General features: G+C 59.0%; 52 protein-coding genes, 4 tRNA genes and 1 pseudogene (1 of these 57 cut by a window edge). 24 read left to right on the top strand and 33 right to left on the bottom strand.

Features of this window, described 5'->3' with window-relative positions; translation table 11 throughout:
• The 4 genes from JQF37_RS06835 to JQF37_RS06820 form a co-directional block, all read right to left on the bottom strand.
• Window positions 1-430, bottom strand: the 5' end (the start) of a protein-coding gene (locus tag JQF37_RS06835) for a sigma-54 dependent transcriptional regulator (RefSeq protein ID WP_130204810.1). The gene continues 908 nt to the left of window position 1, outside the view; only the first 430 of its 1,338 coding nucleotides appear in the window; it begins with the start codon at window positions 428-430; its stop codon lies beyond the left edge, outside the window.
• Window positions 427-2,016 carry an ATP-binding protein gene (locus JQF37_RS06830; RefSeq protein WP_130204812.1) on the bottom strand — a complete coding sequence of 530 codons (1,590 nt, stop codon included), beginning with the start codon at window positions 2,014-2,016 and terminating at the stop codon, window positions 427-429. Before JQF37_RS06830 ends, JQF37_RS06835 begins: the two co-directional genes overlap by 4 nt.
• On the bottom strand, window positions 2,006-2,239 hold the full coding sequence (locus JQF37_RS06825; protein ID WP_130204814.1) for a PP0621 family protein: 234 nt from the start codon (window positions 2,237-2,239) through the stop codon (window positions 2,006-2,008). Before JQF37_RS06825 ends, JQF37_RS06830 begins: the two co-directional genes overlap by 11 nt.
• A 135-nt stretch (window positions 2,240-2,374) precedes the next feature.
• Window positions 2,375-3,397, bottom strand: coding sequence for an outer membrane protein assembly factor BamD (locus tag JQF37_RS06820; RefSeq protein ID WP_130204816.1), 1,023 nt, complete (start codon window positions 3,395-3,397; stop codon window positions 2,375-2,377).
• A gap of 151 nt (window positions 3,398-3,548) precedes the next feature.
• Between JQF37_RS06820 and rluD the strand changes: the two genes are divergently transcribed.
• From rluD to JQF37_RS06780, 8 genes are all read left to right on the top strand, one after another.
• Window positions 3,549-4,511, top strand: coding sequence for a 23S rRNA pseudouridine(1911/1915/1917) synthase RluD (gene rluD / locus JQF37_RS06815; RefSeq protein WP_047533394.1), 963 nt, complete (start codon window positions 3,549-3,551; stop codon window positions 4,509-4,511).
• On the top strand, window positions 4,508-5,233 hold the full coding sequence (gene pgeF, locus JQF37_RS06810) for a peptidoglycan editing factor PgeF (RefSeq protein WP_130204818.1): 726 nt from the start codon (window positions 4,508-4,510) through the stop codon (window positions 5,231-5,233). Before rluD ends, pgeF begins: the two co-directional genes overlap by 4 nt.
• 130 nt (window positions 5,234-5,363) lie before the next feature.
• The gene (gene clpB, locus JQF37_RS06805; protein WP_103403517.1) at window positions 5,364-7,928 is read left to right on the top strand and encodes an ATP-dependent chaperone ClpB; all 2,565 of its coding nucleotides are present in this window, start codon (window positions 5,364-5,366) and stop codon (window positions 7,926-7,928) included.
• A gap of 401 nt (window positions 7,929-8,329) precedes the next feature.
• A tRNA-Asn gene (locus JQF37_RS06800) sits at window positions 8,330-8,405 on the top strand.
• A 9-nt stretch (window positions 8,406-8,414) separates the two neighbouring features.
• A tRNA-Pro gene (locus JQF37_RS06795) sits at window positions 8,415-8,491 on the top strand.
• A 5-nt stretch (window positions 8,492-8,496) separates the two neighbouring features.
• Window positions 8,497-8,572, top strand: a tRNA-Lys gene (locus tag JQF37_RS06790).
• 96 nt (window positions 8,573-8,668) lie between these two features.
• A tRNA-Pro gene (locus JQF37_RS06785) sits at window positions 8,669-8,745 on the top strand.
• A gap of 144 nt (window positions 8,746-8,889) precedes the next feature.
• Entirely contained in the window at window positions 8,890-10,515 is a 1,626-nt protein-coding gene (locus tag JQF37_RS06780; RefSeq protein WP_130204820.1) for a methyl-accepting chemotaxis protein, read from the top strand.
• A 58-nt stretch (window positions 10,516-10,573) separates the two neighbouring features.
• On the opposite strand, the gene JQF37_RS06775 is transcribed toward JQF37_RS06780, so the two are convergent.
• Genes JQF37_RS06775 through JQF37_RS06760 form a run of 4 tightly spaced genes read right to left on the bottom strand, consistent with a single transcriptional unit; the run spans window position 10,574 to window position 13,311 of the window.
• Complete coding sequence (locus JQF37_RS06775) at window positions 10,574-11,872, bottom strand: NAD(P)/FAD-dependent oxidoreductase (RefSeq protein WP_047533385.1); 1,299 nt, start codon at window positions 11,870-11,872, stop codon at window positions 10,574-10,576.
• A gap of 60 nt (window positions 11,873-11,932) precedes the next feature.
• Window positions 11,933-12,106 carry a DUF3094 family protein gene (locus JQF37_RS06770; protein ID WP_047533382.1) on the bottom strand — a complete coding sequence of 58 codons (174 nt, stop codon included), beginning with the start codon at window positions 12,104-12,106 and terminating at the stop codon, window positions 11,933-11,935.
• Window positions 12,107-12,160: 54 nt separating this feature from the next.
• Entirely contained in the window at window positions 12,161-12,688 is a 528-nt protein-coding gene (locus tag JQF37_RS06765; RefSeq protein ID WP_130204822.1) for an MOSC domain-containing protein, read from the bottom strand.
• Entirely contained in the window at window positions 12,685-13,311 is a 627-nt protein-coding gene (locus tag JQF37_RS06760; RefSeq protein WP_047533376.1) for a DUF1780 domain-containing protein, read from the bottom strand. Before JQF37_RS06760 ends, JQF37_RS06765 begins: the two co-directional genes overlap by 4 nt.
• A 127-nt stretch (window positions 13,312-13,438) precedes the next feature.
• Here JQF37_RS06760 and JQF37_RS06755 point away from each other — a divergent pair, with 127 nt between their 5' ends.
• The 3 genes from JQF37_RS06755 to JQF37_RS06745 all read left to right on the top strand — a co-directional run bounded on the left by JQF37_RS06755 (window position 13,439) and on the right by JQF37_RS06745 (window position 14,871).
• A complete protein-coding gene (locus JQF37_RS06755) occupies window positions 13,439-13,906 on the top strand; it encodes an FAD/FMN-containing dehydrogenase (protein WP_130204824.1) in 468 nt (155 codons plus the stop codon).
• Window positions 13,903-14,592 carry an energy-coupling factor ABC transporter permease gene (locus tag JQF37_RS06750; RefSeq protein ID WP_130204826.1) on the top strand — a complete coding sequence of 230 codons (690 nt, stop codon included), beginning with the start codon at window positions 13,903-13,905 and terminating at the stop codon, window positions 14,590-14,592. Before JQF37_RS06755 ends, JQF37_RS06750 begins: the two co-directional genes overlap by 4 nt.
• A gap of 63 nt (window positions 14,593-14,655) precedes the next feature.
• The gene (locus JQF37_RS06745) at window positions 14,656-14,871 is read left to right on the top strand and encodes a hypothetical protein (RefSeq protein ID WP_047533370.1); all 216 of its coding nucleotides are present in this window, start codon (window positions 14,656-14,658) and stop codon (window positions 14,869-14,871) included.
• Between the two features lie 9 nt (window positions 14,872-14,880).
• Here the strand turns inward: JQF37_RS06745 and yacG are convergent, their stop codons facing one another.
• From yacG to JQF37_RS31320, 5 genes and pseudogenes are all read right to left on the bottom strand, one after another.
• The gene (gene yacG / locus JQF37_RS06740) at window positions 14,881-15,081 is read right to left on the bottom strand and encodes a DNA gyrase inhibitor YacG (RefSeq protein ID WP_008058361.1); all 201 of its coding nucleotides are present in this window, start codon (window positions 15,079-15,081) and stop codon (window positions 14,881-14,883) included.
• Window positions 15,078-15,701, bottom strand: coding sequence for a dephospho-CoA kinase (gene coaE / locus JQF37_RS06735; protein ID WP_130204828.1), 624 nt, complete (start codon window positions 15,699-15,701; stop codon window positions 15,078-15,080). The genes yacG and coaE overlap by 4 nt, the downstream gene beginning before the upstream one ends.
• Window positions 15,698-16,570, bottom strand: coding sequence for an A24 family peptidase (locus JQF37_RS06730; protein WP_130204830.1), 873 nt, complete (start codon window positions 16,568-16,570; stop codon window positions 15,698-15,700). The genes coaE and JQF37_RS06730 overlap by 4 nt, the downstream gene beginning before the upstream one ends.
• Before the next feature lies 1 nt (window position 16,571).
• Window positions 16,572-17,789 (bottom strand): type II secretion system F family protein, encoded by a 1,218-nt coding sequence (locus JQF37_RS06725; RefSeq protein WP_130204832.1) that lies wholly within the window; start codon window positions 17,787-17,789, stop codon window positions 16,572-16,574.
• A gap of 22 nt (window positions 17,790-17,811) precedes the next feature.
• A pseudogene (locus JQF37_RS31320) lies at window positions 17,812-17,993 on the bottom strand (type IV-A pilus assembly ATPase PilB); the annotation flags it as partial.
• 265 nt (window positions 17,994-18,258) lie between these two features.
• On the opposite strand from JQF37_RS31320, the gene JQF37_RS06720 reads away from it, so the two are divergent.
• Entirely contained in the window at window positions 18,259-18,678 is a 420-nt protein-coding gene (locus tag JQF37_RS06720) for a pilin (RefSeq protein ID WP_130204834.1), read from the top strand.
• A 308-nt stretch (window positions 18,679-18,986) separates the two neighbouring features.
• Window positions 18,987-19,340 (top strand): BON domain-containing protein, encoded by a 354-nt coding sequence (locus JQF37_RS06715; RefSeq protein WP_130204836.1) that lies wholly within the window; start codon window positions 18,987-18,989, stop codon window positions 19,338-19,340.
• 189 nt (window positions 19,341-19,529) lie between these two features.
• On the opposite strand, the gene JQF37_RS06710 is transcribed toward JQF37_RS06715, so the two are convergent.
• From JQF37_RS06710 to dksA, 15 genes are all read right to left on the bottom strand, one after another.
• Window positions 19,530-22,484, bottom strand: coding sequence for a DUF748 domain-containing protein (locus JQF37_RS06710; protein WP_204149577.1), 2,955 nt, complete (start codon window positions 22,482-22,484; stop codon window positions 19,530-19,532).
• Between the two features lie 93 nt (window positions 22,485-22,577).
• The gene (locus JQF37_RS06705) at window positions 22,578-23,594 is read right to left on the bottom strand and encodes a class I SAM-dependent methyltransferase (protein WP_130204840.1); all 1,017 of its coding nucleotides are present in this window, start codon (window positions 23,592-23,594) and stop codon (window positions 22,578-22,580) included.
• Between the two features lie 75 nt (window positions 23,595-23,669).
• Window positions 23,670-24,542, bottom strand: coding sequence for an oxygenase MpaB family protein (locus tag JQF37_RS06700; protein WP_130204842.1), 873 nt, complete (start codon window positions 24,540-24,542; stop codon window positions 23,670-23,672).
• A 54-nt stretch (window positions 24,543-24,596) separates the two neighbouring features.
• A complete protein-coding gene (acs, locus tag JQF37_RS06695; protein ID WP_130204844.1) occupies window positions 24,597-26,534 on the bottom strand; it encodes an acetate--CoA ligase in 1,938 nt (645 codons plus the stop codon).
• Between the two features lie 110 nt (window positions 26,535-26,644).
• Window positions 26,645-28,309 (bottom strand): glucose-6-phosphate isomerase, encoded by a 1,665-nt coding sequence (gene pgi / locus JQF37_RS06690; RefSeq protein ID WP_047533342.1) that lies wholly within the window; start codon window positions 28,307-28,309, stop codon window positions 26,645-26,647.
• A 247-nt stretch (window positions 28,310-28,556) separates the two neighbouring features.
• Complete coding sequence (gene panD / locus JQF37_RS06685; RefSeq protein ID WP_003228271.1) at window positions 28,557-28,937, bottom strand: aspartate 1-decarboxylase; 381 nt, start codon at window positions 28,935-28,937, stop codon at window positions 28,557-28,559.
• 210 nt (window positions 28,938-29,147) lie between these two features.
• Complete coding sequence (gene panC / locus JQF37_RS06680) at window positions 29,148-30,002, bottom strand: pantoate--beta-alanine ligase (protein ID WP_130204846.1); 855 nt, start codon at window positions 30,000-30,002, stop codon at window positions 29,148-29,150.
• Window positions 29,999-30,799, bottom strand: a complete 801-nt coding sequence (gene panB, locus JQF37_RS06675) for a 3-methyl-2-oxobutanoate hydroxymethyltransferase (RefSeq protein WP_130204848.1) — start codon at window positions 30,797-30,799, stop codon at window positions 29,999-30,001. Before panB ends, panC begins: the two co-directional genes overlap by 4 nt.
• Window positions 30,800-31,097: 298 nt before the next feature.
• Entirely contained in the window at window positions 31,098-31,583 is a 486-nt protein-coding gene (folK, locus tag JQF37_RS06670; RefSeq protein ID WP_130204850.1) for a 2-amino-4-hydroxy-6-hydroxymethyldihydropteridine diphosphokinase, read from the bottom strand.
• Between the two features lie 3 nt (window positions 31,584-31,586).
• Window positions 31,587-32,987 carry a polynucleotide adenylyltransferase PcnB gene (locus tag JQF37_RS06665; RefSeq protein WP_047533333.1) on the bottom strand — a complete coding sequence of 467 codons (1,401 nt, stop codon included), beginning with the start codon at window positions 32,985-32,987 and terminating at the stop codon, window positions 31,587-31,589.
• An 808-nt stretch (window positions 32,988-33,795) separates the two neighbouring features.
• Entirely contained in the window at window positions 33,796-35,232 is a 1,437-nt protein-coding gene (locus tag JQF37_RS06660) for a sigma-54 dependent transcriptional regulator (RefSeq protein WP_130204856.1), read from the bottom strand.
• 22 nt (window positions 35,233-35,254) lie between these two features.
• Entirely contained in the window at window positions 35,255-38,209 is a 2,955-nt protein-coding gene (locus tag JQF37_RS06655; protein WP_189340270.1) for a sensor histidine kinase, read from the bottom strand.
• A complete protein-coding gene (locus JQF37_RS06650) occupies window positions 38,193-38,369 on the bottom strand; it encodes a hypothetical protein (RefSeq protein ID WP_003176118.1) in 177 nt (58 codons plus the stop codon). Before JQF37_RS06650 ends, JQF37_RS06655 begins: the two co-directional genes overlap by 17 nt.
• Before the next feature lie 77 nt (window positions 38,370-38,446).
• Window positions 38,447-39,343, bottom strand: coding sequence for a tRNA glutamyl-Q(34) synthetase GluQRS (gene gluQRS, locus JQF37_RS06645; protein WP_130204858.1), 897 nt, complete (start codon window positions 39,341-39,343; stop codon window positions 38,447-38,449).
• Window positions 39,344-39,543: 200 nt separating this feature from the next.
• The gene (gene dksA / locus JQF37_RS06640; RefSeq protein WP_008058386.1) at window positions 39,544-39,987 is read right to left on the bottom strand and encodes an RNA polymerase-binding protein DksA; all 444 of its coding nucleotides are present in this window, start codon (window positions 39,985-39,987) and stop codon (window positions 39,544-39,546) included.
• Between the two features lie 334 nt (window positions 39,988-40,321).
• Between dksA and JQF37_RS06635 the strand changes: the two genes are divergently transcribed.
• Complete coding sequence (locus tag JQF37_RS06635; RefSeq protein WP_047533308.1) at window positions 40,322-41,494, top strand: pyridoxal phosphate-dependent aminotransferase; 1,173 nt, start codon at window positions 40,322-40,324, stop codon at window positions 41,492-41,494.
• A complete protein-coding gene (sfsA, locus tag JQF37_RS06630) occupies window positions 41,494-42,207 on the top strand; it encodes a DNA/RNA nuclease SfsA (RefSeq protein ID WP_130204860.1) in 714 nt (237 codons plus the stop codon). Before JQF37_RS06635 ends, sfsA begins: the two co-directional genes overlap by 1 nt.
• On the opposite strand, the gene JQF37_RS06625 is transcribed toward sfsA, so the two are convergent.
• The 5 genes from JQF37_RS06625 to JQF37_RS06605 all read right to left on the bottom strand — a co-directional run bounded on the left by JQF37_RS06625 (window position 42,204) and on the right by JQF37_RS06605 (window position 46,205).
• On the bottom strand, window positions 42,204-42,521 hold the full coding sequence (locus JQF37_RS06625; RefSeq protein WP_130204862.1) for a Rieske 2Fe-2S domain-containing protein: 318 nt from the start codon (window positions 42,519-42,521) through the stop codon (window positions 42,204-42,206). The genes sfsA and JQF37_RS06625 overlap by 4 nt on opposite strands.
• Before the next feature lie 360 nt (window positions 42,522-42,881).
• Window positions 42,882-43,682, bottom strand: coding sequence for a cyclic nucleotide-binding domain-containing protein (locus JQF37_RS06620; RefSeq protein ID WP_130204864.1), 801 nt, complete (start codon window positions 43,680-43,682; stop codon window positions 42,882-42,884).
• Between the two features lie 15 nt (window positions 43,683-43,697).
• Window positions 43,698-43,970 (bottom strand): TfoX/Sxy family protein, encoded by a 273-nt coding sequence (locus JQF37_RS06615; protein WP_007971093.1) that lies wholly within the window; start codon window positions 43,968-43,970, stop codon window positions 43,698-43,700.
• Between the two features lie 242 nt (window positions 43,971-44,212).
• Complete coding sequence (locus JQF37_RS06610; protein WP_130204866.1) at window positions 44,213-44,557, bottom strand: pentapeptide repeat-containing protein; 345 nt, start codon at window positions 44,555-44,557, stop codon at window positions 44,213-44,215.
• Window positions 44,558-44,648: 91 nt separating this feature from the next.
• Window positions 44,649-46,205, bottom strand: a complete 1,557-nt coding sequence (locus JQF37_RS06605) for a bifunctional aminoglycoside phosphotransferase/ATP-binding protein (RefSeq protein ID WP_130204868.1) — start codon at window positions 46,203-46,205, stop codon at window positions 44,649-44,651.
• Between the two features lie 115 nt (window positions 46,206-46,320).
• On the opposite strand from JQF37_RS06605, the gene mrcB reads away from it, so the two are divergent.
• The 9 genes from mrcB to msrQ all read left to right on the top strand — a co-directional run bounded on the left by mrcB (window position 46,321) and on the right by msrQ (window position 56,289).
• Complete coding sequence (gene mrcB, locus JQF37_RS06600) at window positions 46,321-48,645, top strand: penicillin-binding protein 1B (RefSeq protein WP_130204870.1); 2,325 nt, start codon at window positions 46,321-46,323, stop codon at window positions 48,643-48,645.
• 16 nt (window positions 48,646-48,661) lie between these two features.
• Entirely contained in the window at window positions 48,662-49,396 is a 735-nt protein-coding gene (locus JQF37_RS06595; RefSeq protein WP_130204872.1) for a tetratricopeptide repeat protein, read from the top strand.
• On the top strand, window positions 49,396-49,731 hold the full coding sequence (locus JQF37_RS06590; RefSeq protein WP_130204874.1) for a YqcC family protein: 336 nt from the start codon (window positions 49,396-49,398) through the stop codon (window positions 49,729-49,731). Before JQF37_RS06595 ends, JQF37_RS06590 begins: the two co-directional genes overlap by 1 nt.
• Window positions 49,732-50,305: 574 nt before the next feature.
• Complete coding sequence (locus JQF37_RS06585) at window positions 50,306-52,030, top strand: acetolactate synthase 3 large subunit (RefSeq protein WP_047539072.1); 1,725 nt, start codon at window positions 50,306-50,308, stop codon at window positions 52,028-52,030.
• 2 nt (window positions 52,031-52,032) lie between these two features.
• On the top strand, window positions 52,033-52,524 hold the full coding sequence (ilvN, locus tag JQF37_RS06580) for an acetolactate synthase small subunit (protein ID WP_003205610.1): 492 nt from the start codon (window positions 52,033-52,035) through the stop codon (window positions 52,522-52,524).
• Between the two features lie 48 nt (window positions 52,525-52,572).
• Window positions 52,573-53,589 carry a ketol-acid reductoisomerase gene (ilvC, locus tag JQF37_RS06575; RefSeq protein ID WP_003228216.1) on the top strand — a complete coding sequence of 339 codons (1,017 nt, stop codon included), beginning with the start codon at window positions 52,573-52,575 and terminating at the stop codon, window positions 53,587-53,589.
• A gap of 145 nt (window positions 53,590-53,734) precedes the next feature.
• Window positions 53,735-54,592 carry a CDP-diacylglycerol--serine O-phosphatidyltransferase gene (pssA, locus tag JQF37_RS06570; RefSeq protein ID WP_130204876.1) on the top strand — a complete coding sequence of 286 codons (858 nt, stop codon included), beginning with the start codon at window positions 53,735-53,737 and terminating at the stop codon, window positions 54,590-54,592.
• Window positions 54,593-54,655: 63 nt separating this feature from the next.
• Window positions 54,656-55,669, top strand: coding sequence for a protein-methionine-sulfoxide reductase catalytic subunit MsrP (gene msrP / locus JQF37_RS06565; RefSeq protein WP_130204878.1), 1,014 nt, complete (start codon window positions 54,656-54,658; stop codon window positions 55,667-55,669).
• Window positions 55,669-56,289, top strand: a complete 621-nt coding sequence (gene msrQ, locus JQF37_RS06560; protein ID WP_130204880.1) for a protein-methionine-sulfoxide reductase heme-binding subunit MsrQ — start codon at window positions 55,669-55,671, stop codon at window positions 56,287-56,289. The genes msrP and msrQ overlap by 1 nt, the downstream gene beginning before the upstream one ends.
• The last annotated feature ends 454 nt before the right edge of the window (window positions 56,290-56,743 follow it).

The raw sequence follows: 56,743 nt of genomic DNA, 5'->3' as shown, positions 1-56,743 counted from the left end.
TGCGCATCGGCAGTGAATCACCCAGCAGACGACGATCGATAGTGCTGCCGGGAGCAGCAAGCAGCAGGGCGCTGGCGACCAGTTCCCGCAGGCGGCCAAGGTCCACCGGTTTGCTCAGGAAGTCGAAGGCGCCGGCCTTCAGTGCATTGATCGCCGTTTCGACATTGCCGTAGGCGGTGATCATGGCCACCGGTACTTGCGGGTAACGTCGCTGGATGTGCTGCACCAGCTCAAGGCCGGTGCCGTCCGGCAGGCGCATGTCGGTGAGGCACAGATCGAACCTTTCGCGCTTGAGCAGGCCCAGGGCCTCACCCACATTGCGGGCACTGTAGGTGTCCAGTTTCATCCGTCCCAGGGTAATTTCCAGGAGTTCGCGGATGTCCGGTTCATCGTCGACGATCAGGACTTTTTGCCGTGATTTCTTGTTCAACCTTGTTTCCGTCCGTGAGCAAAGGTAATGCGAAAGCAGCCGCCATCCTGGCGTGGCTTGAAGTCCAGGCGAGCCTGATTGCTTTCGCACAGCTCACGGGACAGGTAGAGACCCAGGCCAGTGCCATGCTGACTGGTGGTGAAGAAGGGTTCGAACAGTTGCGCTTGATGGTCCGGGGGGACACCAGGACCGTCGTCGACAATTTCCAGGATCGGCAACTGGCTGTTTGGATCGATAAACAGTTCCAGCCAGACCTGCGCCTGCTCGCGGCGCAAGCCACTGTGGCGCCAGGCATTGCGTACAAGGTTGTCGAGGATCTGTTGCAATTGGTCGGGATCCATCAGGGTCTTGAAGTCTGCACCAGTGGTGTGCAGGTGAATCTGCTGGCGTCCGGTTGCCGCCTCGCGGGTTTCGCCCACGAATTGTTCCAGCCACGGTTTCAAGTCGAGTCGTTGCGGCACGGTTTGCTGGCGGCGGGACAGTTGCAGGACGTTTTCGATTACCCGATTCATTCGCTCAGAGTGGTCTTGAATGATCTGCGTCAGACGTCGATCCGCGCCGTTCAGTTCCTCCGATTCTCGTAATAGCTGCGCGGCATGACTGATGGCGCCCAACGGATTGCGGATTTCATGGGCGATGCTGGCGGTCAGGCGACCCAGGGCGACCAGTTTCAATTGCTGCGCCTGTTGCGCGATCTGTGCGAGATCCTCGAGAAAGACCAGGGTCTGGTGGTTCGGGCTGGTGTCCAGGGCGATGAAGCTGGGTCGCAATTCCAGACCGCTGCCGGTGATCTTCAAGCTGTGGGGGCGTAGCGTCGGATTCTTGCGCCAAAGGTCCAGGCGCTCGATCAGGGAAGGGCAGTGCTCGTCAATCATGAGGCCCTCGAGATGCTCGCAATCGAGCAGGGCCAGGGCACTGTGGTTGGCGAGCTGCACTCGTCTGCAGTCGTCGAGCACCAGTATGCCGGTGCGCATCCGTTGCAGGATCAGCGCATTGAGGGTTTCCAGGCCGATGACTTCACTGGCCTTTTGTTCGGCCAGGGTTTCGCTGACTTCCAGGCGTCGCCTCAGGCCTTGCACCAATAACGCAGCGGCAAAACACAGGGCGCCAAGGGCTCCTGCCTGCAAGTGGTCGTTGGGACTGGAGGGAGGGCTGAAGCTCAGCAGGAAACTCAAGCCGACGATGCCGAGCGCGCCGACAGCGGCAATCAACAGCCCGATGCGCCTTTGTAATAAGGTGTTACCGATGGCTACCGATACGATCAACAGGTTGCCAACGGCGCTGGCCACGCCACCTGCGGCATAGAACAGGCCACACAACAGCAGTACGTCAACCAGTGCCAGGCTGAACAATTGCGCCGGCCGGCGTGTGTCCTCGAAGAACACAACCAGCAGAATGTTCAGTATCAGGTACAACCAGCTGCCACCACGCAGCAACGCGTCATTGCCGGACGTCAGCAACTGATTGTCCAGGTCACTGGAAATCAAAAGCACCAGGATGATGCCGACGCTCAAACGGTAGAGGTGATAAAGGCGCAGCAGTCGCTGGGCCTGTTTGTCGCCGGGACTTTGAGTCTCAGCGACCACTGGACCCTGGGCCTTGCTCGAGGTGAGCCTGGCTGCAATACCATTGTTGTTGAAGACTCAGCGCCCGGTCGCGGGGCAGGTGCACGCCGCAATGGGCGCAGCGGACCATCGGTGCCGCTTCCAGCTCGGCGGGGGACTTGGGCACGGAAGCCTGGCCCTTGTATTTACGCCAGAACCACACCGCAGCGGCAATAAGGGCGATCCAGAATATTAAACGAAGCATGGTGAGCTGCTTTTTGGTTGATGAGCCGCCAGTTTAGCCGGGGACATCGCAGCCGCACAGCGTAATGCTCCTTATAAAAAATGGCGCAATAAAAAAGGGAGACTCGAGAGTCTCCCTTTTGGCCCGTGCGGGGTGTCAGTCGAACACACCGAAGGTCATGTAGCTGAACCACGAGCGGTCGCTGTTGTTGCCTTCCGCTTCGTGATTTTCCTCTTCGATCACATCGCCGTTGGTGTCTTTAGGCTTGAGTTCGTTCGGAATCGCATCCTTGGCGTCCTGGAACTGCTTCTGCACGTCCTGGTTGGCGCGGGTTTCTCCCGGTGGCAGCGGCGGACGGGATTCGATCAGACCCAGGGTCGCCTTGCTCAGCCAAGAACGGTTATCGGCTTCGGCTACCGACGGCACGAACTGACCGTCGACCAGGCTTGGGTGGTTCGGGTAGTTGAGCTTCAGGGTTTCGAGGCTGGTGGCGGCCAGCTCATCCAGGTGCAGGCGCTGGTAGGCTTCGGTCATCACCGCCAGGCCGTCACCGACCGATGGGGTTTCCTGGAAGTTTTCCACCACGTAACGACCACGGTTCGCGGCAGCCACATAGGCCTGACGGGTCAGGTAGTAGTCGGCAACGTGAATTTCGTACGAGGCCAGCAGGTTGCGCAGGTAGATCATGCGCTGCTTGGCATCCGGCGCGTAACGGCTGTTCGGGAAGCGGCTGGTCAGCTGGGCGAACTCGTTGTAGGAGTCGCGGGCGGCGCCGGGGTCACGCTTGGTCATGTCCAGTGGCAGGAAGCGCGCCAGCAGTCCGACGTCCTGGTCGAACGACGTCAGGCCCTTGAGGTAGTAGGCGTAGTCGACGTTCGGATGCTGTGGATGCAGACGAATGAAGCGCTCGGCCGCGGCTTTTGCAGCCTCGGGCTCGGCGTTCTTGTAGTTGGCGTAGATGAGCTCGAGTTGGGCCTGATCGGCATAACGACCGAACGGATAACGCGATTCCAGAGCCTTCAGCTTGGCGGTGGCGCTGTTGTAGCTGTTGTTGTCCAGGTCGGTCTGAGCCTGTTGGTACAACTCGACTTCACTCAGGTTTTCGTCTACGACTTCCTTCGATGAGCAAGCAGCGGTCAATGCGAGGATGGCGATCAGCAGCAGGTGTTTCACTTGCATGGCGGCTTGCGTCCCTATGACGGCCGCTGTCTTGGGCGTGGCCGTCCTGTTATGATGAGCGCCCCGTTGAATAGCCTCGGGGCAAAAGACGCCGTATTTAACCACAAGCGCGCAGCCGAAACCAAAGGCTGTGCCGACGCCTAGTCTGAGCATGTCCGATAAAATTGAACTTCGCGCAGAGGTGCCGTCCGAATTGGGCGGCCAACGCCTCGATCAAGTCGCCGCACAATTATTCGCTGAGCACTCGCGCTCGCGCCTTTCCGCCTGGATCAAAGACGGCCGCCTGACTGTGGATGGGGCGGTTATCCGCCCGCGAGACATCGTTCACGGTGGCGCCATTCTTGAACTCACTGCCGAGCAGGAAGCTCAGGGCGAATGGGTCGCTCAAGACATTGCCCTGGACATCGTCTATGAAGACGACGACATCCTGGTGATCAACAAGCCTGCGGGCCTGGTGGTGCATCCGGCTGCCGGTCACGCTGATGGCACCTTGCTCAACGCCTTGCTGCACCACGTGCCGGACATCGTCAACGTGCCGCGCGCCGGTATCGTGCACCGCCTGGACAAGGACACCACCGGTCTGATGGTGGTGGCCAAGACCATTCAGGCGCAGACGCAACTGGTGACACAATTGCAGAGCCGCAGTGTCAGCCGGATCTACGAATGCATCGTGATCGGCGTGGTGACAGCTGGCGGCAAGATCAATGCGCCGATCGGTCGTCATGGCCAGCAGCGCCAGCGCATGGCGGTGATGGAGGGGGGCAAGCAAGCCGTCAGCCATTACCGTGTGCTCGAGCGCTTCCGCTCCCACACTCACGTGCGGGTGAAGCTCGAAACCGGTCGTACGCACCAGATTCGCGTGCACATGGCGCACATCAACTTCCCGTTGGTCGGAGATCCTGCCTACGGCGGTCGCTTCCGTATTCCGCCGGCAGCGAACCCGACGATGGTCGAATCGCTGAAAAACTTCCCGCGTCAGGCGCTGCACGCGCGTTTCCTGGAGCTGGATCATCCGACCACCGGTCAACGGATGAGCTGGGAGTCGCCGTTGCCGGAAGATTTCGTCTGGCTGCTGACCCTGCTCAAGCAAGACCGCGAGGCGTTCATCGGATGAGTGACTGGCTGATTCCTGACTGGCCCGCGCCGGCCGGGGTCAAGGCCTGTGTGACCACCCGTGCGGGCGGCGTCAGTCAGGCGCCGTTCGACAGCCTCAATCTGGGCGATCACGTCGACGACAGCCCTGAAGCTGTCGCCGAAAATCGCCGTCGTCTCACCGATCATTTCTCCATTCAACCGGCCTGGCTGCAGCAGGTCCACGGCATCGTCGTGGCCCATGCCGACCCAGGCCGAGTGGTCGCTGCCGACGCCAGCTGGACGGCGACGCCCGGCATCGCTTGCGCGGCCATGACCGCCGACTGCCTGCCAGCGTTGTTTTGCGACCGTGCCGGCACTCGCGTCGCGGCGGCCCATGCCGGTTGGCGCGGGTTGGCGGCTGGCGTGCTGGAAGCCACTCTGGACAGCCTGGGCGTGCCACCTGCCGATGTATTGGTATGGCTCGGCCCGGCCATTGGCCCGCAAGCCTTTGAAGTCGGCCCGGAAGTGCGCGAAACCTTCGTGCAGCAACTGCCGCAAGCGGCTGAAGCTTTCGTGCCAAGCGTAAACGCCGGCAAGTTCATGGCCGACATCTATATGTTGGCGCGTTTGCGCTTGGCAGCACGCGGTGTCACCGCCGTTTATGGTGGCGGTTTCTGCACCGTGACCGATCCGCGCTTCTTTTCTTATCGCCGTGCGTCCCGCACCGGCCGGTTTGCCTCCCTTATCTGGCTCGAACGCTAGACTTGTCTGATCTGCATCAACATCACGACGCTTGAATCTCCCAGAATTGACCGCATCTATTGTGCTATCTGGCAGGTTTCTTCATTCAGGATGTTTTATTGGTCCGACCTGCTCAAAAGGAAGGTGACCCATGCGTATAGATCGTTTAACCAGCAAATTGCAGTTAGCCTTGTCCGATGCCCAGTCCCTGGCCGTCGGTCTCGACCATCCGGCCATTGAGCCGGCGCATTTGATGCAGGCCCTGCTCGAACAGCAGGGCGGCTCGATCAAGCCTCTGCTGATGCAAACAGGCTTCGACATCAACAGCCTGCGTAAAGAGCTGACCAAAGAGCTCGACCAGCTGCCGAAAATCCAGAATCCGACCGGCGACGTCAACATGTCGCAGGATCTGGCGCGCCTGCTCAACCAGGCTGATCGCCTGGCCCAGCAGAAGGGCGACCAGTTCATCTCCAGCGAGCTGGTGTTGCTCGCCGCCATGGACGAGAACAGCAAGCTCGGCAAATTGTTGCTCGGTCAGGGCGTGAGCAAGAAAGCCCTGGAAAATGCGATCAACAACTTGCGCGGTGGCGAGGCGGTCAACGACGCTAACCACGAAGAGTCGCGCCAGGCGCTGGATAAATACACTGTCGATATGACCAAGCGCGCCGAAGAGGGCAAGCTCGACCCGGTGATCGGTCGTGACGACGAAATTCGCCGGACCATTCAGGTGTTGCAACGCCGCACCAAGAACAACCCGGTATTGATCGGTGAGCCTGGGGTCGGTAAGACCGCCATCGTTGAAGGCCTGGCCCAGCGCATCATCAACGGCGAAGTGCCGGATGGCCTCAAGGGCAAGCGTCTGCTGTCCCTCGACATGGGGGCGCTGATTGCCGGTGCCAAGTATCGCGGTGAATTCGAAGAACGCCTGAAGTCGCTGCTCAATGAGCTGTCGAAGCAGGAAGGGCAGATCATTCTGTTCATCGACGAACTGCACACCATGGTCGGCGCCGGTAAAGGCGAAGGCTCGATGGATGCGGGCAACATGCTCAAGCCGGCATTGGCTCGCGGCGAGCTGCATTGCGTCGGCGCAACCACGCTCAATGAGTACCGCCAATATATAGAGAAGGACGCCGCCCTCGAGCGCCGCTTCCAGAAAGTGTTGGTGGACGAACCGAGTGAAGAAGACACCATCGCGATCCTGCGGGGCCTGAAAGAGCGTTACGAGGTTCACCATAAGGTAGCGATCACTGACGGTGCGATTATCGCGGCGGCCAAACTCAGCCATCGCTATATCACTGATCGTCAGTTGCCGGACAAGGCCATCGACCTGATCGACGAAGCCGCCAGCCGTATCCGCATGGAGATCGACTCCAAGCCGGAAGTGCTGGACCGTCTGGAACGTCGCTTGATTCAGTTGAAGGTGGAATCCCAGGCGCTGAAGAAAGAAAGCGACGAGGCCGCGAAGAAACGTCTGGAAAAACTCCAGGAAGAAATCGTGCGCCTTGAGCGTGAGTACTCGGATCTCGAAGAAATCTGGAACTCGGAAAAGGCCGAGGTACAGGGTTCGGCGCAGATTCAGCAGAAGATCGAGCAGTCCCGCCAGGAACTGGAAACCGCACGCCGTAAAGGCGATCTGAACCGCATGGCCGAGTTGCAGTATGGGGTGATCCCGGACCTGGAGCGCAGCCTGCAGATGGTCGACCAGCACGGCAAGAGCGAAAACCAGTTGCTGCGCAGCAAGGTGACTGAAGAAGAGATCGCGGAAGTCGTGTCGAAGTGGACCGGTATTCCCGTGTCGAAAATGCTCGAAGGCGAGCGCGACAAGCTGATGAAGATGGAAAGCCTGTTGCACCAGCGTGTGATCGGCCAGGACGAAGCGGTGGTGGCGGTTTCCAACGCCGTGCGGCGTTCCCGTGCGGGATTGGCCGATCCGAACCGACCAAGCGGTTCGTTCATGTTCCTCGGCCCGACCGGTGTCGGTAAAACCGAGCTGTGCAAGGCGCTGGCGGAGTTCCTCTTTGATACGGAAGAGGCGATGGTGCGCATCGATATGTCCGAGTTCATGGAGAAACATTCCGTGGCTCGCCTGATCGGCGCTCCACCGGGCTATGTAGGCTATGAAGAGGGCGGTTACCTGACCGAGGCGGTGCGTCGCAAGCCTTATTCGGTGATCCTGCTGGACGAGGTCGAGAAGGCGCACCCGGATGTGTTCAACATCCTGCTGCAAGTGCTTGAAGACGGTCGACTGACTGACAGCCATGGCCGCACGGTGGACTTCAAAAATACCGTGATTGTCATGACGTCCAACCTCGGTTCGGTGCAGATCCAGGAATTGGTCGGTGATCGCGAGGCCCAGCGTGCGGCAGTAATGGACGCGATTTCCTCGCACTTCCGGCCGGAGTTCATCAACCGGGTCGACGAAGTGGTGATCTTCGAGCCATTGGCACGGGATCAGATTGCCGGCATTACCGAGATCCAGTTGGGTCGTCTGCGCAGTCGTCTGACCGAGCGGGAACTGAAGCTGGAACTCAGCCCTGAGGCCATGGATAAGCTGATCGCGGTAGGGTACGACCCGGTGTATGGCGCTCGGCCGCTGAAACGAGCGATCCAGCGCTGGATCGAAAACCCGCTGGCACAGCTGATTCTGTCGGGTCGTTTCATGCCCGGCGATACTGCCAAGGGTGTTGTGGAGAACGACGAAATCGTCTTCGTTTGATCCACTGTAGGAGCGAGCCTGCTCGCGATGGTCGTTAACGATAACGCGTGTTATCAGGCTAAACGCAGCGCTCAAGAGGTCTTCGCGAGGAAGCGAGCTCCTACAAAAATGCGTAGTTGAACAGGAGGCCTCACATTGCGAGGCCTTTTTTTCGTTAGGCTGTTGAACTTAAAGGAAAAGGCTTGTAAAGTGCGCCCCGCAGTCAGTCACCCGCCAGGGTTTCCGCTCCCCAAGCAGGAATCCAAAATAAGTTGCAAATCATTAACTTGAAAGCAATTTAGGGGGTTGACAGAGGTGCTGAAGATTGTAGAATAGCGCGCCTCAGACACACGAACGCAGCGATGCGAACGGGTCGAAGAGAACGCAGTAAAGCTTCACCGTTGTAAATTGAAATATGTAGTTCCGTGATAGCTCAGTCGGTAGAGCAAATGACTGTTAATCATTGGGTCCCAGGTTCGAGTCCTGGTCACGGAGCCAATTTCAAACCGGGGTATAGCGCAGTCCGGTAGCGCGCCTGCTTTGGGAGCAGGATGTCAGGAGTTCGAATCCCCTTACCCCGACCATTTTTGGGTCGTTAGCTCAGTTGGTAGAGCAGTTGGCTTTTAACCAATTGGTCGTAGGTTCGAATCCCACACGACCCACCATTTTTGAAACCAGTTAACGCTGGAATCAAATCTTAAGATCAGACGCCAAAAGCTCTGTTCGCAGAAGGCGCCTTTTAAAGGGTGCCTTTTTTTTACCGGGGTATAGCGCAGTCCGGTAGCGCGCCTGCTTTGGGAGCAGGATGTCAGGAGTTCGAATCCCCTTACCCCGACCATATTAAAAATCCTCGTATCGAAAGATACGGGGATTTTTTTTGTCTGCAAAAAAACACTTCGCTTCAAGTCATCGTACAACTTGCCGATAACGAGCTGTCGGGGCACAGCCCCCACTCAAGCCCACAACAAGAAAGGCACTCGTTATGTTTCTTCGACAGTTGAATATTGCCCCCCGTGCTGCGTTGGGTTTCGCCTTGATTGCGGTGCTTGTGGCGCTGCTCGGGATATTTGCACTGGGGCAAATGTCGAGCATCCGCGAGAGTGAAGTGGCGGTGGAAAAACAATGGCTACCGAGTATTCGTGGCGGTGACGAGATCCGCGAGATCATGCTGCGCATTCGCACGATTTCCCTGCGGATGGCCCTGGATCAGGACCCGAAGAACATTGCGCAATACCGCAGCCAAATGGATACCCGCGACAAGGAACTGAGCGAAAAGATTGCCGCCTATGACAAGCTGGTTACCACGGCTGAAGGCAAGGCGCTGTACGAGCAGTTCAAAAGTACCTTCGCGGCCTATCGCACTGGCATTGCCCAATCGTTCACCCTGGCTGAACAGGGGCGTCGCGACGAACTGACCAAATTGTTGCTGGTGGACATGAAGACCGTGGTCGACGGTTCTGGCAAACAGCTCAGTGATCTGGCTGAGCTGTTCGCCAAACAAGTCGCGGCGGAAAGCGACAAGTCCAAGGACCACTACGACACTTCACGCACCATCGTGAGCGTATTCATCGCCCTCGCGGCATTGGCCACGGTTGGCCTGGCGATGTTGCTGACACGCAGCATCGTGCGTCCGTTGAGTGAAGCAGTGAGCGCCGCAGAACATGTGGCCCAGGGTGATCTGACCCGTCCGATCGAAACCCATGGCAATGACGAAGTCAGTCGTTTGCTCAAAGCGCTGGCGACCATGCAGCAAAACCTGCGGGAAACCTTGCAGGGCATCAGCGGGTCAGCCACGCAATTGGCCACGGCGGCCGATGAATTGAGCGCCGTGACCCTCGATAGCACTCAGGGCCTGCAACAACAGAACAACGAGATTGAGCAAGCAGCCACGGCGGTCAATGAAATGACCATTGCCGTGGAAGAGGTCGCGCGCAACGCAGTCTCCACGTCCGATGCCACTCGCCAGTCCAGTGAGTCAGCGCATCAAGGGCAGGAGAGGGTCAGCGAAACCGCCAGTTCGATCAGTGCACTGGCCGACGACGTGCAGAGCACCGGTGAGCTGGTGCAATCGCTGGCCAACCAATCCCAGGATATCGGCAAGGTGCTGGATGTGATTCGCGCCATTGCCGAACAAACCAACTTGCTGGCGCTCAATGCTGCGATTGAAGCCGCGCGCGCAGGTGAGAGTGGTCGCGGGTTTGCGGTGGTGGCCGATGAAGTGCGCGCGCTGGCCTATCGCACGCAGCAATCGACCCAGGAAATCGAACAAATGGTGCAGGGTATGCGCAACGGTTCGAGCCTGGCCCTGGAGGCCATGAACGCCAGCACCTCCCGTGCCGCCAGCACGTTGTTGCTGGCCGAGAAGGCAGGTGAGGCGCTGCAAACCATCACGGCGTCGGTGCATCAGATTCACGAGCGAAACCTGGTGATCGCCAGTGCAGCCGAGGAACAGGCCCAAGTGGCACGCGAGGTCGATCGCAACCTGGTGAATATCCGTGACCTGTCTGTGCGTTCGGCCGCCGGGGCCGATCAGACCAGTGCATCGAGCCATGAGCTGTCGCAGTTGGCGAATGCCCTGCAGGGGATGGTGCGGCGCTTCCGGGTGTAATGTTCTCGGATAAAACAGTGGGAGTGAGCCTGCTCGCTCCCACAGGGGTCGGGCGGTATCAGTGCAACTTGAGCCGTGGCTCGGTGCCACGCCCGATCTTACTGCCCAGCATCAGCATTGCCGTGCGGAACGGCCCGTACAGCGCCATCTGGTGCATGCGATACAGAGACACGTAAAACATCCGCGCCAGCCAACCTTCGAGCATCACGCTGCCAGTGAGGTTGCCCATCAAGTTACCCACAGCAGAAAAACGCGACAGCGAGATCAGCGAGCCGTAGTCGGTGTACTTGTATTCAGGCAATGCCTTGCCTTCAATCCGCAGTTTCAGCGACTTGGCCAGCAATGACGCCTGTTGATGCGCGGCTTGCGCGCGCGGCGGCACGTTGCGGTCGGTACCCGGTTGCGGGCAGGCCGCGCAGTCACCGAAGGCGAAGATATTTTCGTCACGGGTGGTTTGCAGGGTCGGCAGCACTTGTAGCTGATTGATGCGGTTGGTTTCCAGGCCATCGATGTCCTTGAGGAAACCCGGTGCGCGAATCCCTGCGGCCCAGACTTTCAGACTCGCCTTGATCACGTTGCCATCGGTGGTGATCAAGCTGTCTGCCGTCACTTCGCTGACCGCTGCGTTGGTCATGACATTGACCCCGAGTTTCTCCAGGGTTTTATGCACAGGCCCGCCGATTCGCTCCGGCAGCGCAGGCAGAACCCGTGGTCCCGCTTCGATCAGGGTGATGTGCATGTTTTCCGGTTTGATCCGGTCCAGGCCATAGGCCGCCAGTTCGTGGGCGGCATTGTGCAGTTCGGCGGCCAGTTCGACCCCGGTGGCACCGGCGCCGACGATGGCAACGCTGATCTGTTCGACCTTGTCGGTCTGCCCGGCATGGGCACGCAGGTAGTGGTTGAGCAATTGCTGGTGGAAGCGCTCGGCCTGTTTGCGGGTGTCGAGGAACAGGCAATGCTGGGCTGCACCCTGGGTGCCGAAATCGTTGGTGGTGCTGCCGACGGAAATCACCAGCGAGTCGTAAGCCACTTCCCGCGCCGGAACCAGCTCAAGGCCGGCCTCGTCATAAGTGGCGGCCAACTGGATTTTCTTTTGTGCGCGATCGAGCCCGCTCATGCGTCCCAGCTGGAACTCGAAGTGGTTCCATTTGGCCTGGGCAACATAGTTGAGTTCATCTTCGGAGGAGTTCAGGGAACCGGCTGCCACCTCGTGCAACAGCGGTTTCCAGATGTGGGTCAGGTTCGCGTCGACCAGCATGACACTGGCGATGCCGCGTTTACCCAGCGTCTTACCCAGACGGGTAGCCAACTCCAGACCGCCGGCGCCGCCGCCAGCGATGACAATACGATGGGTCATGGGGATATCTCACAAGGCTAAAGGAAATCGGTGCAGTCAACCGAGCGAGCGCGAAGCGGCTCATAGCGTCAGGTAGCTGATAAGTCGGCTCAAAAGGCCAAGACCAATGGTCACTGCCAACACCAGCACAAGGAGCATCCACGGCCGGAAGGGCCGGCGCTCGACTCGGTGCTGGGACAGATGCAGGTACTCTTCGACATGCTTCTGGTCGTCGGGGTTCAGGCGGCTGGTCATATCGGGCCTCGTCAGGGGTAGACGTTGCTGATTGCGGAGAGGTTACAAGTCGATTTAACGAACGTTGAACGGAGCATAGCCGCTGTCCGGAATGGGCTCGACGCTCACCGTATCGTTCAGGCGAATGATTCCACTTTGTAACACTCGTGCAGTGATTCCGCCATGTCCGCGAACGGCTTGAAAGGTCCCGGGGCCGAGGTTGTTTTGCAGGCGTGCGCAAGGCTGGCACCAGCCAGTGGTTTCGAAAATCGCCTGGCCAATTCTGAAGCGACGCCCCTTGAGGCTGAACAGGTTGATACCGCTGATAACGAGATTGCGCCGTAACTCATCAGGCAGCACCGGTTTATCGTGCGGGCGGCCCATCAGCGAACTGATCACCGCCAGATGCTCCCATTGGATCAACGTCACTTGCCGCGCATTGCGTACGCCTGGCCGGGCTCGATCACCGGTCAAGCCAGCCTCCAGTCGCGCTTCCACGGCCTCCAGTTCGATCATCGGCACATGAGGTTGCGGGCGCACGCCAATCCAGCGTACGCGACCGATTTGCGGGACATCAGCTATCAGTTCCTGCAATGGAGTCACAGACTGATCCCGACGTCGAAAACGATGCTGCGCCCCAGGTTGCTGCGCAGGAAGTCCGGTGCATCCGGATGTGCGAAGAGCACGCGGGCGAAAGTCGGGCCGACCAATGACAACGAGCGCCAGCCTTGGCGCAGGTATTCGGTAGGCGGCGGGAAATGGCTGTTGAGGTCCAGCACTTCGCGCTTGAGGCTGGCGAAGGCGATGATGTCCAGGTCGCCCAGATCCATGCCGCGTTCTTTGTAGTTATGCGCTTTTTTGCGCAAGGTCGGCGCCAGTCGCAGCAAGAATTCGTTGGCCGGGATGCGCCGCGGCTTGGCCTCGCGCCGTACCAGTTGGCTCAGGGAGAATGCGCTGCGTCGGCGTTGCAGCTCATCGCGCCATTCGTCGTTGAGGCGCCGGCCTTCGTCGAGGACGAAGAACACCTCGAAGCTGGCATCGCGAAACAAGACGTCCGGCGGTTCGCCGGCCGGGGCGAATTCGTCGGCACGATAGGGAATGTTCAAGCCTTGCAGCAGGCGCTGGCAGACCCAACGCTCACGCTCCCATTTGCGGGCATTGGACAGGAACGCGTTGGCTTGCTCGGCCGCGATGGTCAGCAAGCGTAAGTAATCTGAGTCATCCATAGGCCCAAGCTTAGCGTTCAATTGCGACAAGCAGAAAGCGTTAAGCGGTAAACAGCGTCACTGGGCACCGGGAAGCGCCGGTGTAAACTGCTGGCCACTACCCATGCGATTGAGCGAGGAATTGAATGTGAAGTATTGGTCAGTGTTACTGCTCGGGCTTTTGCCACTGTGGGCCCATGCGCTGGAAGTGGGTGAGCGACTGGCGCCATGGACGCTGCTTGATCAGTACGATCAGGCCTTTACCCTCGACAATCGCACTCAGACGCTGCTGGTGGCGCGCAGCATGGAAGGCGCCAAGTTGGTCAATGCGGCGTTGCAGGGCCAGCCCAAAGGCTATCTGGAGGCCCGCCATGCAGTGTTTCTCGCTGATATCGAGCGCATGCCACGGCTGATCGCAAAAATGTTCGCCGTGCCGGCCATGCGCGATTATTCCTACCGGGTCATGCTGGACCGCGATGGCCGCGTTGCACCGAAGTATCCCGGTGCTGTGGATAGCGTGCTGTGGTTACAGCTCAAGGACGGCCAGTTGGTGGCGCAGCACGAGTACGCCACGGCTGCGCAGTTGCGTGAGGCGCTGGAGACGTCTCGCCCATGATCGGCGCCGAGCTGCTGTCATCTCAGAGTCTGACAGTCGGCTGGCTGATTTATGTGCCGGTGTTGCTCTGGGCGATCTGGCGTGCGCCGTGGGTAGAGCTGTTCACCGATAGCCGTCGCCAACATTTGTTGTTCGGCACGGTGTTCGCGCTGTTCATGTTGTGGTTGGTGCGGCGGGATTTCGATACCGGCGTGTCCTATCACTTCATTGGCATGACAGCGGTAACGCTGTTGCTGGATTGGCCGCTGGCGATCATCGGTGGACTGGTGGCGCAGATGGGGCTGGTGTTACTCGGGCGACAGGATTTGATGGCGGTCGGGGTCAACGGCGCGTTGTTGATTCTGTTGCCGGTGCTGGTGACTGAATGCTGCGCGATCCTGGTGGAGCGCGCGCAGCCACGAAATCCCTTTGTGTATATCTTCGTTTCCGGATTTTTTGCGGCGGCACTGTCGGCGTTGCTGTGTCTGTTGCTGGCGCTGTGGCTGTTGTGGTTCGACGAGCGTTTTGAGATGCCGTACTGGCTGGAGGATTTTGTCGGTTACCTGTGGTTGCTGATTTTTCCCGAGGCCTTTATCAACGGCATGGTCGTCAGTGCTCTGGTGGTGTTCTGCCCGGAATGGCTGGAGACTTTCAACCGCACGCGCTACCTTTCGGCGCCCTGGAAGGGCGACGATCCGAAGTCTTGATTCACATCAAACCCTGAAAACGCTGGCGATCCCATGCTCGGCAAAACCTTCAGGAGTTTCGTCATGAGTGTTTATGAGTGGGCAAGGCAGGAATTGCGCCAGAGTCTGGATTCGGCGCAAGCGGAGGGATTTGATCCTGGGTTGAGCCTGCGCGCCTTGCTCAGTGCCGTGGTGCAGCAGAGCAAGGCCGTACGCAGTGCGGAGGATTTGGCCGACGAGTTGCATTTCCTGGCGGAAAACCTCGACGACGGTCAGGACTACGGCTTCATGCGGCCCTGACGACGGGCATCAGTGACGCGGATCGAAGTCGCCGCTGAACAACTCGTCCTCGGCATCGGGGGCCACGGGAATTTTGTGTTCTTCCGATGCCCAGGCCCCCAGGTCGATCAGTTTGCAACGGTCCGAACAGAACGGGCGGAATTTGCTTTCGGGACTCCATTCGACAGGGGCTCCGCAAGTCGGGCATTCGACGGTTGGGGTTTGGCTCATGACTGGCCTCCACGCAAAGTAAGGTAAAAGTGATGCAGGCGTTCAACCTCGCTGTGCAGCCAGGCGAGGTCGCGGTCGTTGACCACCACGTCGTTGGCATGTCTCAGGCGATCCTGGCGGCTGGATTGGGCCTTGAGGATCGCCTGGACCTGCTGCTCGCTCGTCTGGTCACGCCGCAGTGTGCGTTCGATCTGTAGCTGTTCAGGGACATCGATCACCAGCACCCGTTGGGTCATGGCGTACTGCCCGGACTCGATCAGCAGCGGCGAAACCAGAATCGCATAAGGCGATTTTGCCAGCGCCAGATGTCGAGCGATTTCTTCGGCGATCAGCGGATGCAGCAACGCTTCGAGCCAGCGACGTTCTTCCGGCACTTCGAAGATGCGTTTGCGCAGCGCGGCTCGGTCCAGTTGCCCGTCGGCGAGTAACACATCCGGGCCGAAGTGTTCGGCGATCTTCGCCAGCGCCGGCCGCCCCGGTTCGACCACCCAACGGGCGGCATGATCGGCATCGACCACATGCACGCCGAGGTCGATGAAATGTTGGGCCGCCGCGCTTTTTCCGCTGCCGATGCCGCCGGTGAGGCCGAGAATCCAGGGTTTTTCCACAGGGGTATTCATTTCAAACCGACAAACTGCCAATAGAAGTCGGTTATTTGAACACCCCAGAGCAAGGCAATCCAGCCAGCAATGGCCAGATAGGGCCCGAAGGGGATGGGGGTCGAGGTTTTTGCCTTGCGCAGGCGCAGGATAATCAAGCCAATCACGGCACCCGCCAGGGAGGAGAGGAGGATTGTCAGCGGTAATATTTGCCAGCCACCCCAGGCGCCAAACATCGCCAGCAATTTGAAATCGCCATGGCCCATGCCTTCCTTGCCGGTGATCAGTTTGAACAACCAGAACACCGACCACAGCGCCATATAGCCGGTGATCGCGCCCCACAATGCATCCTGCAATGGTACGAACAGGCCGAGGCTGTTGACGATCAGCCCCAGCCACATCAGTGGCAGCACCAGCACGTCCGGCAACAATTGATGTTCTACGTCGATCAGGCTCATGGCCAGCAGGCCCCACGTCAGTAACAGGGTCACGCCGGCTGGCCAGCCGAAACCGAAGTGCCAGGCAATGAATGCCGACAACAGGCCGCAGGCGAGTTCGGTCAGCGGGTATCGTTTGCTGATCGGTGTCGCGCAAGACGAGCAGCGTCCGCGCAGCAGCAGGAAACTGAGCAGCGGAATATTTTCCCAGGCCCGAATCCGGTGACCGCAGTGCGGGCATTGGGAATGGGGCAGCAGCAGGTTGTAGGTTGGCAGCGGTGTTTCGCCGGGCAGCCCGAGAATGTCATGGGCCTGCAGGCGCCACTCGCGCTCGAGCATCTTCGGCAGGCGCCAGGTCAGCACGTTGAGAAAGCTGCCGACCAGCAGGCCGATCACCCCGGCGATGACGACAAAGGCTAGCGGGTAGTGGGTGAGAATTTCGTTCAAGGGCATATCAGATCGCTGAGCCGAGTTGGAAGATGGGCAGGTACATCGCGACGACCAGGCCACCGACGATAACGCCCAGCACCACCATGATGAACGGTTCCATCAGGCTGGTCAGATTATCGACCATGTTATCGACTTCGTCTTCGTAGAACCCCGCGACCTTGTCGAGCATGCCGTCCAGCGCACCGGACTCCTCGCCAATGGCAGTCATCTGGATGGCCATGTTCGGAAAGATGCCCGATGTGCGCATGGCGAAATTCAGCTGCATGCCCGTCGAAACGTCCTGCTTGATCCGCTGCACTGCGCGCTTGAACACAATATTTCCGGTCGCGCCCGCCACTGACTCCAGAGCTTCCACCAGCGGCACGCCGGCGGCGAACGTGGTCGACAGCGTACGGGCGAAACGGGCCACGGCGGATTTGTACATCAAGGTGCCCACCAGCGGCAGTTTCAACAACCCGGCGTCCATGCGGTCGCGAAAAGCCCGGGACGTCCTGAAGGCATGGCGCATGGCGAACGCTCCTGCGATCAGTACCCCGAGCATCATCCACCACGCGTCCTGCATGAACCGCGACAAGCCAATGACCATCACAGTGAAGGCGGGTAACTCGGCTCCGAATCCCTGGAATACCGACTGGAATTGCGGCACCACTTTGACCAGAAGAATCCCGGTGACGATGATCGCGACGAACACCACCATCAGCGGGTAGGTCATGGCTTTCTTGATCTTGGCCTTGAGGCTTTCGCTCTTTTCCTTGTAAGTCGCCACCCGTTCCAGCAGCGTATCCAGCGCCCCGGCCTGTTCGCCGGCGTCCACCAGATTGCAGTACAGCTCATCGAAATACCGGGGCTTTTTGCGCAGGGCCGCGGCAAAGCTGTTGCCCGCCGCGACGTCCTGTTTCACCTCGTCCACCAGCGTGCGCATGGCCGGGTTATCGAAGCCTTCGCCGATGATGTCGAACGACTGCAGTAGCGGCACCCCGGCTTTCATCATGGTTGCCATTTGCCGGGTGAACAGGGCAATGTCCCGGACCTTGATGTGGTTGCCCAGGTTGAGCAGCGAGGGGGTTTTCTTGCGAACCTTGCCGGGGGTGATGCCTTGCTTGCGCAATTGCGCCTTGATCAGTGCCGGGTTCTGCCCGCTCAGCTCGCCGGTTATTCGGGTGCCTTTGCGATCAGTGCCTTCCCAGGCATACACGCTGATTTTTGCTGCTTTGACCGCCATGTTCAGTCCTTGGTGACCCATCGATTTGCAGCGAGTTGCCTTCGGGCATGATCCGCCGTGGTCATTCACCACTTCCTGAATCCCCGCTCACCCCTTTTAGCCGTCGTTGCAGTGTTCGCACCCGACTGGCTCATAGATCGTGAATGTGCCGATGCGTTCCTCGGGAATACCTTTCTTGAGCTGGGCCTCGCGGGGAATATCCGCCGACCGGGGCCGATTGCCTGGCCAGATCGTAGAAGGCGATTTCATGCATTGAAGTACCGGCCGCACGACTTATAGCCTAGTCAAACGGAAGAACCAAACCACCTGGGGAGAGGTGACAAAAACTGTCAGATAGTGCGGATTCTGGGGGTAGGAAAGGGTGTTGTGGCGGGCGTGCACCCCGCCAACAGGGCGCGCGGGGCCTGGCATGGGCTGTGCTGCGACAGCTTCAGATCATGAGATTTCGACTCATGCACGGAGGCTGTCAATGCACAAACAAAAAGGCTTTACCCTGATCGAGCTACTGATAGTGGTCGCAATCATCGGGATTCTGGCGACGTTCGCCATTCCTGCGTACTCCAAATACCAGGCGCGGGCCAAGGTGACGGCGGGGCTGGCGGAGATTTCGGCCTTGAAGGTGCCGTTCGAAGACGTAATCAATCAAGGCGACGATCCGGATCTGGCTAAGCTAACCGGGACCCCGGTCACCTCTAACTGCACAATGACAGCGACCGGTAGCGCTGCGGATGGCACGGGCACTATTGCCTGCACCCTTGTGAATGCACCGGGCCCCGTGCTGAATAAAACCATCACCTTGGCGCGAACGCTGACGGGGTGGACGTGCGCCACCACAGTCGATCAGGACTACGCGCCCAAAGGCTGCACGGGCGTTGCCCCGAAAGTCTGATCCATGAGCTGATTGCCAATACCCCGCCGTTCGCGGGGTATTTTTTTGTCCGGCTTTACAGCAAATGAGGTTTGAAGAAAAACCGCGTTAATTCATGGCCTTAGGCCTGCGGTAAAACCCGCAACTTGCATGTAGAGAATTTCAAAGTCATGCATTTTGCATGATTCCGGAAAATGGCAATTTTTCTAAGTTGTTGATTTATCTCAATTTATTATCGGTTTCAAAGTTGGCACAGCGTTCGCACTCTCTCTGGTAACCCTGCTGAAAAGAAATCCAGCAGACTTTCCAGAAAAACAGGAGTTACTCGTATGAAGAAGTTCGTTATCGCTGCCGCTACTGTAACCGCGCTGACCCTGACCATGGCCAATGCTGCATTTGCACAGACTCAAGCCACCCAGGCACCCATGACGCTGGCGGCCGGTGAGATGACCAAAGCCGAGGAAGCTACTTCCGATACCTGGATTACTACCAAAGTCAAAAGTGACCTGCTGACCGAAAAAGGCATTCCTGGCACCGACATCAAAGTTGAAACCAATAAGGGCGTCGTGTCCCTGTCATCCACCGTTGCGGTGACTGACGCTCAGAAAGCCACTGCCGTGGCGATCACCAAAAAAATCAAAGGCGTCAAAGCGGTCTCCGCTGACGGCCTGAAAGCCGAGTAAGGCACGACTTCTCGCCTGGACTGGGAGAGGGCGCGGCAGGCGGGCCGAGCTATACGCCTGTCGCATCTGAGGAGTTCATGCGAACGGCCATAAGGATGTGGCCATTACAGGCCCCGGCACTCGTGTCGGGGCCTGTTCTATTGTGGCGTCGCAAACGAACTGGAGATCAGTTCTTGCGTTGCTTTGACTTCACTCGGCGTCCAGATGCAGAGGGGTAACGACCTTGCCATCCTTTTCCGCTTCGCCCAGTTGGGCATCGATGAAGTACACGCGGTCATCGGCGAGTTGACCCTTGTCGACCAGATAATCCTTGATACTACTGGCGCGGTCCTGCCCCAGCTGACGCAACAGCACGTCGCTGGTACTCCAGAATTTGATCACGTCGGCGCGCATCTTCGCCGTGCGCTCCTCCTTGCCCAGATCCTTCCATTCGGCGGGTGGCTGGGTCTTCAGGCGGGTGCGGTAGATCCCTTCCAGCAGCGGGCCCTTCTCGGTGTCCGGCACCTCCAGCATCGAAGCCTGGGCGGGCACTTTTTCGCCGCGGCGCTGGAGCATTTTGTAGTAGTTGTACTGGTATTCCCGTTCCAGGCGTTGTTCGGCGATCAATGGGCCGTCGCTGCTTTGCGCTGCCGTGCCTTCGATCTCCAGACGCAGGGCCGGACGCTCCTTGAGCGCGTTGGACAGTTTGACCAAAGCGGCTTCAGCGTCCTTGCTCAGGTCGCTTGAACCAGGGGCAAATGACACACTGCCCAAGTCTTCCGCGCCACCGCCGCTGACCAGTCCGCCAATCAGTTTGAAGGGCGCCGCCGCGGCTTTCACGATCAGGTTGCGCAAGGTCTGCCAGATGATTGGCATGACGCTGAACTGCGGATTATTGAGGTCGCCGGTGACCGGCAGTTCGATGGAAATCTTGCCATCGACGTCCTTGAGCAAGGCAACTGCCAGTTTCAGCGGCAGGCTCACGGCGTCGGGGCTGTCGACTTTTTCGCCCAGCTGCAGTTGTTCGACCACCACTTTGTTCTCGGCTTTTAGCTGGCCTTTGGTGATCAGGTAATGCAGGTCAAGATTGAGTCGGCCCTTGCGAATACGGTAACCGGCGAACTTGCCGGAGTAGGGCGTCAGTGTGGTCAGTTCCACGCGTTTGAAGCTGGTGGCGATGTCGAGGCTGGCCATCGGGTCGAACGGATTGACCGCCCCCTTGATGGTCACCGGCGCATAGCGGTCGACCTTGCCCTTGACGTCGACACTGGCGGGTTTGGCCTGGCGGCTGTCGATGGTGCCGATCTGCCCGTTGAGTTGTTGGATGGCGGTCGCGAAGTTCGGCGTCAGGCTGAAGTCGGCGAAGTTGGCCGAGCCGTCATTGATGGCAATCCCACCGATATGGATGCCCAGTGGCTTGTCCTTGCTGGCGGCGGGTTTGGCGGCAGCAGTCCTGGTGCCGGAATCGGCCGGTTGCGGGATCAGCAGATCATCGATGTTGGTGGTGCGGTCATCGTTGATCATGAATCGCACATAGGGCTGCATCAGGTTGATTCTGTCGATCGAAAGGCTATCACCGTGTTGATAGTTCAGGCCCTCGACCATGACCTGCTGCCATTTGAGAAAGTCGCGGGTTTTCAGGGTGTCGAGCGTATGCAGCTGATCAACCTGGGCGCGCCCGGTAACACTGAAGGCCAGGGGCTCGGTGCTTTTCAGGTTGACCGCCAGATCGCTGCCGAGCATGCCGCTGCGCAGTTCCAGGCGTATGAATGGCGTGATGTAGGACTGGGCGACCCGCAGGTCGATGTCCTTGGTCTGGACATTGAGTCTGGCGCTGATCGGGGCCAGATTGACCTCCCCGTCTGCCAAAAGCTTGCCTTGTTTGCCTACGCCCGTGTCGAGCTTGAGCGTAAAAGGCGAGCCATTGAGACTGTCGAACTTCTGAAGGTCGAGATTCAATGGTCCCAATTCCAGCGCGACGGCGGGTTGTGCCTTGCGGTCGGCCAGATGCACCTGATAGTCACGCAGTTGCACGTCGTTGAGCAGGACCTGCCACGGTTTGCTCGGTGGAGCAGGGGCGGGCTTGGGTGAATCAGCTGCTGCCGGTGTGCTGGCCGGTTCGGCCTTGGCCTTGGCGGCGGGTTTGGACGGCTGGCTGGCGAACAGCTTCTGCCAATCGAGTTGGCCATCCGCCTCCAGTGCCGCCCAGGTTTCCAGTTTATGGCTGCGGATCTTGCCGACCACCACCTGCTGCTTGGCCAGGTCCAGGGTGGTATCGGTGATGTCCAGTCGCTCAAGCTTCACCAGTGGCCGTCCGTCCGGCGCCTTGATGGCGAAGGGCGCAACGCTGACCGCGACATTGCTCAGCAGCAACTCGGTCTGCTTGGACAGGTTGAGTTTGTAGTCGGTGCTGATATTGACCACACCGCTTTCCAGGTCCAGGGGCACGGCGTCGCGCACATAGGGCCAGAAGGACTTCATCTTGCCGTCAGTGATTTTCAGCTTACCTTCGGAGGCAATCGGGATCAGGCTGAAATTACCCGTCCAGTCGACCTGCCCGCCGCCCGGGCCGATGGCGACCAATGTCATGTCGGCACTGTCTTCGGGCCGGGTACTGAGGTGTTTAAGCTCGAAATCGAGTTTGTCGTAGATAAACTCGATGGATTCGCTGGGGCGCTCATCCTTGAAGTGCACGACACCACCGGCCAGATTGATCCGGTCTATGCGCAGCGGGAACGGTTTTGCATCGGGATCGGCGGGCGTCGGTTCGCTCTGTGGCAGTTTGAACAACCCGAGCAGGTTGAGTTTGCCGTCCTTGCCGAAGAGGATCTCGGTCTTGGATTTTTCCAGTTCGATATCGGACAGATGCAGCGTCTTGGTCCAGAGGCTATCGAGTTGCAGGTTGGCGTAAAGGCGTTCGAAGCCGATCTGCTCCTTGCCGGGCTCGCCGATACTCAAGCCCCAAAGTGTCACTTCAAGGCTGAACGGGTTGAGTTCGATCCGCTGGAGAGTGGCGGGCATCGTGGCGTAGTTGGCCAGCTGTTGGTTGGCAATGCGCAGGGCGATGCCCGGTAAAATCAGAAACCCCAGCAGACTGTAGAGCGCCAGAGCAGTCAACAAGGCGCCAATGGCGCGAATCAATCCTTTGTACATGTGTGGCTTCATCTGTCTGAATCGGAGTGCCTTGGAGTATGGCACGCGTTTCCAGTTCCGAAGCAAACAGCCTGCTCAGGATTTTTCAGATTTGTCTGACACGGATCAAAGCTGCAGGATCAGAGTTTTCAGTGGCGGTTGCTGATCCATCGACGGGAAATCGGCACCGGGTTTCATCACCGTCCACTCTCGCACCGGCCGTCCGGCTTTCTCGGCGCAACGTAAAACCTGTTCACGCCAGTCGTCCATGCTGACTTTTGCCAGGTTGTTGCAGCAGATCAGCACGCCATTGTCGGCGGTGGTCAGCAGGGCGGGTTTGAGCAGGCTTTGATAGTCGCGCAGCAGGTCGACAGTACCGAAAGAACTCTTGGCCCAGGCCGGTGGATCGAGCAGTACCAGATCATATTGGCGCTGTTCCAGGCGCTGATAGCTTGGCAGTTTCTGCCCGCGTCGCTGGCTGATGGGCAGGCCGGCCAATTGGCGGATGGCCGGGAAGTAATCGGACTGAATGAACGTCATGGTCGGCAATTGCGGGTTGAGCAGGCCATTTTCACGACCGACTGCCAGATTGCCTTCGGCGAAGTCCAGGTTGCACACCTCGCTGGCGCCACCGGCTGCGGCGCTGAGGCCGACCCCACAGGTGTAGGCGAACAGGTTCAGCACACTTTTGTTTTTGCTGTGGTCCTTGACCCAGCCGCGCGTGTTGCGCAGGTCGAGGAACAGCAAAGGGTCTTGCCCTGCGTGGCGTCCGCGGACCCGGTAATTGAGCCCCCACTCGTGGCCGACCAGATCTTGCAGGGCCGCTTCGTCGGCGCGGTAGACGGTGTCTTCGCGATCGATACGCGAGTTGCCACGGGAGCGGTCGTTATAGACCAGCAGCAAGTCGAGGCCCATATGCCGGTTGACGATTTCATGCAGTTGCAGCAGTGCCTCGCGTTCCAGCGACTGGTGGAAGCTTTGCACCAACAGCTGCGGGCCGTAGCGGTCAATCGTCAGGCCCCCGGCGCCTTCCTGGCTGCCATGGAACAGGCGATAGCAGTCGGTGCCTTGCTGGTGCAGTTCGGCCAGCAGGTCCTGGCGATATTCAAGGGCGGCGCGCAGCGCCTGATTCAAGGAAGACATGCTGGGCGCCTTGCAGGAGGGAATTTGGCGCGGGAGTTTAACAGTTACTGAGCTTCAAGCTTGCAGCTCTGAGCATTAAGTCAACAACCCCATGCGCCGTTTGGCACGCTGCACCGAGCCATTACGCACCGCCCAGCGCAGCATCGGCGCACTGCGATTGACGCTGGCGCGGATCAGTTTGCGTTGCAGCGGGCTCTGGCTGACGCCGAGCATGTCACTGGCCCAGTCCGGCAGCAGATCGATCCCGGCCTGCATCATCATCCCCCCGAAAGGCTTGGCCAAACGGCTGGGAGAGGGGGCGTTCAACAGCAGCCGCAACACTTCGCGACTGCGTTCATCACAGAGCAATTGCGGGCGGATGCGTTCAAGGTATTCGGCAACTGCTCGTCGGGAGCGCGGCACATCACGGGCCCCCAGGCGTTCGGCGACCAGGGCGATTTCTGCGTAATAGCGATCCTGATCGGCCGGAGAAAGGCGCGGGTTGCGATAGCGCAGGTGCGCGGCGAGGAAGTTGCTGACCTCGGCCACATGCACCCAGGTCAGCAGGTCGGGGTCGCTGGCGGCATAGGGGCGACCATCGGGCGCCGTGCCGGTCACTTGCAAATGAATGGTGCGGACCTTCTCGATCAGCCAGTCGGCGTCCCGTCGCGAACCGAAGGTGGTGCCGGAAATGAACTGCCCGGTGCGGCGCAGGCGACCGAGCATGTCCTCGCGAAAATTCGAATGGTCCCAGACACCGGCCAGCGCCAGCGGATGCAGGGCTTGCAGCATCAGGGCGCTGATACCGCCGATGAGCATGCTGCTGAAGTCGCCGTGAACCTGCCAACTCACCGAGTCAGGTCCGAACAGGCCTGGATCGCCTTTGGGGTTTTCCAGGTCGAGCTTGCCCAGGGACAAACCGGTCAGGCTCATGATTTGGCTTTCGATACGGCTGCGGATGAATTCCATGGGGGCTCAGTCAGTTTCTGCAGGAGCGAGCTTGCTCGCTCCTGCAAAGGCACGTTATTGGTTCAGGCGTTTGTCGATCAAGCCCTGCACTACGCTTGGGTCGGCGAGGGTCGAGGTATCCCCCAGGCTGTCGAGTTCGTTGCAGGCGATCTTGCGCAGGATACGCCGCATGATCTTGCCCGAACGGGTTTTCGGCAAGGCGGGCGCCCACTGGATCAGGTCCGGTTTGGCGAAGCTGCCGATTTCCTTGCTGACGTGGGCCAGCAGTTCCTTTTTCAGTTCATCGTTGGGATCGATGCCGTTCATGGGGGTGACGAAGGCGTAGATGCCCTGGCCCTTGATGTCATGGGGGTAACCGACCACGGCGGCTTCGGCAATGCTGTCGTGCAGCACCAGGGCGCTTTCCACTTCGGCGGTGCCGATGCGGTGCCCGGAAACGTTGATCACATCGTCGATACGCCCGGTGATCCAGTAGTCGCCATCCTCGTCGCGGCGTGCGCCGTCACCGGTGAAGTAATAGCCGGGATAGGGCTTGAAGTAGGTGTCGACCATGCGTTGCGGGTCGCGGTAGACGCTGCGGATCTGCGCCGGCCAACTCGACTTTATCGCCAGCACGCCGCTGCCGGCGCCTTTGATTTCCTTGCCATGCTCATCGAGCAGCACCGGTTGCACGCCGAACATCGGCTGGGTGGCGCAGCCGGGTTTGATCCGTTGCGCGCTGACCAGGGGGCTGAGCATGATGCCGCCGGTTTCGGTCTGCCACCAGGTGTCGACGATCGGACAGCGCTCTTCGCCGACCACATGGAAGTACCATTCCCACGCTTCCGGGTTGATTGGCTCACCGACGGTGCCCAGCAGTCTGAGGCTTGCCCGCGAAGTGTCCTGCAACGGCCCGGCACCTTCACGCATCAGTGCGCGCAGGGCCGTGGGGGCGGTGTAGAAGATGTTGACCTTGTGTTTATCGATCACTTGCCAGAAGCGCGAAGTGTTCGGGTAGCTCGGCACGCCTTCGAAGATCAGCGTGGTCGCGCCATTGGCCAGCGGGCCATAGACGATGTAGCTGTGTCCGGTCACCCAGCCGACATCGGCGGTGCACCAGAACACTTCGCCATCGCGGTAGTCCAGCACGTATTTGAAGGTCATCGCCGCTTGCAGCAGGTAGCCACCGGTGGTGTGCAACACCCCCTTGGGTTTGCCGGTGCTGCCGGAGGTATAGAGGATGAACAGTGGGTCTTCGGCGTCCATCGGTTCGGGTGGGCAGTCGTCGGTGACATCGCGCAACGCCTGGTGATACCAGATATCCCGGCCTTCGACCCAGTTCACCTGATTCTGTGTGCGCTCGACCACGATCACTGTGCTGACGCCAGAGCAACTTTGCAGTGCTTTGTCGACATTCTGTTTGAGTGGCACGAACTTGCCGCCGCGCACGCCTTCATCGGCGGTAATCACGGTGCGGCAGTCGGCATCGAGTATCCGGTCACGCAATGAATCGGGGGAGAAACCGCCAAACACGACGGAGTGCACCGCGCCGATGCGCGTGCAGGCGAGCATGGCGAACGCCGCTTCGGGAATCATCGGCATGTAGATGCACACCCGGTCGCCTTTTTTCACGCCACGGCTTTTGAGCACGTTGGCCAGGCGACAGACGTTGTGATGCAGTTTTCTGTAGGTGATCTGTGTGGATTCGGCGGGGTCGTCGCCTTCCCAGATAATCGCGGTTTGATCGCCGCGCTTTTCCAGATGGCGGTCGATGCAGTTGTAACTGACGTTCAACTGGCCGCCGGCAAACCAGCTGGCCTCGCCGGTTTTCAGGTCATAGCGCTGGACGGTCTGCCAGGGTGCGCTCCAGTCGAGAAAACGGTTGGCCTGTTCGGCCCAGAAAGTACTGGGGTGTTCTATGGATTCGCGGTACAGGCGATGGTAGTCGTCCTGACTCAACTGTGCAGCCCGGCGGACGGCATCGGCTTTGGGAAACGTGCTGATATCGAACATGACGGTTCCTCATTCTTGTTTTTGCGACAAGAGGGGAGCTGCGCGACCCTCGTAGAAGCTGGCAAGCCAGCTCCTACAAGGTTAGTACCACACGCAGGATTAGCGTCAAATCAGCCGCGGTGACGACCACGGAAGTAATTGATCAAGCCTTGTGTGGATGCGTCGTCAGCCGGTGCTTCTTCGCTGCCAACCAGACGGTTGTAGACGCCCTTGCCCAATTCCTTGCCCAGCTCCACGCCCCACTGGTCGAAGGCGTTGATGCCCCAGATCACGCTTTGTACAAAGACCTTGTGCTCGTACATCGCTACCAGTGCGCCGAGGCGGCGCGGGCTGATGCGCTCGACCACCAGGGTGTTGCTCGGACGGTTGCCCGGGATCACTTTATGTGGCGCGAGTCGTTGCACTTCGGCTTCGCTCATGCCCTTGTCACGCAGCTCGGCTTGCGCCTCGGCGAGGGTTTTGCCGAGCATCAGCGCCTGGCTTTGCGACAGGCAGTTGGCGTACAGCCACTGGTGGTGGTCGGCCACCGGGTTGAAGCTGACGATCGGCACAATGAAGTCGGCCGGAATCAATTGGGTGCCCTGGTGCAGCAACTGGTGGTAAGCGTGCTGACCGTTGCAACCCACGCCGCCCCAGATCACCGGCCCGGTATCGGTCGAAACGGCGGTGCCGTCCTGACGCACGCTCTTGCCGTTGGATTCCATGTCCAGCTGTTGCAAGTGCTTGGTGATGTTACGCAGGTAGTGGTCGTACGGCAGGATCGCGTGGCTCTGGGCGCCCCAGAAATTGCCGTACCAGACGCCGAGCAACGCCAGCAGCACGGGCATGTTCTGTTCGAACGGCGCGGTCAGGAAGTGCTGGTCCATGGTGTAGGCACCGGACAGCAGTTCCTTGAAGTTCGACATGCCGATGGCCAGGGCGATTGGCAGACCAATGGCCGACCACAGCGAGTAACGTCCGCCCACCCAGTCCCACATCGGGAAGATGTTCTCTTCGCGGATACCGAAGGCCACAGCGGCGGCGTTGTTGCTCGAAACCGCGATGAAGTGACGATGCAGCTCGGCTTCCGAACCACCCTGAGCCAGGTACCAGGCACGGGCGGCCTGGGCGTTTTTCAGGGTTTCGAGGGTGTTGAAGGATTTCGACGAGACGATGAACAGCGTGGTCTCGGCGCGCAATTTCATGGCCAGTTCGTGGAACTCGCTGCCGTCGATGTTTGCCAGGTAGTGGCAACGCACGCCTTTCTGGGCATAGGCCAGCAGCGCCTCTGACACCAGTTCAGGGCCGAGGAACGAGCCGCCGATGCCGATGTTCACCACATCGGTGATCGGTTTTTCGGTGTACCCGCGCCACAGACCGTCGTGGATGCGGCCAACGAGGTCAGTGATCTGGTTCAGCACCTTGTGCACTTCCGGCATCACGTTGACGCCGTTGACCGACAGCTTGTCGCCAACCGGGCGACGCAGGGCGGTGTGCAGGGCAGGGCGGCCTTCGGAGGCATTGACGATTTCGCCGTCGAACAGCGACTTGATCGCGCCCTTGAGGTCGACTTCGTTGGCCAGGCCTACCAGTAGCTTGCGGGTCTCGGCGTTGATCAGGTTTTTCGAGTAATCGAGAAACAGGCCGCAGCTGCTGAGGGTGAATTGAGTGAAGCGCTGCGGGTCGGCATTGAAGGCCTCGCGCATGCTGAAATCCTGCATGGCCTGGCGGTGGTCATTCAACGCTTGCCAGGCAGGCAGAGCGGTAACGTCATGAGGGGTGCGGTAGTACGCCATCGCTGCGGGTTTCCTTTTTACTTGAACGGCTTTTATGACACTGAAAGTCCCGGAATGTCTCGTCCACATTGTGGGCGAAGTCCGGTCAGCCTGCGTGCACACGATTAAATAGCGCAGACCGGTAACAGTAAACCTCGCGGGTTGATCTGTCTTGGCTTTGTCTGACCTGCGACCGGTACTTTTTTATACCGGTACGGCAGGCGAGGACAATAGAAAGGGGGCCGGGGGTGGAGAATGGCGGGTTCGATCAGGCGACCTGAACCGGAATGGCGTTACTGGTGTGGCTCAGCTCATTGCCCGGTGCCATGTAGAGCATGCGCGGCTTGAAATTGAGCAATTCGGCTTCGCTGTAATGGGCGTAAGCGCAGATGATCACGCGATCGCCGACCTTGGCCTTGTGCGCGGCGGCACCGTTGACCGAGATCATGCGCGAACCTTCTTCGCCACGGATGGCGTAGGTGGTGAAGCGCTCGCCGTTGTCGACGTTGTAAATCTGGATCTGTTCGTACTCACGAATGCCGGACAAATCCAGCCATTCGCCGTCGATGGCGCAGGAGCCTTCGTAATCGAGTACGGCATGGGTGACTTCGGCGCGGTGCAGCTTGGCTTTGAGCATGATGGCGTGCATGAGTGTTTCCCGGGTCGGAATCGAACGGCGGGCAGTTTGCCCGATGGTGTTGGGGGCGGCAATACAGCTTGGAATTCAATTTGCGGAGCAGTCGGAAACACTGTGGGAGGGGGCGTTCTCGCGATGCCTGACTGTCAGCCAACACAGATGTTGAATGTCAGTCCGTTATCGCGAGCAAGCTCGCTCCCACAGGAATGGAGGTGCTCGGAATTATGCGTCGAGATTCAGGTGCAGGTTGTCGATCAACCGTGTCGTGCCCAGAAATGCCGCGACCAGAATCACCAGGTCGCGGTCCTCGGGCATTGCCGGCCGCAAGGTCAACGCATGGCGAATTTCCAGGTAATCCGGACGCAGGCCTGCCGCTTCGAGCTTTTGCAGTTGTGCGCGGATCAGGGCCGGATAATCGCGTTCACCCTGCTTGATCGACGCGGCGATCTCGCTCAGCGTGCGATACACCACCGGCGCAACGGCCCGTTGTTCTTCGCTGAGGAAACCGTTGCGCGACGACAGCGCCAGGCCGTCGGCCGCGCGAACGGTCGGCTCGCCGATGATCTGGATCGGCATGTTCAGGTCATGGACCAGCGCACGGATCACCGCCAGTTGCTGGAAGTCTTTCTGGCCGAAGATCGCCAGGTCCGGCTGGACCATGTTGAACAGCTTGCTGACCACTGTCGCCACGCCCTCGAAATGCCCCGGACGGCTGGCGCCGCACAGGCCTTCGGACAGTTGTGGGACGCTGACGCGGGTCTGGCCCGCCATGCCGTCGGGGTACATCTCCTCAACGGTGGGTGCGAACAGCAAGTGGCAGCCGGCCTGGAGCAGTTTCTCCTGATCGGCGGCGAGGGTGCGCGGGTACTTGTCGAGGTCTTCGCCGGCACCGAACTGCAGCGGGTTGACGAAAATGCTCGCGACCACGAAATCCGCCCGTTGCGAGGCTTTGGTCACCAGTGCGATATGACCGCTGTGCAGGTTGCCCATGGTCGGCACGAAAGCGATGCGCTTGCCTTCGCTGCGGGCGCGAGCCACGGCGGCTCGCAGTTCGCGTACGGTTTTGACGGTGTTCATGCAGAGAATCCGTGTTCGATGCCAGGGAAAGTTGCTGCTTTGACTTCAGTGACGTAGGCACTCAAGGCTGCGTGGATGCTCTCCTGGCCGGCCATGAAGTTCTTCACGAATTTGGGGACGCGGCCGGTCATGGACAGGCCCAGCATGTCGTGCAGGACCAGTACCTGACCGTCGGTGCGATTGCCGGCGCCGATGCCGATCACCGGAATCTTTACCGCCTGTGTGATTTCCTCGGCCAGTTCGCTGGGAACGCACTCGAGCAGCAGCATTGCCGCGCCAGCCTGTTCCAGCGAAATCGCATCGGCACGCATTTGCCGCGCCTGGTTTTCGTTACGGCCCTGGACCTTGTAGCCGCCGAGGATGTTCACCGATTGTGGCGTCAGGCCCATGTGCGCGCACACCGGGATGCCGCGTTCGGCGAGCAGACGGATCGAATCCGCCAGCCACAATGCGCCTTCGACCTTGATCATGTGCGCGCCGGCCTGCATCAACAGGGCGCTGTTGGTCATGGCCTGTTCGGTGGTGGCATAGGCCATGAATGGCAGGTCGGCGAGGATCAACGCATCGGTGTTACCGCGTTTGACCGCAGCCACGTGATAAGCCATTTCGGCGGTCGTGACCGGCAGGGTGCTGTCGTGGCCTTGCAAAACCATGCCGAGGGAGTCGCCCACCAGCAAAACTTCAACGCCAGCCTGATTGCAGGCGTGGGCGAAGGTCGCGTCATAGCAGGTCAGCATGGTGATTTTTTCACCTTTTTGCTTGAGACCTTGCAGCGTGGTCAGGGTGATGGCTGGCATGAAAAGTTCCTCATTCAGGCGCTGTGGAAACTACTGCGAGTAACGCGCGTGATTCTTCGTTAAATACAGGCGCACGTTCTTTTGTCGTGCTTGTAAGGCCTGGATTGCGCCCTTCAACGCCGTGTTGACGGCAACGGGACGCCTATAGTCGTGAGGAGAACTCGGGAAGTCAATTGGGTGTGTTACCGCCTTGTTACGTCTGGGGTGTTACCGGGGTTACTGATGCGATTCAGCAAGTTCTGTAGGACTGACACCGCGCCAATGTAGGAACGGGCTCGCTTCCACAGGGGGATTGGGGTCAATTCGCGGACAGGCGTTCCAGGCCGACGAACGGGCATGCAGCGAGCAGTTCGCTGAGGCAGCGACCATCGGCCAAACGCAGATCGGCTGGCGCCAACTCCGCCAGCGGATACAGGACAAAAGCTCGTTCCTGCATATGGTAGTGCGGCACCTTCAAGCGTGGCTCATCGATCAACCGATTACCGAACAGCACGATATCGAGATCCAGGGTGCGCGGCCCCCAGCGCTCAAGGCGTTCGCGGCCCTGCTCGTTCTCGATGGCTTGCAGCGCATCCAGCAGCTCCAGCGGTGCCAGGGCGCTGTCGAGGGCGGCGACCGCGTTGGTGTAGCGCGGTTGTCCAGGAAGCAGCGAGTCGCTTTGATAAAACCCGGAAACACCGACCAGTACCGATCGCGGCAGCCGGGCCAGTGCGGCGACGGCACTGCGCAACTGTTCGGCGGGGGCCGCCAGATTGCTGCCCATGCCGATGTAGATGCGTTCCATGGATTATTCGCCCGTGTTACTCGAGGCGCCCGCGGCGCGCTTGCGCTTGGAGCCACCACTGCGGCGACGCTTGCGCGGAGCGCCGGTGCCGTCATCCTTGCCGCTGAGGTCGCGGATCATGTCGCGACGCTCGCTTTCATTGGCATCCTGATAATCGGTCCACCATTCGCCCAGGCCATCGGTCTGCTCGCCCGCGCTTTCGCGCAGCAGCAGGAAGTCGTAACCGGCACGGAACCGTGGGTTGTCCAGCAGCAGGTCGGCGCGTTTGCCGCTGCGACGGGGCAGACGCTCCTGCATGTCCCAGATCTCTCGGATCGGCATGGTGAAGCGTTTTGGAATGGCAATGCGCTGGCATTGTTCGGCGATCAACTCGTGGGCCGCTTCCTGCATCGCCGGAATCGGCGGCATGCCACGTTCCTGCAGGCGCAGCACGCGCGCTGGCAGCGCAGGCCAGAGCAGCGCGGCAAACAGGAACGCCGGCGTCACCGGCTTGTTCTGCTTGATGCGCAGGTCGGTATTGATCAGCGCTTCGCTGATCAATGTGTGGGTGTAGGTCGGGTTGTATTCCAGCGCTTCGGCGCTGGCCGGGAACAGCGGGTCGAACAATTGCAGGTCGACCAGCATCTCGAAGGTGTCCGCGGCATGGCCGGAGAGGAACAGCTTGAGCACTTCTTCGAACAGACGGGCTGAGGGAATTTCGCGCAGCATCGGTGCCAGGTCGCGGATGGGCACGGCGCTGTGTTTTTCGATGCCGAAATTCAACTTCGCCGCAAAACGCACGGCCCGCAGCATGCGCACCGGGTCTTCCTGGTAGCGTTGCTTCGGATCGCCGATCAGACGGATCAGATGATTGCGAATGTCGTGTACACCATTGGCGTAGTCGAGGATGCGTTCGCTGACCGGATCGTAGTAAAGAGCATTGATGGTGAAGTCGCGGCGTTGCGCGTCTTCTTCCAGGGTGCCGTAGACGTTGTCGCGCAGGATGCGCCCGCTTTCGTTGCGGGAAGACTGATTGCTGTCTTCCTCTTCGTCGTTTTGCGGGTGATTGGCGCGGAAGGTCGCGACTTCGATGATTTCGCGGCCGAAGTGGATGTGTACCAATTTGAACCGGCGCCCGATGATCCGCGCATTGCGGAATTCGGCCCGTACCTGTTCGGGGGTGGCACTGGTGGCGACATCGAAGTCTTTCGGCGTGATGCCGAGCAGCATGTCGCGCACACAGCCGCCGACCAGGTAGGCCTGGTAGCCGGCGCCCTGCAGGCGTTCGACGATATTCACCGCATAACGGCTGAATTGCGCCTTTTGCAGCGAGTGTTGGCCGCTGTTGAGCACTTCAGGTGTGCTGCGGATGTGTTGCGTACGACGCAGGGGAGTACGGAATGACTGGAACAGCTTCTTCAGCATGGGATGCACTGTTTGAAGGAATGTTCGGCCAAAAACGAAGAATGACCGCATGATGGGCCGGGATTCTAGCATTTAGTCGGGGGATGGTGTAGGAAGCTGCAAAAGCGCTTGAAGGAGATGTCTGGTAGGCACTGTGGAGAGGGGGTATGCCCCGTTCCAGTGCACAGCACTGGCAAGATGTCGGAAGCGCTCAGGCGCTTGGGGCTGCTTCGCACCCAGCGGGGGCAAGCCCACTTGCCAGAAACTACAAGGGGAGCCGAAGCTCCCCAAGAAGTAGTTGCATGCTCTGTTTTTATTATTGGTTTCGGGCTTTTTGTTTTTGTTAAGTGCCCTCGCCATGAAGTTTTCCTTCATGACCCTCCCAATCGGGAGCCAAGAGCAAACGGATTGCTTTGGTCGCTGTGTTGCGTTGATCTTGCGATCCAACCAGTACAGGCTCTGTCTTAAGACAGTTTTTTGTTGTTCTCGGCCTGGTCGTGGGGCAAGCCCCAAATACAACGCCTCTCCAAAAGAATCAGTTAGCTGCGCCTCTCGCCGTCTTGTTTTTATTGTGCGTGAGTCGATTCGTCTTATTTTTATTGTCTTGTGCATTGCTTGTTATTGTTCTTGTACCAAACATATAGCAGGGTGCGTGCCAACTTTTACAAACCCCAGTAAAACAAGGGCTTGCCCGTATTGATGGGGTTGCTGAAGGCCAAAAAAAGCCGGGGCTTCGTTACCGTAAGCCCCGGCTTCTGTTACGTGAAAAACCTGAGGTAACAGTTTCTTCACAAAATCATGTGTTACCCGCACATGAGACAGGTGGCGTTCAGCTTTCGCTGGCAACCCCGGTCTTGCGCCGTGGGATGCCCAGGCGCTGACGGCGTTCCCACAGGCATTTGCGGCTTACCCCGAGTTTGCGTGCCAGTTCGGTTTCGGTCATGTGGTCCTGATGTTCAAGGACGAAGTGCTGGAAGTAGTCTTCCAGGGACAGGTCTTCGGTCGGCTCGTGGCTGTTGTTGGCGGCACTGTTGCCTTGTTGCGGTGCCAGGCCGATGAATTCGTCGTCTTCCAGATCACTCAGCTCAATGTCGATGCCCAGCAGCTCGGCGGATATTTCCGGGCTCTCGCTCAGGATGACAGCGCGCTCGACGGCGTTTTCCAGTTCTCGAACGTTACCGGGCCATGAGTAATGGCGAATGGCTTGCTCGGCATCCGGGGCAAACTTCAGGTCGGTGCGGTTGATCCGCGCGCTCTGCCGCGCCAGGAATGCGTTGGCGATTTCGTTGACGTCGGCACCGCGCTCACGCAGGGCCGGCAGTTTCAGTGCGATCACGTGGAGGCGGTAATACAAGTCTTCACGGAACTGGCCGATTTTCGCCAGGCTCTTGAGGTCGCGGTGAGTCGCGGCGATCAGGCGCACATCGACTTTCTGCGACTGTACCGAGCCCACCCGGCGAATTTCGCCTTCCTGCAGTACGCGCAGCAGGCGGGCCTGTGCTTCAAGCGGCAGTTCGCCGATTTCATCGAGGAACAGGGTGCCGCCGTCCGCCGCTTCCACCAAGCCGGCACGTCCGGCGCTCGCACCGGTAAACGCACCTTTTTCGTGACCGAACAATTCGGACTCGATCAGGCTTTCCGGAATGGCCGCGCAGTTAACCGAGATCATTGGCGCCTTGGCGCGTTTCGACAGGTTGTGCAGGGCGCGCGCCACCAGCTCTTTACCGGTGCCGGACTCGCCCTGGATCAGGACATTGGAATCAGTCGGCGCCACTTTGCGGATCTTGCCATACAGGTCCTGCATCGGCGGGCAGGAGCCGATGATGCCGATTTCGCCGTTGCTGTTGTCGGTACCCGTTTTTGCCGCGCCGTTGGCGACTTTGCCGGCAACCGGTTCACCGCTGGCAGGCGTCGATTGCCGGTCACGCAGGATGCGTGCGACGGCCTGGAGCATTTCGTCGTGATCGAAAGGCTTGGCGATGTAGTCCACCGCGCCCATCTTCATCGAGTCGACCGCCGAGCGCAGGCTGGCGTAGCTGGTCATGATCAGCACCGGAGTGCCTTGGCCGAGTTTGATCAGCTCGGTGCCCGGTGCGCCAGGCAAGCGCAGGTCACTGACGATCAGGTCGAACGTGGGAATGGTGAAGCGTTCTTGTGCTTCCTGCACTGAACCGGCTTCGCTGACCTGGTACTGGTTGCGTTCCAGCAGGCGGCGCAAGGCGGAGCGGATAATCGTTTCGTCTTCGACGATCAAAATGTGCGGCATTGATTCGATACTCTCGACGGTCTCAGTTCACAGCGGACGTCGCTTCGACATGACGCGGTAATGTCACCCGGATACGGGTGCCGCGTTGGCTCTGAACATCAGCCGGGCTGTCGATGGTGATTTGTCCATAATGCTCTTCAACGATGGAATAGACCAGTGCAAGGCCCAGACCGGTACCTTCACCCGGGTCCTTGGTAGTGAAGAAAGGTTCGAACAATCGGTCCTTGATGCTCGAAGGTATTCCGCTGCCTTCGTCTTCCACGATCAGGTCGACCGTGTGCTCGCCGGCTTCGCTTTTGACGCGCACCGCGCTGCCGGGAGGCGAGGCGTCGCGGGCGTTTGAGAGCAGATTTATCAGCACCTGTGCCAGACGCTGCGGGTCGCCTTCGACCCAGTGGTCCGGATCGCACAGGTTGTAGAACTGCACTTCGAAATTGCGTCGGTTCAATGCCAGCAGGCCGATGGCGTCCTGGGCGACTTCGGCCAGACAGACGGGCTCGTCGCTGTGCTGATGGCTGCCGGCATGGGCGAAGCTCATCAGCGACTGGACGATGCGCGATACGCGTTTGGTCTGTTCGAGGATCTGACCACTGATTTCCTTGAGTTCGCCGTCTTCTTCGCGCTCTTCGCGCAGGTTCTGCGCCAGGCAGGCGATCCCGGTGATCGGGTTGCCGATTTCATGGGCTACGCCAGCCGCGAGGCGACCGATGCTGGCCAGGCGCTCCGAGTGCACCAGTTTGTCTTCGAGCATCTGGGTTTCGGTCAGGTCTTCCACCAGTAACACCAGGCCACTGTTACCCGGCGCGAGCGGTTCGTCGATCGCCGCCTTGTGCAGGTTCAGCCAGCGGGTTTGACCGTCGAGGGCCAGATGCTGCTTGTGCAAGTGTTCGTCCGGCACGTTGATGAAGCCCTGCAGCAGTTCTTTCCACGGGGCCGCAATGGTGCTCAAGCGCGAACCGACCACGCGTTGCGCGGCGATCCCGGTCAACTCCTCCATGGCTTTGTTCCACATGAGGATTTCCTGGTCCTTGGCCAGGGAGCAGACGCCCATCGGCAATTCCTGCAGGGTCTGGCGGTGATAGCGGCGCAGCGCATCGAGCTCGGCGGCCAGGCCGGTCAGGCGAGAGTGGTAGTCCTCGAGGCGGCTTTCGATGAAGTGGATGTCTTCGGTGACGTAGTTTTCACCGCCGGCCTTATAAGGCAGGAACGTCTCGACCATGTCCTGGGCCACGCTCGGTCCCATCAGGCCCGAGAGGTTGGCTTCGATCCGGTCGCGCAAGCGGCGCAAGGCGTAAGGCCGACGCTCGTCGAATGGCAGGTAGAGGTCACGCAGGGCTTGCTCGACCTCCTTCTGCGCGGCCTTGGCGCCCAAGGGCTTGGCCAGTTGCGTGGCGAATTCCTGGGGGGAGGCGGCGTGCAGTTCACGGCGCTGCGGGCGACGCACGTTGTCTACGGCGCAGGCTTCGGCGGCGCTGGCTTCTTCGGTGCTGGCGTTGGTGAACAGCGAGATCAGGGTGAACATCAGTACGTTGGCCGCCAGCGAGGCGATTGCGGCCATGTGCCAGCTGGTATCGTCCAGCACATAGATCATGTTCAGCAGCGGAATGTAGAAGCCCTGGAGGTTGCCGACCAGCGGCAGCAGCATGGTCACCAGCCAGACCAGAATCCCCGCCAGCAACCCGGCGATGAAACCGCGACGGTTGGCGGTCGGCCAGTACAGGACCGACAGTACGCCCGGCAGGAACTGCAAGGTGGCCACGAAGGCGACGATGCCGAGGTTGGCCAGGTCTTGTTCGGCGCCCAGCAGCAGGTAGAAGCCATAGCCGGCCATGATGATCGCGACGATCAGCGCCCGGCGCGTCCACTTCAGCCAACGGTAGATGTTGCCTTCGGCCGGTGGCTGGTACAGCGGCAGTACCAGATGGTTCAGGGCCATCCCCGACAGCGCCAGGGTGGTCACGATGATCAGGCCGCTGGCGGCGGACAATCCACCGATATAAGCCAGCAGCGCCAGGGCCTTGCTGTTGGCGGCGATGCCGATACCCAGCGTGAAGTATTCCGGGTTGGTGGTCGCGCCGAGTTTCAGGCCGGCCCAGAGAATCAGCGGTACTGCCAGGCTCATCAGCAACAGGAACAGCGGCAGGCCCCAGCTCGCGCTGACCAGCGAGCGCGGGTTGAGGTTTTCGGTGAAGGTCATGTGGTACATGTGCGGCATCACGATCGCCGAAGCGAAGAACACCAGCAGCAGCGTGCGCCACGGGCCTTCCTGCAGCGGTGTATGCAAGGCGGCGAGGGCGGTCTGGTTTTGCAGCAGCCACAGTTCGAGCTGTTGCGGACCGTCGAATACGCCATAGAGCGCATAGAGGCCAACGCCGCCGATGGCGATCAGCTTGATCACCGATTCGAAGGCTATCGCGAACACCAGGCCTTCGTGCTTCTCGCGAGTGGCAATGTGCCGGGAGCCGAAGAAAATCGTGAACAGGGTGATCAGGGCGCAGAAACTCAGGGCCACGCGATGCTGCACCGGTTCGCGAGTGAGGATCCCGATGGAGTCGGCTACCGCCTGAATCTGCAGCGCCAGCAATGGCAGCACGCCGATCAGCATGAAAATCGTGGTCAACGCGCCGGCCCAGGTGCTGCGGAAGCGAAACGCGAACAGATCCGCGAGGGAGGACAACTGATAGGTGCGAGTGATTTTCAGGATCGGATACAGCAACACCGGCGCCAGCAGGAACGCCCCGGACACACCGAGGTAGCTGGACAGGAATCCATATCCGTACTGATAGGCCAGGCCCACGGTGCCGTAAAACGCCCAGGCGCTGGCATAGACGCCCAGCGACAGGGTGTAGGTGAGCGGGTGGCGAATGATCGCCCGCGGGATCATGCCCCGTTCGCTGATCCAGGCCACGCCGAACAGCACCGCCAGGTATGCGGCACTGATCAGGATCATCTGGGTCAGGCTAAAGCTCATCGGCATCTTTTTGGCTCTGCAGGATGAAGGTCACGACGATCAGGATCAGCCAGAGCAAATAGGGCCGGTACCAGGCGCCAGTGGCGTCGATCCACCAATCCATGATGGCCGGGGAAAACAGGTAAATCCCCACTACCAGGAGCAGGACCAAGCGATAGATGTACATCCCGGCCTCTCTTTTTTATGCGCGTGCCCGAAAACGTGCGGCGATGGTAACGGATGGGTGCGCCACTGCAAGCAAGATCACTGTAGCTGTGCCTCGGGCAGGCTCAGTGTGCGCGGGATTAACATGGCATCCCAGTGGGCGATGCCCCAGTTCAGCACTTCCCGTGGCGTGGCGTAAGTCAGTTCGTTGCCGGGGTTCTGCCCGAGTGCGCGCAAGGCTCGCAGCAGCAACGGCGTGGCCTGGTCTGCGGTGAGCGGGGGCGAGCGATAGGATTTGCCCAGTTTGTTGCCATCGGGCTGGGTGATCAGCGGGATGTGCAGGTAACGCGGCTGCCGCAGGCCGAGCAGCTCCTGCAGATACAGCTGGCGCGGGGTGGAGTCGAGCAGGTCGGCGCCCCGCACGATGTCAGTGATGCCTTGCCAGGCATCGTCCAGCACCACGGCCAGTTGATAAGCGTATAGCCCGTCGCGGCGACGGATCACAAAATCACCGACGTCCCGGCCCAGGTGCTGGTGGAACTCTCCCTGCACCCGGTCAATGAAGTGGTAGTCCAGCTCAGGGACGCGAATCCGAATCGCCGCATCTTCGGTGCCGTGGCCGGCATTGCGGCACAGTCCCGGATAAATGCCGTGGTAGGGCTCCAATTGTTTGCGCGAGCAGGTGCAAGCGTAGGCCAGGCCCTGACTGAACAGGCGATTGAGTACTTCGGCGTAGGCATCGTGGCGGTCGCTCTGGCGGACCATCTCGCCATCCCACTCGAACCCGTAACTCTCCAGAGCCTTGAGAATCGCCGCCTGAGCGCCGGGTTCTTCACGGGGAGGGTCGAGATCTTCCATGCGCATCAGCCAGCGGCCGCCGACCGAGCGCGCATCGAGATACGAGGCCAGCGCCGCGACCAGCGAACCGAAATGCAAGTGGCCACTGGGCGTGGGGGCAAAGCGCCCGATGTAGGTGGGGGAGGTGATGGCGGTCATATGGGCGATGTTATTTGGTCGGGAGAGGCGCATATCAAGCTGCAGGAGCGAGCTTGCTCGCGAAAAAACGTCTGCACACCGCGAGCCGTCAAATGGCGCGCGTTATCGTTGTCGTCCAGTGCGAGCAAGTTCGCTCCTGTACAGAAACACAGAAACAAAAACGGAGCGTTCGCACGCTCCGTTTTTCGTTCAAGTCGCAATTACTTGCCGACTTGCTTTTCCTTGATTTCCGCCAGTGTCTTGCAGTCGATGCACAAGTCAGCGGTAGGGCGTGCCTCAAGGCGCTTGACGCCGATCTCGATGCCGCAGGATTCACACCAGCCGTACTCTTCGTCTTCGATCAGTTGCAGCGTCTTGTCGATCTTCTTGATCAACTTGCGCTCACGATCGCGGGCTCGAAGCTCGAGAGCGAACTCTTCTTCCTGGCTGGCACGGTCTGCCGGGTCAGGGAAGTTGGCCGCTTCGTCCTTCATGTGGTCCACAGTCTTGTCGACACCTTCCATCAGCTCTTTTTTCCACTGGTTCAGAACCTTGGTGAAGTGCTTGCGCATGGGCTCGCCCATGTACTCTTCGCCAGCTTTCTGAACATAGGGCTCGAAGCCGCTGATCGCCTGATTCGCTTGTTGCTTTGCTTGGGTGGACATGAAATAGACCGCCTCTACTCTTGTAATCCATCTGCGCAGGATTGCTCCATCACCGACACCTGCCGGCCCTGCGGCTGCAAGCGGGCGAACTTACCAGATCAAATCAGACCGCGCTACTCCCGGATGTCGAGCCTGCGGCCCGTGGGGCTTGCAAAGGCCGGCAAAGCGCGGTCTGGTGGTTCTGGAGCGCTGCTCAATTAATGATTTTAGTCAAACCGTGGGGGCTCGTTTGAGTTGTTTTCGGCCAGGTTGTATGGCGTGTGACCGCTTTAGGTTCTCGCTCGTTCCTGTGCTTGGGTAGAATCGGTTCTTTTTCCCCGTTGAAGGAAGGCCAATGGCTCAGTCCTACAGTGCCCGCAGTCGTGCGATCGAACCTTTCCATGTCATGGCGTTGCTGGCGCGTGCCAATGAATTGCAAGCGGCCGGTCATGATGTGATTCACCTTGAAATCGGTGAGCCGGACTTCACCACCGCCGAGCCGATCATTCGCGCCGGCCAGGCAGCGCTGACAGCGGGGAAGACCCGTTACACCGCCGCGCGCGGCATTCCCGAACTGCGTGAGGCCATTTCAGGCTTTTATCAGCAGCGTTATGGCCTGAACATCGACCCGCGGCGGATCCTCATCACGCCCGGCGGCTCTGGTGCGTTGTTGCTGGCCAGTGCGTTGCTGGTCGACCCGGGCAAGCATTGGCTGCTGGCGGACCCGGGTTACCCGTGCAACCGGCATTTCCTGCGCTTGGTGGAAGGCGCCGCGCAGCTTGTTCCTGTCGGCCCTGAGGTGCGTTATCAACTGACCCCGGGCCTGGTCGAGCGGCATTGGGATCATGACAGTGTCGGCGCGCTGGTAGCGTCACCGGCCAACCCGACCGGGACGATTTTGACCCGCGACGAGTTGGCCGCGCTGTCGACCTCAATCAAGGAGCGTCACGGTCATCTGGTGGTGGATGAGATCTATCACGGCCTGACCTATGGCACCGATGCGGCCAGTGTGCTGGAAGTCGATGACAGTGCCTTCGTCCTTAATAGTTTTTCGAAATATTTCGGCATGACCGGTTGGCGTCTCGGCTGGCTGGTCGCGCCGGATGCCGCCGTCGGTGAGCTGGAAAAACTCGCCCAGAACCTCTACATCAGTGCTCCGAGCATGGCGCAGCACGCTGCGCTGGCATGCTTCGAGCCCGCAACCATTGAAATTCTGGAAGAGCGCCGAGCGGAGTTCGGTCGTCGTCGGGATTTCCTGCTCCCCGCCCTGCGGGAGCTCGGCTTCGGGATTGCCGTTGAGCCGGAAGGGGCGTTCTATTTGTATGCCGATATCAGCAAGTTCGGCGGTGATGCCTTCGCGTTCTGTCGCCACTTCCTCGAAACCGAACACGTTGCGTTTACTCCGGGGCTGGATTTCGGTCGCTATCAAGCCGGGCATCATGTGCGATTCGCCTACACCCAAAATCTTGAGCGCTTGCACGAGGCGGTCCAACGGATTGCTCGCGGCTTGCGGAGTTGGCAAGGCTGATGCGTTTCGATCCGCCACTCGAAGAAGGTCGACTGATTCGTCGTTACAAGCGTTTTCTCGCCGATATCGAAACCGTTAGCGGCGAGTTGATGACCATTCATTGTCCGAATACGGGTTCGATGCTCAATTGTCAGGTCGAAGGCGGGCAGGTCTGGTTCAGCCGCTCCAATGATCCCAAGCGCAAGTTGCCGGGAACATGGGAAGTGGGCGAAACCCCACACGGACGGCTGTTTTGCGTGAATACCGCGCGGGCCAACGGACTGGTGGAGGAGGCGCTTCGCGGTGGAGTCATCGCTGAGCTGGGCGGCTTCACCGGTCTCAAGCGCGAGGTCGCCTACGGCCAGGAAAACAGCCGGATCGACTTTCGCCTTGATTACCCGGGTGGACCGGCCTTTGTGGAAGTCAAAAGTGTGACACTGGGTTTCGAGGGCTCATCGGTAGCGGCGTTTCCCGATGCAGTGACGCAGCGAGGGGCCAAGCATTTGCGTGAATTGGCGCATTTGGCCCGAGACGGAGTTCGGGCTGTGCAGTTGTACTGCGTGAACCTGACCGGTATCGATGCTGTACGTCCGGCTGAAGAAATCGATTCGGCCTACGCCGCGGCGCTGCGTGAGGCCGTGGCGTGCGGGGTCGAGGTGCTGGCGTACGGTGTGCGATTGACTCACGAGGAAATGAGGGTCGATCGGCGCCTGGAGGTGTTGCTCGGTGATTAAAGGCTGATCCAGAGGCCTTGTGCGTCCTCGCGGCAATCGATGCGCTTCAGCGATTGTCCCGCGCAAGGCCCGGCCACGCATTCGCCGTTCTCGATCAGAAACAGGGCGCCATGAGTGGCGCACTGGATCAAGCTGTTGCTGGGGTCGAGAAACTGGTCCGGGGTCCATTCCAGTCCGACGCCGCGGTGCGGGCAGCGATTGATATAGACGTATACCTGGCTGGCCCGGCGTACGGCGAAGAGCTTCTGGCCATCGATTTCGAACCCGCGGCTGCAGGCATCGGCCAGCTCGGCACTGGCACAAAGAAATTTCATGTCCATCCTCAGGTTTTGTCGCTCATGTGCAGATAGGCCCGAGCCGACGTTCAAAAATGCAAACAACTGATCAAGTGGCGTATGTCTATGTCTGATGCAGTGGCCTGCTGCCTAGGATACTGGGTAGCTCCTGCTTTCTCCCAGGCAAAAAAAGACCCGGCATGAGCCGGGTCAAATAACCGTGATAAGCCTGATGAGGAGATAATCTGAGAGTCCGAACCAAGGGCTGTCCAGAATATCGACCAGTCTCGCGACCAGTTGCGTTAATAATATCGATTATCATTATCAAGTCAACTGGTCATTTCTCATTTGTTTGAATCCTGTCGATTGTCTGCTGTAAATCCCGGTAAACGTTCAGCCTTAAGGTGGCGTTTTCAGTGCGCTCAACTGTGCGACCTGCTTGTTAAGCAGGTCGATTCGTCGGGCCATGCTATTGATCAGGCTGCTGGCGATTTTTGGATTGCTCTGGGCCAGGCTCATGAACTGATCCTTGGGAATGCGCATGATGGTGCTCGGCTCACTGGTGACAACGCTGGCGTTGCGCCTCTCACCGGTGAATACCGCCATGGCACCGAAAATTTCGTCCTTGGGCACATCGCCGACTTTCAGTCCGTCGACAAACGCTTCGGCATGCCCCTCAATGATCACAAGGACATGGTCTGCCTCGTCGCCTTGCCGGATCAATGCTTCGCCACTGGCGACACGCTGGAAACCGTGGGTGCTGCGAAACTCCGGCTGTTTCAGGCGCGCGACTGCGTCGGACAGCAAAGCGGTCTGCCCTGCCATGTATTGCAAGAACAATTCCGAGCGCCGGGGATCGGCATAGATGTGCTGGAACACCGCGGATCGCAAGTAAGGTGTCAGCGCCAGCGGGTTATCACTGCGCAAGCGACAGCGCGGCAATTCCATATCCTGACGCAGGCCGATGAGATCCCCCTCATGCAGATAGAACAGGGCACGATGGTTGATGCATCCATGCAGCAGCCCGTTTGTCAGCATGAACAGCTGATCACCGGGCAATGCGGCGCCAAGGTCTTCGACAGCGGAAAATTCCAGGGAAGGGCCGCAAGGAGCCAAGCCTTCCAGTAGTCGAGCAGGAATGTTTTGCAGTCGATTGATCAGTGCGTCGGCGTAGGCCGGTTGTTCCCCGAGTAGGTACATGGCGAGCGGACTCGTTCAGTTTTTGTGGCGTGACGAGATAGCTTCCAGCTGTTTGTTCAGGGCTTCCTTGCGTTCGGCGGGAATGTCGTTCCAATGTACGTCCATCAGGGCGCCTTCGATTGCGTATAACAACACCTTCGACGCCCGGAACCCCCGCGTACGCACGGCCCGATAAGCGTCCACCGCCCCCAGGCGACGCAAGTCCGAGGCGCTGTGGATGCCCACGGCATGCAGCCACTGCGCCGACGTCTTGCCAAGATTCTTCAGGTGTTGCAATTCATCATTCATCAAGCCTCCTTGCGATGGCCGAATGGTGCGTGGGCAAGCTTCTGAGGAGTGTAGCCATCAGCAGGAAAAGCGTTATTGTTTGGTCGTTTTCGACGCAAACGCTTCTAAGCGGCTATTGTCTGGAAGGGTGGGAATTCGGTGAGAATGGAAGAAAAACAGGGGTAAAAGCTTAAAACTTCGGTCAATTGGTCCCAAGTCCAGCGCGAAGCGGGGGCGCCGGACTTGTCAATTTACGCAGATGATCAGCGAGTGCGATAACGCAAGCGTGTGCCGAAATTCATTGACATCAAAATCTCGTCAGCACTCAGCTCTGGTGGAAAGTAAGCGCCGGAGATCTGCGCGTGGGCCAGGCTCGCGCCTTCAAGCGAAGCGTAGCGAAAGTCGATGCCGCGCAAGTCGGCGGAGCGGAAATAAGCATCGGTAAAGTCGACACCGTCGGCGTTCAGCTCACGCAGATCCAGGCCACGGAAGTCGCCACCCACCATATCGATAGGTCCATCTTTGGGGCGTTCTTTGTTGAAGCCGATGATGTCGTCTTTGTGCAGAAGGGCATAAAGCGGGGTGTCGAGAAGCTTCGGCTGGCTCATGGCATGTCACCTGTTGGTTTTATGACGCCAGTATAGTGCCACTATTTGACAGCCGTGAAGCCTGTGATGGCTTCACGGCTGAAATACTTCCCTACAGGCCCGGCAGGCGTTGGCGAATCTGTGCGACAACGGTGTCCAGGGTCCCGCTTTCATTGGTCTGGATACGTTTGCTGCAGAGGATTTCCGCAGGAGTCAGTGCTTCGCGACTGGCTTGTTGGGCTTCGATCACGGCCAGCGTAGCGTCAGATGGGTCCTTTTTATCTGCCTGACGCAGGGCCAGCCAGCTTTCGATCACGGCCTGTGGGGCGTTGCAGTCGAGAATCAGGAAAGGCGCGCCGGTGGCTTCGGCGACTTTTGCTGCGCTGTCGCGTTGGTCACGCTTGAGGTACGTGGCGTCGATCACTACGGGGAAGCCTGCGTGCAGGATCACATTGGCGATTTCATGCAGGCGGTTGTAGGTTGCTGCGCTGGCGTCAGCACTATAAATGCCGGCCTGCACGTCATTCTGAACGGTCTGCTCGCCAAACAGACGTTTGCGTTCGACGTCCGAACGCAAGCGAATCGCCCCCAGCGCTTCCACCAGGCGCATGGCCACGTGACTTTTGCCGACGGCGGAAACGCCGTGGGTGATGGCCATGAAGCGCGAAGGAATGGTGCTGTAGCTTTCCGCCAGGTTGGCGTAGTTGCGGTACTGGCGCAGGGTAGTGGCGCGCTGCACCGCCGTGGCGTCGGCCGGCATGCTGAACAGGGCGACCTTGGCGCGAACCAGTGCACGGTACGCTTTATAGAAGTTCAGCAGTTCCAGGCCCTGGTAATCGCCTGTCAGCTCCAGGTATTGGCTGATGAAGCGCCGTGCCAGGCTTTTCAGGCCACGGTCCTCGAGGTCCATCGCCAGGAAGCCGGTGTCGGCATACACGTCCGTGAAGCGGAACGGCTCGTTGAATTCGATGCAGTCAAAGATCACGACTTTGCCGTCGATCACCGTGGCGTTGCCCAAGTGGATGTCGCCGTGGCATTCACGGACGAATCCGTCAGCCTTGCGCTGGGCAAACAGCGGCTTGAGGCGTTCGAAGCTGGCTTCGGCCCAGGCTTGCAAGGCTTCCAGCTGCAGCAGGTCGGCCTTGTCGCTGAGGAATGGGCGAATTTGTTCGAAGTTTTGTCGCACTGGCGCCATGACACTGTCCGGCGTGCCTGCGTCATGCTCGGCAGGGACTTTCGGCGCGCTGAGGTGGAAGCGGGCGATTTGCTCAGCCATTGCATCGATGTGTGCAGGCGTCAGTTCGCCATTGGCTTGCAGGGTGCTGAGCAACTGGCTCTGCGGGAACTGGCGCATCTTCAGGGCGTATTCGACGATCGGACCATCGCCGCCCAGTTGCGGGGCCTCGGCGCTGCCGGTAATCGGCAACACTTCGAGGTAAAGATCCTGGGTCAGGCGTTGGTTGAGGCGCAGTTCTTCACCGCAGAAATGCTTGCGGGCCTCAAGGCTGGTGAAATCGAGGAAACCGAAGTTCACCGGCTTCTTCACCTTATAGGCATAAGGGCCGGTAAGCAGAACCCAGGAAATGTGGGTCTCGATAAGCTGGAACCCCTCTACAGGATGCGGATAGAGGGCCGGGTTTTGCAGGGCGGCGATCAGGGACTGGCTCACTGGCGATCCTTCAGAGTCTGGAAAAATACAGGCCGTCATTATGGCGGCTGGCCAGCCTAACGCAATCTCGGAGGGCTCCTGTTGAGTATGAATAAAGTGCGTATAATCCGCCGCCATGACTCGTACCCGATCTCCCCGCACCCCTAAAAAACCACCTTCCAGAGGCCTGCGCCCCTGGCTGGGCTGGGCCCTTAAACTCAGTCTGGTCGGCCTGGTGGCGCTGGCTGGGTTCGCGGTTTACCTCGATGCCATCGTGCAGGAAAAGTTTTCCGGCAAGCGCTGGACCATTCCGGCCAAGGTATACGCGCGTCCACTTGAGCTGTTCGTCGGACAAAAGCTGAGCCGGGATGACTTTCTCACCGAACTCGACGCCTTGGGTTATCGCCGTGAAAGCGTGGCCAATGGCCCCGGTGCTGCCTCGGTCAACGGCAATACCGTTGATCTGAATACCCGTGGCTTCCAGTTCTATGAAGGCATGGAGCAGGCGCAACCGGTACGTGTGCGTTTTTCCGGCGACTACGTCGCTGAATTGTCGGCGACCAACGGTACGAAGCTGTCGGTAGTGCGCCTTGAGCCGTTGCTGATTGGTGGCTTGTACCCGAAAAACCTCGAAGACCGGATTCTGATCAAGATCGATCAGGTGCCGCCGTACTTGCTCGACACCCTGGTGGCCGTTGAGGACCGTGACTTCTATCACCACTTTGGTGTGTCGCCGAAGTCGATTGCCCGTGCAATCTGGGTCAACGGCTCGTCAGGCCGGATGCGCCAGGGCGGCAGTACCCTGACGCAACAATTGGTCAAAAACTTCTACCTGACCAACGAACGCAGCCTGAGCCGAAAACTCACCGAAGCCATGATGGCTTTGCTGCTGGAGCTGCATTACGACAAGCGTGAAATCCTCGAGGCTTATCTGAACGAGGTGTTCATCGGTCAGGACGGCCAGCGTGCGGTGCATGGTTTCGGTCTGGCCAGCCAGTTCTTCTTCAGCCAGCCATTGTCCGAGCTCAAACTGCATCAGGTTGCATTGCTGGTGGGCATGGTCAAGGGGCCTTCGTCCTACAATCCGCGGCGATACCCGGAGCGCGCGCTTGAGCGACGCAATCTGGTGCTCGATGTCTTGCAGGAGCAGGGCGTCGCCACCGCCGAGCAGGTCGAAGCCGCGAAGAAGATGCCGTTGGGCGTGACCAAGCGTGGCAGCCTTGCGGACAGCTCGTTCCCCGGCTTCCTCGACCTGGTCAAGCGTCAGCTGCGTGAAGACTATCGCGACGAAGACTTGACGGAAGAAGGTCTGCGCATCTTCACCAGTTTCGATCCGATCCTGCAGATGAAAGCCGAAGCCTCGGTCAATGACACCTTCAAACGCCTGTCAGGGCGCAAGGGGGCCGATGATGTCGAGGCGGCCATGGTCGTCACCAATCCGGAAACCGGCGAAGTCCAGGCCATGATTGGCAGTCGTCAGGCCAGTTTCGCCGGGTTCAACCGTGCTCTGGATGCTGTGCGGCCGATCGGCTCGTTGATCAAGCCGGCGGTTTATCTGACAGCGCTGGAGAAGCCGAGCCAGTACACGTTGACCAGTTGGCTGTCGGACGAATCCTTCTCGGTCAAAGGCGCGGACGGTCAGGTCTGGAAACCACAGAACTATGATCGACGGTCTCATGGCACGGTTTTCCTTTATCAGGGCCTGGCGCATTCCTACAACTTGTCGACTGCACGTCTCGGGTTGGCGGTGGGGGTACCGAATGTACTGAAGACGCTGGGGCGCCTGGGTATAAGTCGCGAATTCCCGGCATTCCCATCGATGTTGCTGGGTGCAGGTGGCATGACGCCGATCGAAGTCGCGACCATGTATCAGACCCTGGCCAACGGCGGTTTCAATACGCCGATGCGCGGGATCCGCAGTGTTCTGACTGCCGAGGGTGAACCGCTCAAGCGTTATCCGTTCCAGATTCAGCAGCGCTTCGACCCGGGTTCCATTTACCTGATTCAGAGCGCCATGCAGCGAGTCATGCGTGAAGGCACCGGCAGTTCGGTTTACAACGTGTTGCCGAAAACCCTGACCCTTGCAGGCAAGACCGGCACCAGTAACGATTCGCGGGACAGTTGGTTTGCCGGTTTCAGCCAGGACTTGCTCGCGGTGGTGTGGCTGGGGCGCGATGATAATGGCAAAACGCCGTTTACCGGCGCTACCGGTGCCTTGCAGGTCTGGACCAGCTTCATGCGCAAGGCCGATCCGCTGCCGCTGGACATGCCGCAGCCGGACAATATCGTTCAGGCCTGGGTCGATTCGCGCACGGGACAAGGCTCTGATGCCAACTGCCCAGGCGCTGTACAGATGCCGTATATTCGCGGCAGCGAACCACCTCCCGGCGCCGCTTGCGGTGGCGACAGCCCAGCTACCGGCGAAACGGTGATGGATTGGGTCAAGGGCTGGATGAATTAAGCAAAGAGGGTATCAAGTGAACAAGTGGTTGATTCCAGCGGTTGCCGCCGTGGCTTTGCTCAGCGGTTGCTCCACCGTACAACGTGGCTCGATTCCGGTAGAAGACTCCGGTACCGCCGTCTCCAACAGCGAGCGAATCTCGAACAATGGCGGTTTCCGTCAGACGACGGTGAAACGCCCGGCGCAAACCCGCCCGCAGGAAATTCCGCAAGGTGATACCGGTGTTGTCGTGATGGTGCCAAGTGGCGGTGCAACGACTTCAACGCCGATCAGCACCACGCCGATTACGCCAGGCCCAATTACACCGGGCCCGATCGATACTGCGCCGGTTCAGTCCGCGCCGATCAATCAAGGCAGCTACAGCATGCCATCGGCGCCGAGCGGGATTCCTTCGGCTAGCTCCGGTGGTCTGTCCGCAGACGAGCAACTGGACGGTCCGGTTCTGGCTCTGTTGACGACTGCACAGCAACAACAGTCCAGCGGTGATCTCAATGGTGCTTCGTCGAGCCTCGAGCGCGCCCAGCGTGTCGCACCCCGTGAGCCACAAGTGCTTTATCGCCTGGCGCAAGTGCGTATGGCTCAAGGTGATGCGCCGCAGGCCGAGCAATTCGCTCGTCGTGGCCTGACCTTCGCCAACGGTCGTCCGGCATTGCAGGCAAACCTGTGGGAGCTGATTGCCCAGGCGCGCGAGAAGCAGGGTGACTCCGCCGGCGCAGCGCTGGCCCGTCAGAAGGCCAAGGTAGCGTCGTGATGGACGAGCGCTTTAACAAAATTGCCGATCAGTTGCTGTTGATCGAGCGTGAACTGCGGATTCAGGGCTGGTGGGACGACGTCATGCCAAGCGCCGAGGCGCTTTCCAGTGTCGAGCCATTCTCGGTCGATACGCTGGATTTCGAGCAGTGGTTGCAATGGATTTTCTTGCCTCGCATGAAAATGATTCTGGAGCAGGATCTGCCTTTGCCCAATGCATCGGGGATTCAGGAAATGGCCGAAATGGTCTTCGCTGGCCGTAATGTCCAGGGAAAAGATCGGCAGTTGCAAATGTTGCTCAAAGAGTTCGATGTGCTGATCACAGCTTCTCGCTGAGTTCGATCCCTTGTAGCAACCGGGCTTGTTCGCGATGAGCGCAAGTCCGGTTGCTGCATGTCTACTGGCGGTTGTTCGCTATTCGTATCTGCGTTTCGCTGACGCGGCTCCTGCCGTTGAACGTCATCCAGTCGCCGTATCGCTCCCTGTACTTCCTCTCTCCGTCGCGGATTGTCCAATTCCTTGTCTCGGGTTGCGCAATTGAAGCTAACACTCATGCAGTTTCACGGTTTTTTCTTGCTTTCTCATGTGCTTAGTTCAATAAAGCACATAGACGACTTGACTTGCAGGGGACGAAACAGAAGAATCCAAAGTCCGCTGTAGAGGGACTGCCAGAAGCAGACCCACTCAGCAGATCATGAGGCGCACATCCGCGCCGACCTGTTACACCCGCAACGCGTTACCTCGCGCTGGGTGGGAAAGGCCCGCAACACTTGGGACGATCCCAATACTTGCTCAGTCAGTGCTGACGTAGTCGGCGACCACCGTCGCTCATGCTCTGCTGGGAAGTAAACCTATTAAGACCCGTCCCCTTATATGTGGGCGGTATTCTGGCGTTTTAGAGGTGAACAACGTGGAGCTTTTATCTGGCGGTGAAATGATCGTCCGCTTTTTGCGTGACGAGGGCGTCAAGTATATCTATGGGTACCCGGGTGGTGCCGCACTGCATATCTACGATGCACTGTTCAAAGAGCCATCCGTTCAGCACATTCTTGTCCGTCATGAGCAGGCTGCCACTCACATGGCTGACGGTTATGCGCGCGCCACCGGCAAGGCCGGTGTCGTACTGGTGACATCCGGACCGGGTGCGACCAACGTCATTACCGGTATCGCCACTGCGTACATGGACTCGATCCCGATGGTGATTCTGACCGCCCAGGTGCCGAGCACCATGGTCGGCACGGATGCATTCCAGGAAACCGACATGATCGGTATCTCCCGGCCGATCGTGAAGCACAGCTTCATGATCAAGCATCCATCGGAAATCCCGGAAGTCATGAAGAAGGCTTTCTACCTGGCGCAATCCGGTCGTCCGGGCCCGGTAGTGGTCGATATCCCGAAAGACATGACCAACCCGGCCGAGAAGTTCGAATACGTCTTCCCGAAAAAAGCCAAGCTGCGTTCCTACAGCCCGGCAGTGCGTGGCCATTCGGGCCAGATCCGCAAAGCCGTGGAAATGCTGCTGGCGGCCAAGCGGCCAATCATCTATGCCGGTGGCGGCGTCATCATGGGCAACGGTTCCGCGCCGTTGACCGAGTTGGCGCAACTGCTGAACGCACCGGTCACCAACACCTTGATGGGCCTTGGCGCCTATCCGGGTAACGACCGCCAGTTCGTCGGCATGCTCGGTATGCATGGCAGCTACACCGCCAACCTGACGATGCACCATGCCGATGTGATCCTTGCAGTCGGCGCGCGCTTCGACGATCGCGTTATCAACGGTGCTTCGAAGTTTTGCCCGAACGCCAAGATCATTCATGTCGACATCGACCCGGCTTCGATCTCCAAGACCATCAAGGCCGACGTTCCTATCGTAGGTCCGGTGGAAAGCGTACTGACCGAAATGGTCGCTACCTTCAAGGAAATCGGCGAGGCCCCGAACAAGGAAGCGGTCGCCACCTGGTGGAAGCAGATTGAGGAGTGGCGTGGTGATCGCGACATGTTCCCTTACAACAAGGGTGATGGCAGCATCATCAAGCCTCAGACTGTGATCGAGACGCTGAGCGAAGTGACCCATGGCGATGCCTATGTGTCCTCCGACGTGGGTCAACATCAGATGTACGCGGCCCAGTACTACCGTTTCAACAAGCCGAATCGCTGGATCAACTCCGGCGGCCTGGGCACGATGGGCTTCGGTTTGCCAGCTGCGATGGGCGTGAAACTGAACTTCCCGGATGCTGAAGTCGCCTGTGTGACCGGTGAGGGCAGCATTCAGATGAACATTCAGGAGTTGTCGACCTGTCTGCAACATGGCTTGCCACTGAAGATCATCCTGCTCAACAACGGCGTGCTTGGCATGGTCCGCCAATGGCAGGACATGAGCTACGGTGCGCGTCACTCGCATTCCTACATGGAATCGTTGCCGGACTTCGTCAAGTTGGCTGAAGCCTATGGTCACGTTGGCATGCGCATCACCGACTTGAAGGATTTGAAGCCGATGATGGAGGAAGCGTTCGCGATGAAGGATCGCCTGGTGTTCCTTGACATCAAGGTCGACGCCAACGAGCACGTCTACCCGATGCAGATCAAAGACGGCTCCATGCGCGATATGTGGCTGAGCAAGACGGAGCGTACTTAATCATGCGGCACATTATTTCCTTGCTTCTGGAAAACGAACCCGGCGCTTTGTCTCGCGTAGTCGGCCTGTTCTCGCAGCGCAACTACAACATCGAAAGCCTGACTGTGGCGCCAACCGAAGACCCGACCCTGTCGCGTCTGACGCTGACCACTGTCGGCCATGATGAGATCATCGAGCAGATCACCAAAAACCTGAACAAGCTGATCGAAGTGGTAAAGCTGGTCGACCTGTCGGAGAGTGCTCACATCGAGCGCGAACTGATGCTGGTCAAGGTCAAGGCCACCGGCGCCCAACGCGCCGAGATCAAGCGCACCACCGATATTTACCGTGGACAGATCGTCGATGTCAGCGCCAGCGTGTATACCGTTCAATTGACCGGTACCAGCGACAAGCTCGACAGCTTCATTCAGTCCATCGGCACCGCCTCGATCCTGGAAACTGTACGCAGTGGCGTCACCGGGATTGCGCGCGGCGACAAAGTACTCAGCATCTAAACCAAATTAGCGAATGGCCTGAACGGCCTGGATATATAGGGGAAATTCATGAAAGTTTTCTACGATAAAGACTGCGACCTGTCGATCATCCAGGGCAAGAAAGTTGCCATCATCGGTTACGGTTCCCAAGGCCACGCCCAAGCGTGCAACCTGAAAGACTCCGGCGTTGACGTTACCGTTGGTCTGCGTAAAGGTTCGGCCACCGTTGCCAAAGCCGAAGCTCACGGCCTGAAAGTGACCGACGTTGCTTCCGCTGTTGCAGCGGCCGACCTGGTCATGATCCTGACCCCGGACGAGTTCCAGTCCTCCCTGTACAAGAACGAAATCGAGCCGAACATCAAGAAAGGTGCCACCCTGGCCTTCTCCCATGGCTTCGCGATCCACTACAACCAGGTTGTGCCGCGCGCTGACCTCGACGTGATCATGATCGCGCCGAAGGCTCCGGGCCACACCGTACGTTCCGAGTTCGTGAAGGGCGGCGGTATCCCTGACCTGATCGCTATCTACCAGGACGCGTCGGGCAACGCCAAAAACGTTGCTCTGTCCTACGCGGCAGGCGTTGGCGGCGGTCGTACCGGCATCATCGAAACCACCTTCAAGGACGAGACAGAAACCGACCTGTTCGGCGAACAAGCCGTTCTGTGCGGCGGTACCGTGGAACTGGTCAAAGCTGGTTTCGAAACTCTGGTTGAAGCTGGCTATGCGCCAGAGATGGCCTACTTCGAATGCCTGCACGAACTGAAGCTGATCGTTGACCTCATGTACGAAGGCGGTATCGCCAACATGAACTACTCGATCTCCAACAACGCCGAATACGGCGAGTACGTGACCGGCCCGGAAGTTATCAACGCCGAATCCCGTCAGGCCATGCGCAACGCCCTGAAACGTATTCAGGACGGCGAATACGCCAAGATGTTCATCAGCGAAGGTGCTACCGGCTATCCTTCGATGACCGCCAAGCGTCGCAACAACGCCGCTCACGGTATCGAAATCATCGGCGAGCAACTGCGCTCCATGATGCCGTGGATCGGTGCCAACAAGATCGTCGACAAAGCCAAAAACTAAGTCACGTCCTTGTACGAAAAACGCGGCCCAGGCCGCGTTTTTTCGTTTGGCGGGCCGGTTCTGGTATAAAGCTGCATCGTTTGCGATGCGAACCGTTGCCGCAGACATCTGTCGAAACTTTCCACCCCGTTGCAAGGTATTGTCCATGAGCGAACGTCCCGAAGAGCCGAGCCAGGCTTCTGACGCCGAAAGCCTGCTGCCCATCGATGAGCATGTTGAAGAAGGGCATGACGCTGAAGGCCGTAAAGTCCGGCATCGTGGTATCTATCTTCTGCCGAATCTGTTCACCACTGCGAATCTGTTCGCAGGTTTTTATTCCATCATCAACTCCATGAGCGCGCAGAGCGCCCTGAGTGCGGGTGATTCGATTGGCGCGAGCAAGTATTTTGCATTCGCGGCCATCGCGATTTTCGTCGCCATGGTGCTCGACGGTCTCGACGGCCGTGTCGCGCGCATGACCAATACCCAGAGTGCCTTCGGTGCCGAGTACGATTCGCTGTCGGACATGGTCGCCTTCGGTGTTGCACCTGCCTTGCTGGCATTTGGTTGGGCGCTGGGCGACATGGGCAAGGTCGGCTGGATGGTGGCTTTCATCTATGTAGCTGGCGCGGCGTTGCGTCTGGCGCGTTTCAACACTCAGGTCGGCACCGCCGATAAGCGCTATTTCATTGGCCTGGCCAGTCCGGCTGCCGCTGGTGTGGTGGCGGGGATTGTCTGGGCGTTCAGTGACTACGGTATCCAGGGATCCAAGATGTCCTTCCTGGTGGCTTTGATGGTCGCGGCTGCTGGCATGCTGATGGTCAGCAACATCAAGTACAACAGTTTCAAGGAGCTGGACCTCAAGGGGCGTGTGCCTTTCGTGGCAATCCTGGCTGTGGTGCTGGTCTTCGCCGTAGTGTTCAGTGATCCTCCGCGCATCCTGCTGCTGGTTTTCCTCGCCTACGCGGCTTCCGGTCCGGTGCAGTACTTGTTACATCTTCGTCGGCGAAAAAGCGTCGATTGATGTAATTTCCCTCATACTCCGCAGTCTGTTGGTGCATCTGTTCTCCAATGCTGCGGAGTAGCCATGCTGATCAAAATCCCCAAGGCGTCTGACTGTCATGAGTCGGATGTCACGCCTGAATCCATCTATCTATCTCGACGTAATGTATTGGGTGCTGCCCTGGGCGGTTTGGCCTTGAGCGGCCTTCCTCGTTGGGCTGGTGCCGATGAGGTGGCGCGTTATGCGGATGTCGAGCCTGGCAAGGCGCCTTTCTGGTTCAGCGAAAAACTTCCTTCCACCCGTTGGGGGGCGGTCACCGTGAAGGATGAGGCGATCACGCCTTTCAAGGATGCTACCCATTACAACAACTTCTATGAGTTTGGCACCGACAAGGGTGATCCTGCAGCCAATGCCGGCGCGTTAAAGACTGAGCCATGGACTGTGGTGGTGGATGGCGAAGTGGGTAAGCCGGGACGCTATGCGCTCGAAGACTTCCTGAAGCCTTATCAGTTAGAAGAGCGAATCTACCGCCTTCGCTGTGTGGAGGCCTGGTCGATGGTCATTCCATGGATCGGTTTTCCCGTCTCGGCGTTACTCAAGCAAGTTGAGCCAACGTCAAAAGCCAAATTCATTCGTTTTGAGACGCTGCAGGATCCCCAAAGCATGCCGGGGCAGCGATCCGGATTCGCTTTGATCGACTGGCCCTATGTAGAGGGGTTGCGCATGGATGAGGCGATGAACCCGTTGGCGATTCTGGCGGTAGGGATGTACGGGCGTGAGTTGCCGAATCAGAACGGTGCGCCGTTGCGTCTGGTAGTGCCCTGGAAGTATGGCTTTAAAAGCATTAAGTCCATTGTGCGGATCAGCCTGGTCGATGAGCAGCCCAAAACGACCTGGCAGAATATTGCCCCGGAGGAATATGGCTTCTATGCGAATGTGAATCCTGCGGTTGACCATCCGCGCTGGACACAGGCTCGTGAACGTCGCTTGCCGAGTGGTCTTTTCAAGCCCAACGTACGTGATACGCAAATGTTCAATGGCTACGCTGATGAAGTTGCTTCTCTATATAGCGGGCTCGATTTGCGGAAGAACTACTGATGCGGTATCCGCTTTGGCGTGTCGGAGTCTTTGTTGCCGCGTTGGTGTGGCCCCTGTTCTGGTTGTATCAAGCCTGGACTGATGTGCTTGGCCCGGACCCGGGGAAAGTATTGGTCGACCGTTTGGGCTTGGGGACCCTTGTTCTTCTGCTCATCACATTAAGCATGACGCCTCTGCAAAAGTTCACCGGTTGGGCGGGGTGGATTGCGGTCAGGCGGCAATTGGGTTTGTGGTGTTTTGCTTATGTGGTTCTGCACCTGAGCGCTTATCTGGCGTTTATCCTCGGATTTGATTGGTCGCAGCTGGGTGTCGAGTTACGCAAGCGCCCATACATTATTGTCGGAGCGCTGGGTGTTTTTTGCTTGTTGGTATTGGCAATGACTTCCAATCGATACAGTCAGCGACGTCTGGGTGTGCACTGGAGGAAATTGCATCGCCTGGTTTATGTGGTTTTGGTGCTTGGATTGCTGCATATGCTCTGGATTGTGCGCGCCGATCTGAGAGAGTGGGCTATATATGCCGCTGTGGGGGCGTTGCTATTAGTGTTGCGGCTACCGTCTGTAACCCGGCGAATCCCGCGTTTGATGATAAAAAAGGCCTCTTCTGCCAAGAAAGCGTAATCAGTGCTTGACGGCAGATTCTGGAAGCCTATAATTCGCCCCACTTCCGGCGCAGTCGAAACGGAAAACTCCTTGGAATACAATGAGTTACGCAGTTTTCGGCAGCGGGTTGCTTCAGGTCATCGAAGCGCGAAGGAAGTTGAAAAAGAGGTGTTGACAGCAGCGAGTAACGCTGTAGAATTCGCCTCCCGCTGACGAGAGATCGAAAGCGCAAGTGGTTGAAGTTGTTAAGGAATCCTTGAAAACTTCTGAAAATAATCACTTGACAGCAAATGAGGCTGCTGTAGAATGCGCGCCTCGGTTGAGACGAAAGATCTTAACCAGCCGCTCTTTAACAACTGAATCAAGCAATTCGTGTGGGTGCTTGTGGAGTCAGACTGCTAGTCAACAGATTATCAGCATCACAAGTTACTCCGCGAGAAATCAAAGATGTAACCAACGATTGCTGAGCCAA

The sequence above is a fragment of the Pseudomonas sp. MIL9 genome (assembly GCF_016887925.1).
Taxonomy (GTDB): domain Bacteria; phylum Pseudomonadota; class Gammaproteobacteria; order Pseudomonadales; family Pseudomonadaceae; genus Aquipseudomonas; species Aquipseudomonas mohnii.
This window is presented reverse-complemented; position numbering and strand designations above follow the sequence as displayed.

Bases quoted from the DNA above. Each gene is read 5' to 3' on its own strand.
- JQF37_RS06720 (WP_130204834.1), top strand. From the start codon at position 18,259: ATGCACAAACAAAAAGGCTTTACCCTGATCGAGCTACTGATAGTGGTC.
- JQF37_RS06620 (WP_130204864.1), bottom strand. From the start codon at position 43,682: ATGTACCTACTCGGGGAACAACCGGCCTACGCCGACGCACTGATCAAT.
- JQF37_RS06715 (WP_130204836.1), top strand. From the start codon at position 18,987: ATGAAGAAGTTCGTTATCGCTGCCGCTACTGTAACCGCGCTGACCCTG.
- JQF37_RS06825 (WP_130204814.1), bottom strand. From the start codon at position 2,239: ATGCTTCGTTTAATATTCTGGATCGCCCTTATTGCCGCTGCGGTGTGG.
- pgi (WP_047533342.1), bottom strand. From the start codon at position 28,309: ATGGCGTACTACCGCACCCCTCATGACGTTACCGCTCTGCCTGCCTGG.
- rluD (WP_047533394.1), top strand. From the start codon at position 3,549: ATGTCCGATAAAATTGAACTTCGCGCAGAGGTGCCGTCCGAATTGGGC.
- folK (WP_130204850.1), bottom strand. From the start codon at position 31,583: ATGGAACGCATCTACATCGGCATGGGCAGCAATCTGGCGGCCCCCGCC.
- JQF37_RS06590 (WP_130204874.1), top strand. From the start codon at position 49,396: ATGGACGAGCGCTTTAACAAAATTGCCGATCAGTTGCTGTTGATCGAG.
- JQF37_RS06730 (WP_130204830.1), bottom strand. From the start codon at position 16,570: ATGCCCTTGAACGAAATTCTCACCCACTACCCGCTAGCCTTTGTCGTC.
- JQF37_RS06760 (WP_047533376.1), bottom strand. From the start codon at position 13,311: ATGGATGACTCAGATTACTTACGCTTGCTGACCATCGCGGCCGAGCAA.
- JQF37_RS06820 (WP_130204816.1), bottom strand. From the start codon at position 3,397: ATGCAAGTGAAACACCTGCTGCTGATCGCCATCCTCGCATTGACCGCT.
- acs (WP_130204844.1), bottom strand. From the start codon at position 26,534: ATGTTCGATATCAGCACGTTTCCCAAAGCCGATGCCGTCCGCCGGGCT.
- panD (WP_003228271.1), bottom strand. From the start codon at position 28,937: ATGCACGCCATCATGCTCAAAGCCAAGCTGCACCGCGCCGAAGTCACC.
- clpB (WP_103403517.1), top strand. From the start codon at position 5,364: ATGCGTATAGATCGTTTAACCAGCAAATTGCAGTTAGCCTTGTCCGAT.
- msrP (WP_130204878.1), top strand. From the start codon at position 54,656: ATGCTGATCAAAATCCCCAAGGCGTCTGACTGTCATGAGTCGGATGTC.
- JQF37_RS06745 (WP_047533370.1), top strand. From the start codon at position 14,656: ATGAGTGTTTATGAGTGGGCAAGGCAGGAATTGCGCCAGAGTCTGGAT.
- gluQRS (WP_130204858.1), bottom strand. From the start codon at position 39,343: ATGACCGCCATCACCTCCCCCACCTACATCGGGCGCTTTGCCCCCACG.
- JQF37_RS06615 (WP_007971093.1), bottom strand. From the start codon at position 43,970: ATGAATGATGAATTGCAACACCTGAAGAATCTTGGCAAGACGTCGGCG.
- yacG (WP_008058361.1), bottom strand. From the start codon at position 15,081: ATGAGCCAAACCCCAACCGTCGAATGCCCGACTTGCGGAGCCCCTGTC.
- JQF37_RS06660 (WP_130204856.1), bottom strand. From the start codon at position 35,232: ATGCCGCACATTTTGATCGTCGAAGACGAAACGATTATCCGCTCCGCC.
- JQF37_RS06650 (WP_003176118.1), bottom strand. From the start codon at position 38,369: ATGTACATCTATCGCTTGGTCCTGCTCCTGGTAGTGGGGATTTACCTG.
- JQF37_RS06655 (WP_189340270.1), bottom strand. From the start codon at position 38,209: ATGCCGATGAGCTTTAGCCTGACCCAGATGATCCTGATCAGTGCCGCA.
- JQF37_RS06750 (WP_130204826.1), top strand. From the start codon at position 13,903: ATGATCGGCGCCGAGCTGCTGTCATCTCAGAGTCTGACAGTCGGCTGG.
- ilvC (WP_003228216.1), top strand. From the start codon at position 52,573: ATGAAAGTTTTCTACGATAAAGACTGCGACCTGTCGATCATCCAGGGC.
- sfsA (WP_130204860.1), top strand. From the start codon at position 41,494: ATGCGTTTCGATCCGCCACTCGAAGAAGGTCGACTGATTCGTCGTTAC.
- panB (WP_130204848.1), bottom strand. From the start codon at position 30,799: ATGCCAGCCATCACCCTGACCACGCTGCAAGGTCTCAAGCAAAAAGGT.
- JQF37_RS06700 (WP_130204842.1), bottom strand. From the start codon at position 24,542: ATGGAATTCATCCGCAGCCGTATCGAAAGCCAAATCATGAGCCTGACC.
- JQF37_RS06775 (WP_047533385.1), bottom strand. From the start codon at position 11,872: ATGACCCATCGTATTGTCATCGCTGGCGGCGGCGCCGGCGGTCTGGAG.
- mrcB (WP_130204870.1), top strand. From the start codon at position 46,321: ATGACTCGTACCCGATCTCCCCGCACCCCTAAAAAACCACCTTCCAGA.
- JQF37_RS06635 (WP_047533308.1), top strand. From the start codon at position 40,322: ATGGCTCAGTCCTACAGTGCCCGCAGTCGTGCGATCGAACCTTTCCAT.
- panC (WP_130204846.1), bottom strand. From the start codon at position 30,002: ATGAACACCGTCAAAACCGTACGCGAACTGCGAGCCGCCGTGGCTCGC.
- JQF37_RS06665 (WP_047533333.1), bottom strand. From the start codon at position 32,987: ATGCTGAAGAAGCTGTTCCAGTCATTCCGTACTCCCCTGCGTCGTACG.
- JQF37_RS06705 (WP_130204840.1), bottom strand. From the start codon at position 23,594: ATGTCTTCCTTGAATCAGGCGCTGCGCGCCGCCCTTGAATATCGCCAG.
- JQF37_RS06710 (WP_204149577.1), bottom strand. From the start codon at position 22,484: ATGAAGCCACACATGTACAAAGGATTGATTCGCGCCATTGGCGCCTTG.
- JQF37_RS06610 (WP_130204866.1), bottom strand. From the start codon at position 44,557: ATGAGCCAGCCGAAGCTTCTCGACACCCCGCTTTATGCCCTTCTGCAC.
- JQF37_RS06625 (WP_130204862.1), bottom strand. From the start codon at position 42,521: ATGAAATTTCTTTGTGCCAGTGCCGAGCTGGCCGATGCCTGCAGCCGC.
- JQF37_RS06780 (WP_130204820.1), top strand. From the start codon at position 8,890: ATGTTTCTTCGACAGTTGAATATTGCCCCCCGTGCTGCGTTGGGTTTC.
- pgeF (WP_130204818.1), top strand. From the start codon at position 4,508: ATGAGTGACTGGCTGATTCCTGACTGGCCCGCGCCGGCCGGGGTCAAG.
- msrQ (WP_130204880.1), top strand. From the start codon at position 55,669: ATGCGGTATCCGCTTTGGCGTGTCGGAGTCTTTGTTGCCGCGTTGGTG.
- coaE (WP_130204828.1), bottom strand. From the start codon at position 15,701: ATGAATACCCCTGTGGAAAAACCCTGGATTCTCGGCCTCACCGGCGGC.
- dksA (WP_008058386.1), bottom strand. From the start codon at position 39,987: ATGTCCACCCAAGCAAAGCAACAAGCGAATCAGGCGATCAGCGGCTTC.
- JQF37_RS06725 (WP_130204832.1), bottom strand. From the start codon at position 17,789: ATGGCGGTCAAAGCAGCAAAAATCAGCGTGTATGCCTGGGAAGGCACT.
- ilvN (WP_003205610.1), top strand. From the start codon at position 52,033: ATGCGGCACATTATTTCCTTGCTTCTGGAAAACGAACCCGGCGCTTTG.
- pssA (WP_130204876.1), top strand. From the start codon at position 53,735: ATGAGCGAACGTCCCGAAGAGCCGAGCCAGGCTTCTGACGCCGAAAGC.
- JQF37_RS06770 (WP_047533382.1), bottom strand. From the start codon at position 12,106: ATGACCAGCCGCCTGAACCCCGACGACCAGAAGCATGTCGAAGAGTAC.